The sequence below is a fragment of the Nonomuraea cavernae genome (assembly GCF_040655715.1).
GTDB classification, from domain to species: domain Bacteria; phylum Actinomycetota; class Actinomycetes; order Streptosporangiales; family Streptosporangiaceae; genus Nonomuraea; species Nonomuraea cavernae_A.
This window is the reverse complement of sequence record NZ_JBFAKL010000004.1, coordinates 115,343-171,705: the sequence shown is the minus strand read 5'-3', so window position 1 is coordinate 171,705 and position 56,363 is coordinate 115,343. Positions and strand designations below refer to the sequence as shown.

Genomic DNA, 56,363 nt, shown 5'->3' with positions numbered 1-56,363 from the left:
CGACCTGTTGCGGGCCGGCGGCGACCTGCGGCTGGCGCTGGAGATCAACCGCGACGCCGAGGCCAAGCTGACCGAGGCCGCCTTCAAGTCCACCGGCGGCAAGCCGCCCCGCTACACATGGGGGTCGCCGACCTTCTACGTGCCGCGGTTCGGCCCGGGCGACGACTCCCCCTGGTTCACCGTGCGGGTCGCCCGCGACGGCCGGCCCACGCTGCTGACCTTCGCCAGGTCCGGCGACTGGCGGCTCAGCTCGGCGACACGTCTGCTGTCAGGGCAGAAGGCGCCGGTGATCGCGCTCGACGCCGAGGGCTACGCGACCGTGGTGGCTCCGGGCGACAGGAGCGTCACGATCAGCCCTCAGTACATGGGGCCGCTGCACGCCACCGTGGCGGAGACCGGGGCCACCGGCGCGGCGGGCCTGATCGCCTCGGGCCCCTACACCACGGACCTCGCCGAGGAGATCACCGTGGAGCGCGACCGGGCCAAGGCCGACGGGTTCAGCTACGACTCGATCTTCAGCGGCAACGACTACCCCGTCTACGCCCTGCGCACCGAGGGCGGCGGGGCGCTGATCCAGTATTCCCTGTCGCGCAACACGACGACGACCACCAAGACGGCCGAAGACGACTACATCCCGGTGCCGGAGAACGCCCGGTGGGCGGTCAACGCCCACGTGGTGCGGCGCACGCTCAGGCTCACAGAGACCCACCAGTACGCCACGTCCGTTCCCCCGTCGTCGGCCCCGGCCGCCGCGCGGGTCATCGCCCACGACGGCACCCTGACCCGCGCCTCCGGGGAGTGACCGGCTCGCGGTTCACGCGAGCTCGCCGGCGCCGGCCAGCCACCGGGAGTTGCGCACCGCCATGACGTGGATCTCCTCCTCGGTGAAACCCGCGGCGAGCAGCCGGTCGGCGAGCAGCGCCAGGCCGTCCTCCACCGGCGGGTTGAACGGCTGACCGAGGTCGCTGGACAGGACGGAGTGCCGGGGGCCCACGGTGCGGATGGTGTCCAGCCACGTCTCCCAGCTGATCTTGCCGGTGTGGGGGGTGGTGAAGCAGCGTTCGAGCAGCGCGCCCTTGGCTGCCAGCCGTCGCTGCCGCTCCGGCTCCATCCGCTGCGAGGTGAACTCGGGGTGGGTGATCACCATCCGGAGCACCCCCTCCTCGACGGCCGCGTCGACCACGGCCTCGCTCTCCGCCGAGCTGACGTGGCCGGTGGCCAGGGTCAGGTCGTGCTTGGCGATCACCCGGAGCACCTGCCGGGTGTGGTCGAGCACGTTGCCGTCCGGGCCCACGACGTCGACCGGGCCGGCCGCCAGGCCCTCGGCCCGCAACTCCTCCTGGAGCCGTGCCCACATCGGGGGCCGCGCGCCTTCGGGGTCGCGGGCGGTGCACTCCCGCTGGTTGGCGCTGTCGACGGTCGGCAGCCAGACGACGCGGGCACCGCTCCGGGCGGCCAACTCCACCGCGACCGGGTTCATCCCGCCGACCGATCCGTTCAGGGTGATCGCGCCGACCGCGTCGAAGCCGGGCACGGCGGCGCGCACCACCGCGGCCCGCTCGGCCGTCGGTACGTAGTGGGACTTGAGCACGAACCCGGCCAGACCGATCTCGGCGAACCGGGGTGCCAGGGACAGGTCGTCGATGCGCCGGCGCATCACGTCGGGCGCGACGTGGATGTGGATGTCGTACGCGCCCGCCACGAGTTCGCGAGCCCGCCGGGAAGGCGCCGAGTCGGCCATGCCCACCTCTGAATTGTCGACATAAAACAGCATTGCAGTGTCAACAAGCCCGGCCGCCGGCGTCAAGCCCCGAGGATCACCCGCCCAATTCGCCTCGCCACCTCGATCGCGGCGGACCGCCTCCTCTGGCGGCAAACGTCAGCGATATCGTCACCAATCCGGTGCTACCTCCCCATAGCCGCAGCCGGCCAAGGGGATCGGACCTTGACTGCCTTCCCAGGGCTGAAGCCCAGGGTCTCCAGCGAAGGAAATCCACGATGAGTCTCGAAGTGAACGGCCGCCCGCGCATCGCGGTGCTCGGCCTGGGCGAGGCGGGCGGCGCCATCGCGATCGACCTCGTGGCCGCCGGCGCCTCGGTGCGCGGGTACGACCCGGCCGTGCCGGCGCCCCCGGGCGTGACCGAGACCGGCGGCGAGGCGGAGGCCGCGCGCGGGAGCGACCTGGTGCTGAGCGTCAACAGCTCCGCCGCGTCGGCCGGCGCCCTGCGCGCGGGTCTGGACGGCTGCGCCCCCGGCACGCTGTGGGCCGACCTCAACACCGCGTCCCCGCAGGTCAAACGGCAGCTGGACGGCATCGCCACGGAGCGGGGCATCGACTTCGCCGACGTCTCCCTGATGACTCCCGTGCCGGGGCGCGGGCTGCGTACCCCGATGCTCGTCTCCGGCGTCGGCGCGCGGCGCTACGCCGGGCTGCTCACCCCGCTCGGCGCCCCGGTCGACGTGCTCGACGGCCCCGCCGGGCTGGCCGCCGAGCGCAAGCTGCTGCGCAGCGTGTTCTTCAAGGGCCTGGCCGCCGCGGTGATCGAGGCGCTGGCCGCGGGACGCGCCGCCGGCTGCGAGGACTGGCTCCGCGACAACATCGCCGACGAGCTGACCAGGGCTGACGCCGGCACCGTGCGCCGGCTGGTGGAGGGCACCCACCGCCATGCCGTACGCCGCACCGCCGAGATGCGGGCCGCCGCCGACATGCTCGACGACCTGGGGGTCGAGCCGCTGATCAGCCGGGCCACCCAGGATCTGCTGTCCCGGATCGACGCGCGGCGGTGACCCGGAGATCACCGCCGCGCGCCTCGCCGTACCGGACGAGGTGTCAGGCCACCGCGTGGGGAGGCAGCGTGCTGGCCGCCACCAGGGTGCGGATCGCGCGCAGCGCGACCGACAGGGTGGCCAGGTCGAACGTGTCGCTCTCCCAGATCTCCGACAGCGTCTGCCGCGAGCGTCTTACGGCGGCCGCGTTGCCCTCGGTCCAGTGGGCCAGGCGGTCCTCCGGCGACAGGCCGGGGGTGCTGTGGGTCAGCACGTCTCGGGTGAGCGAGGCGTGGGCCGCGTAGAGGTCGTCGCGCAGGGCCGAGCGGGCCATCGAGTTCCACCGGTTGTCGCGGGGCAGCGCGATGACGCGCTCTCTGAGCCGGGCCAGTTGCAGGCGCTCGGCGAGATCGAAGTAGACCTCCGCCACCTCGTTGACCGGGCGGCTCGTCAGCGACGAGATCTCCACCAGGTCGAAGGTGGAGTAGGCGGGCACCATGGCCGCCACCCGCTCGGCCATCTCGACCGGCACTCCCCTGGCGACGAACGAGTCGCGGCGCTCCTCGAAGGCCGCCAGGTCGGGGCCGCCCAGCAGCTTCGGCATGTGCGCGAGCAGGCCGTCCACGCCCTTGACGAAGAAGCCGACCGAGCCCGCGAGGTCGAGCGGCGGACGCCGGTTGATGAGCAGCCAGCGGGTGCCGCGCTCGGCCAGCTTGCGGCCCTCCAGCAGCATGGCGATCTGCGTGTCGGTGTCGATCTGGTTGTCCAGGGCCTCGACCTGGCGGTAGAAGCCGGACAGGTCGAACACCTCGCGGGCGACCAGGTAGGCGCGGACGATGTCGGGCGCCGAGGCGCCGGTGTCCTCGGCGAAGCGGAACATGAACGTGGTGCCCATGGAGTTGACCAGCTCGTTCACCACGCCGGTGGTGATGATCTCGCGGCGCAGCGGGTGGGCGTCCATGTACGTCCTGAACCGGTCGCGCAGCGCCGACGGGAAGTACGACACCAGCCAGGAGGCCAGGTAGGGGTCGTCGGGCAGGTCGGAGCCGAGCAGATCGGCGTCGAGCCCCAGCTTGGTGTAGGCCAGCAGCACGGCGAACTCGGGCTGGGTCAGGCCGAGCCTGGCCTGGCGACGTTCGGCCAGCGTCTTGTCGGACGGCAGGAACTCCAGGTCGCGGTTGAGCAGCTCGTCGCGTTCCAGCTTGCGCAGGTAGCGGGAGTGGATGTGCAGCATCTCCACGGCCTGGGTGCTGGCCGCGGCCAGCACCACGTTCTGCGCGTAGTTGTCGCGCAGCACCAGGTCGGCGACCTCGCCGGTCATCGAGGTGAAGACCTGGTTGCGCTGCTTGTCGGTCAGGTCGCCGTCGCGCAGGACCTGGTCGAGCAGGATCTTGATGTTCACCTCGTGGTCGGAGGTGTCGACGCCGGCCGAGTTGTCGATGAAGTCGGTGTTGATCAGGCCGCCGTCGCGCGCGAACTCGATCCGGGCCAGCTGGGTGAGGCCCAGGTTGCCGCCCTCGCCGATGACCTTGCAGCGCAGTTCCCCGGCGTTGACCCGGAGCCCGTCGTTGCCCTTGTCGCCCACGTCGGTGTTGGACTCGACGCCGGCCTTGACGTAGGTGCCGATGCCGCCGTTCCACAGCAGGTCGACGGGCGCCCGCAGGATGGCGCTGATCAGGTCGTTGGGCGCCATCGAGGCGACGCCCGCCGGCAGGTCGAGCACCTCACGCATCTGCGGCGTGATGGAGATGGACTTGGCCGTACGCGGGAAGACACCGCCGCCCGCCGAGATGAGCTTGTCGGAGTAGTCGGTCCAGGAGCTGCGGGGCAGCTCGAACAGCCGCCGCCGCTCGGCGTAGGAGCGGGCCGCGTCGGGCGAGGGGTCGACGAAGATGTGGCGGTGGTCGAAGGCGGCCACCAGCCGGATGTGCTGGGACAGCAGCATGCCGTTGCCGAACACGTCGCCCGACATGTCGCCGACGCCGGCCACGGTGAAGTCGGTGTTCTGCACGTCGACGCCCATTGTGCGGAAGTGGTACTTGACCGACTCCCAGGCGCCCCGGGCGGTGATGCCCATGGCCTTGTGGTCGTAGCCGATCGAGCCGCCGGAGGCGAAGGCGTCACCGAGCCAGAAGCCGTACTGCTTGGACACGGCGTTGGCGATGTCGGAGAACGTCGCGGTGCCCTTGTCGGCGGCCACCACCAGGTAGGGGTCGTCGCCGTCGTGCCGTACGACGTCGGGCGGCGGCGAGATCTTGCCGTCGACGAGGTTGTCCGTGACGTCGAGCAGGCCGGAGATGAACATCCGGTAGCAGTCGACGCCCTCGGCCAGCAGGTCCTCCCGCGAACCGGACTGCGGCAGACGCTTGACGACAAATCCACCTTTAGACCCAGTGGGCACGATGACGGTATTTTTCACCATCTGCGCCTTGACCAGGCCGAGGATCTCCGTCCGGAAGTCCTCCATTCGGTCCGACCAACGCAGCCCGCCCCGGGCCACGTTGCCGAAGCGCAGGTGCACGCCCTCGACCCGCGGTGAGTACACGAAGATCTCGTACTTCGGCCGCGGCAGCGGCAGCACGCTGATCGCCTGCGGGTCGAACTTCAGGGAGATGTACGGCTTGCGGCGAGCAGAGCCGGGCCCGTCGGCGGTCTGGAAGTAGTTGGTGCGCAGCGTCGCCTGGATCATCTCCAGGTAGGCCCGCAGGATCCGGTCCTCGTCCAGCGAGGCGACCGCGTCGAGCGCGCCCAGGATCTCCTCGTGCAGCGCCTCGACCAGGTCGGCCCGCACGTCGTCGGAGCGCCGGGGGTCGAGCCGCGCCTCGAAGAGACGCACCAGCAGCCGGGCCAGCCGCACGTTGCCGAGCAGCACGCGTTCCATGTAGCGCTGCGAGAAGGTGGTGCCGGCCTGGCGGAGGTACTTGGCGTAGACCCGCAGGATCTCGGCTTGCTGCCAGGTGAGCCCGGCGCGCAGGATGAGCGCGTTGAAGTTGTCAGCCTCGACCTCGCCCTTCCACAGCGCGGTGAGCCCGTCCTGGAAGAGCCGCTTGAAGTCGTTCCGGTCGACCTCGGCCGACGGCGTGAACCGCAGCCCGAAGTCGTAGATCCAGGCATTCCTGGTGGCGGGAGCCTGCTCATGGTCGCGCTCCCTCGGGCCTCCGTTGGCTTCGTTCCTCGCTCTCTCCGCCCCGGCTCGCTGCTCATAGTCCGTGTCGATCTCGTAGGGCCGCTCGTCCACGACCTCCACACCGAGCCGCTGGATCAGCGGGAGCGCCTTCGACAGCGAAATGGGCGAGCCCACCTTGTAGACCTTCAGCCGCCGCTCCCCCTCTGCGGCGTCGTACGGCTCGTACAGGTTGAGCTCGATCTCGTCGTCGGAGGCGCCGGACAGGCGCTCCAGGCGGCGCAGGTCGGCCACGGCCACCTTGGGCGGGAAGTCCGCCTTATACCCCTCGGGGAAGGCCGACTGGTAGCGCTTGATGAGCACCGGGGCCTCCTCCTCGGAGGCCATCTCGGACAGCGCCGTGGCCAGGTCGTCGCCCCACGAGCGGGTGATCGCGGCCAGCCGCGCCTCCAGCTCCTCGACGTCGACCTTGGGCTGGGGCAGTTGCCTGCCCCGCTCGCCGCGGACGACCACGTGCAACCGGGCCAGGGCCGACTCACCGATCATCGCGCTGTAGTCGAGCGTGGTGCCGCCCAGCGCCTTGAGCAGCACCTCCTGCATCCTCAGCCGTACCTGCGTGGTGTAGCGGTCGCGCGGCAGGTAGATCAGGCAGGAGATGAAGCGGCCGTAGTCGTCGCGGCGCAGGAACAGCTTGACCTGCTTGCGCTCGCGCAGCCGCAGCACGCCGAGCGCGATCGGCAGCAGTTGCTCGACCGAGATCTGGAACAGCTCGTCGCGCGGGAACGTCTCCAGGATCTGGATCAGATCCTTGCCGTCGTGGCTCTCGGCCGCCAGCCCGGCCAGCTCCAGCACGTCGCCCAGCTTGCGCCGCAGCACCGGGATCCGGGAGATCGACTCGTTGTAGGCCACGTGCGTGAACAGGCCGAGGAAACGGCGCTCGCCGATCACCTCGCCCTCGGGCGAGAACAGCTTGACCCCGATGTAGTCAAGGTAGGCGGAGCGGTGGACGGTGGCCCGGGAGTTGGCCTTGGTGATGATCAGCAGGCGCTTCTCGCGCGCCTTGGCACGCACCTCGGGCGGCAGCACGGAGAAGCTGGACGAGCCGATCTTGTCGTCGCGCAGGATGCCGAGCGCCGCGCCGGGCACCGCGCGCAGCGCGTCGCCCTGCTCGGTGGCCTCCAGCCGGTACTCGCGGTAGCCGAGGAAGGTGAAGTGCCCGTCGGCGAGCCAGCGCAGCAGGTGGAGGCTGTCCTCGACCTCGGCGGGCTCCAGCGGCGGCGGGTTGACCGACAGGTCCTCGGCGGTCTGTACGGCCTGGGTGCGCATCTTGGCGAAGTCCTCGACCGCGTGGCGCACGTCGGCCAGGACCCGCTGCAGGTCGGCCTCCAGCGACTTGAGCACACCGGGGTCGGACTGCTTGTCGATCTCGATGTGCATCCACGACTCGACCTGCATCTGGCCGGTGACGTCCTCCTGGCCACGGCCGAGCATCCGGCCCGTCAGGTCGCGGCGGACCCGCATCTGGGGGTGCACCACCAGGTAGGTGCCGATGCCCTGGCGGTCGAGCTCCATCGTCACCGAGTCGACGAGGAACGGCATGTCGTCGGTGACGACCTCCACCACCGAGTGTCCCGGGTCCCAGCCGTTGTCCTCCAGGGTGGGCGTGAAGGCCCGGATCACCGCTCGGCCCTGCGGGCGCATCTCGGCGAGCTGCCGCTGCGACGTCGCTGGGCCGTACACGTCGACCGGGTCGCGATCGAACAGGTCGTCGGGGGCGACGTGACGGTAGTAGATCCGCAGGTAGGACAGCGCTTCCTCGGGGCTCACATGGTCGCTGCCGGCCGCGCACTGCTGCGCGACTCTCTGGAGCAGCTCGTCCTTGGCCTCGTCGAGCGGCATTTCGCTCTCACTCCTTTGTGAGGGTTTGCCATACATGTTCATAGGCAGGCTCTTAATTCCCACAGCTGCGGGAAGTAGTGCAGGCCGGTCCTACCGTGCAGGTAGGGGGCGCCCGTCGAGCCGCCGGTGCCGGATTTGGTGCCGATCTGCCGTTCGACCATCCGCACGTGTCGCGTCCGCCACTGAGCGGCGGTCTCGTCGTGCGTCAGCAGATCTTCGGCCAGTTGCCACAGGTCGTCGTACGACCTGCGGTCCCTCGCCACGGACAGCAGCGAGCCCATGATCTCGTCGTCTGAGACCGGCAGGCCACGCTGGGAGAGGGCGGTGAGATAAGCATCCCACAAGGTGGGTTCATCCAGCCGACGGCGCAGCCTGGCGAGTTCGTCGCCCGTGGCGTCCCGCAGCCGTCCGAGATAGCGGGGGTCCTTCAGGCCGGACAGGAACTCCAGCTCCCGGAACTGCACCGACTGGAACCCGCTGGCCGGGGCCAGCTTCGCGCGGAACTCCAGGAAGTCCTGCGGGGTCATCGTCTCCAGGACGTCGACCTGCTCGATCAGCACCCTCTCCACCGTGTGCACCCGGCGGAACAGGTGCCTGGCCTGCCAGAGCTCTCCCGCGAACATGGCGTCGCGGGCGACCTCCAGCTCATGGAGCAGGAGCTTGAACCAGAGCTCGTAGACCTGGTGGATGGTGATGAAGAGCAGCTCGTCGGGCGCCTCGGACTGCGGTCGCTGCTGGGAGAGCAGGCCGGGGAGGCTGAGGTATTCGCCGTAGGAGAGGCGGCCGCCTTCCTCACCGAACCGCCTGTCAGAGGGGATGGCCGCATCAGGGTTGGACCCCACCGAACACCTCCCCCAACTCGCCCGGTCGTCGTTGACCGGGCGAACGCGTTGCAGTACCGATACCACCCGAAAAGGGCGGATACGTCAACGCGACATGGACATCGGAGGGTCGTCTTCGGAGGCGGAGGGAAAGTGCCTGAGCTCGTCGAGCCGGCCGGGAACATCGACCAGTTCCTTGAGCTCGGCCTGGCAGGAAGTGCACGTGTCGAGGTGATGTTCGAACGCCTCGTGCTCGTCCTCGTCGAGGACGCCGAGAACGTAGGCCGCCACCCCTTCGTGCATTACCCGGCTACCCCCTTGTCCCGCAGAAGCACACGGAGAGCCCTGATCCCGTAGTAGAGCCTGGACTTCACCGTGCCCGGCGGGATCCCCAGAATCTCCGCCGCTTCACTTATCGTACGGTCCCGGAGGTAGGTCTGTTCAATGACTTCGCGGTGTTCTTCTGACAGATTGCGCAGTGCGTCGGCGACGACCATCGCCGATAACGCTCGGTCTGACCCGTCTGGGACCGCGAGCATGTCGACTTCCGGTGGCTCGACCTCATGAGGACGAACACTCTTGCGCCGACGTCCGTCGATCACAATGCGACGGGCCACGGTCAGTAGCCACGCCCAGATGAGGCCCGGTTCCCATTGCAGTCTTGCCGAGTTACGCCAGGCTCTGACGATCGTCTCCTGTACGACGTCTTCTGCCCATTGCAGATCGTTTCCGGTCGACTTGCGTACGTGGCGCAGCAGAGGGCCGCCGAACTCCTGGTAGAGCGCCGTGATGCGATGCTCAGCCTCGGCATCCGCACTCTCGAATCTGCCATCGAGGTGACCTAGCACGGGGCACATCTTTACACCTTCGTTATCAGTCCGGTAGCCACTCCGATAACTCCAGTCATTTCTGACTATTCCGGTTGAAGAGTGAACCGGCCCGGAGAAACCCGCGTACCTCCGATCATGCACAGGCTTTTGCGTGGCGAAGTCCTCATGTTCGGCGCCTTCGCCGTGGCCGCAGCGGTCGCGATCCTGCTGGTCATGCCCCCCATGAGCACGTCGGCGTCCGCGGAGTGGACGGTGCTGCCCTCCGGCCCGCTCGGGCCGGCCGACCGCGACCTCCTGGTCAAGGTACGTCAGGCGGGCCTGTGGGAAATTCCCACCGGCCGGTGGACCGCGGAGCGCGCCGAGTCCCAACGCGTCAAGGACGTCGGGGCGCATCTGGTGGAGGACCACACCAAACTGGACGCGGTCACCCGCCAGTACGCCGCCCGGCTCGGCGTCGCCCTGCCGGACGAGCCCAGTCCCGAACAGCAGAGCTGGATGGCCCAGTTGGCCGCCGAGAGCGGCCCTGCCTTCGACCGGGACTTCGCGAACCTGCTGCGTGCCGCCCACGGCAAGGTCTTCTCCGTCGTCGCTGGCGTACGAGCGGGCACCCGCAACAGCGAGATCAGGAAGTTCAGCCAGCACGCGGTGAACGTCGTCATGAAACACATGACGCTGCTCGAGTCGACCGGGCTGGTCGACTACGACCAGCTCCCCGAGCCCCCGACTCCATCGGCCACTCCACCCGCCCCCGCGGCGGTCGATCCTAGGAGACAACCATGAGCAGTTCCAGACGCATGGCCGCGGCCGTGTCCGCCCTGGCCGTCGTGGCCGGCGGGCTGGTGTCCGCGGCCGTCATCGGCGTCGGTCCGGCGCTTGCGGATCACTGCGACCCGGCCGAGGCCACCGCCTCGCCCACGCAGTCCCAGCAGCAACAGCAGCGGCGCGGGCAGGAAACGCAGGCTCCGGACGGCCAGGACGACCAGTCCAGCCAAGCCCCCGACGGCCAGGACGGCGGCGACCAGCAACAGCGGGACGACCAGCAGCAGAACACGGGTCAGGAGAACACCGGAGAGCAGGGTTCGGGCGGCGGCGCCCTCGAACCCGCCCCGCAGCCCGAGGAGGAGGCGCAGGAGCAGGCGCCGGCCGAGTCCGCGCAGCCGTTCTCCCGCCGGCGGAACACGCCGACGCCGAGCCCGACCGCCAGCCGGCAGCCCACCGAGCAGCCCACCGAGCGGCCCACCGGGCAGCCGACGCGGACCGCCACCTCGTCGCCGTCTCCGACCAACTCCGGCGAGGACGAGGAGCACAACGAGTGCGCCGACCTCGGCCCGTTCGTGACCGACTTCATCGACATCCGCCAGGTCCAGCCGTCCAACCAGTTCGACGGCCGGCGCGGCCGGAACGGCTCCCGCGGCACGTTCGTGTCGGCCTGCGGCACCAACCGCAACGGGCACAACAACCCGGACAACTTCATCGTCGCCCCCGGCGTGAGCAACGGGGCGCACCACCTGCACGACTACGTGGGCAACCTGTCCACGGACGCGTTCTCGACCGACGAGAGCCTGGCCGCCTCCGGCACCACCTGCCGGCTCGGCGACAGGTCGACCTACTTCTGGCCGGTGCTGCGCGACCGCAAGGTGGACGTCAACACCGATGACCCGGACGGCAACGTCGGCCAGGTGCTCCGGCCCCGCTCCGTGACGCTCCAGTTCAGGGGCAACGCGACCAGCCGGGTGAGCGCGATGCCGAGGTTCCTGCGGATCATCACCGGTGACGCCAAGGCCGCCACGAACGGCGGGGCCAACGCCCGCGCCGCGTGGACGTGCACCGGCTTCAACAACCGGATTACTACCAAATACCCGCTCTGCCCACGCGGCAGCCAGGTCGCCCGTATTCTGGACTTCCCCAGTTGCTGGGACGGTCAGAACACCGACAGCGCCAACCACCGCACGCACATCGTCTTCCCAGGCGAGGGTGGCGCCTGCCCGCAGGGCACCAGAGCGGTTCCGCAACTCCGGATGACGCTCACCTACACGGTGCCCCAGGGTCCGTCATACGCCCTGGACGCATTCCCTGAACAACTTCACAACCCGGTTACCGACCACGCCGACTTCGCCAACGTCATGCCCGACAGGCTGATGTCCTTCGTGGTCAACTGCATCAACAGGGGCCGCCGCTGCTGATATCTGGCCAGGCCCCTTCTCCCGAACCGCACCGGTCCCGCCTGCCCACACCACCCTCCCGCCGCACCGGCACCGCGAGCCCGCCCCTCTGGGCTCGCGCCGAGACGGCCGGGCCCCCGTCCCGAGGGGCCCGGCCCGACGGCTCGCCGGAGGCGGCGGTCCGGGCAGACGGGACCGGACGGGCGAAGCCGGTCGGGCGCGGAGCAAGACAAGCCCGACCCTCCCGAGTCGCACCCTCACCCGACCTTGGAGGGAAACGAAACCGATGCTCCACAGACGACACCCCCTGCACGCCCCGACGAAGCTGGACACGCGCAACGTCCGGCTAGGGGTGAGCGCCTCGATCGCGGCCTTGCTGTTGTCGGCGTTCGCGCTGACCTTGACCAACAGCGGTATGGCGCTGCTCGGCCGCGGAGTGGGTTTCCTCGAGTTCTACGCGGGCGTGTTCGCGCTCGTGCTGCTGACCGCGACCGTCGCGCTCGGCCTGCTCACCACCGAGAAGGTCTTCCTCTCCCCCGCCAACCGGGTCCGGGCGCAACTCGCGCACCGGGCCACCGCCGCGATCGGCCTGGCATACCTCGTCACGCACGTGACGCTCATGATCAGTCTCGGGCACGTGCCGCCGGCCGCGGCCGTGCTCCCGGTGGCGGGGATCTGGATCGGGTTCGGCACGCTGGCGGCCGACATGATGGTCCTGATCATCATCACGGGCATCGTCCGCGGGCGGTTCGCCGTAACGGGCAAGCCCTGGCTCTGGCGGATCCTGCACGCCGGGTCCTACCTCGCCTGGCCGGTGGCGATCCTGCACGGGCTGACCGCCGGCCGGCCCGCCGCGGGCTGGGTGACCTGGTCGTACGTGGCCTGCCTGGTGGCGGTCGGCTCCGCCCTGCTCGTTCGCGTGCTCGCCACACTGCGCAGGCCGCCTGCCATGCCGGAGCCCGTCGGCCTGCTCGAGGTCGACAACTCGCCGATCGAACGCCCCGAAGAGATCAATGCTCCAGTGAGCCTCGACGCCGCCCGGCGCAAGTTCCGGGAGGCGGGATGACCCCCCACCTCGACATCCAGGAGCAGTCGTGATCCCGCACAAAGCACCGAGCGTGTTACGCCTGGGTCCCGCCCGGCTGACCGCCGGGCTCGACCACACCCGGCGGCTGGACCTGCCGGCTCACCGCACCCTGCACGGCCAGCCGGTCGCGCAGGACGTCGGCACCCTCATCGCCCAGGTGAACGAGGTGGACATGCGAGGCAGGGGCGGAGCGGCGTTCCCGTTCGGCCGCAAGCTGCGGGCGGTCGCCGACGCCGCCGGCGCCAAGGAGAGCGTGGTGCTGGTCAACGGCGCCGAAGGCGAGCCAGCCAGCTCGAAGGACGCCATGCTGCTCGTCCGCACCCCGCACCAGGTGCTCGACGGCGCGATCCTCGCGGCCGAGGCGCTGAACGCCCGCGAGGTGGTCGTCGCGACCGTCGCGGGCGAGCTGGCCGAGGCGTCGATCTCCGCCGCCGTGGCCGAGCGGCGCGCCGCCAACGTGGCGGGCGCCAAGGAGAGCCACCTCCGGATCCGGGTGGTCGGCCTGCAGGAGAGGTTCATCTCCGGGGAGGGCGGCGCGCTCGTCCGCGCCGTGAACGGCGAGGAGGCGGTGCCTCCCGGCCGCAAGCGCCGCGCCAGCACGAGCGGGGTGAACGGGCTGCCGACGCTCCTGTCCAACACCGAGACGTACGCGCAGCTCGCCCTGCTCGCCGAACTGGGACCGCAGAAGTACGCCGACGTCGGCACGAGCAGGGAGCCCGGCACCGTGCTGCTCAGCGTGAGCGGCGGGGCCGCGACCAACGCGGTCGTGGAGGCGCCGACCGGCACCATGCTGGCCGACGTGCTCGACCTGTGCGACGCGGAGCCCGGCGACGGCGTGCTGATCGGCGGCTATCACGGCGCGTTCCTGAGCCCGGAGACGGCCGTCTCGGCGGTGATCTCACGCGAGGGCATGAAGAAGGCCGGCGGTGAGCTGGGCGCCGGGATCGTGGTGCCGCTCGGGGCGAACACCTGCCCGCTGGGCGAGGCGGCCCGGGTCACCGCCTACCTGGCCGCGCAGTCGTCCGGCCAGTGCGGGCCGTGCCGGCTCGGCCTGCCGGACATCGCCCGGCAGATGCTCGCGCTGACCGACGGCAGCGGCTCGCAGGACGCCATCCGGCGTGCCGTCCGGGCCGTCGAACGCCGCGGCGCCTGCTTCCATCCGGACGGCACGGCCAGGTTCGTGCTGTCGGCGCTGGAGGCGTTCGAGGCCGACATCGCGCTGCACCGCGACTACGGTTCGTGCGGCCGGCCGGTGCGCGGCGTGCTGCCGCTGCCCGAGCAGGAGGACGAGCCGGAGTATCGCCTGGAGGTCGACTGGACCCGCTGCCAGGGCCACGGCCTGTGCGCGCATCTGCTGCCGGAGTTCGTCACCCTGGACGACTACGGCTTCCCGTCCTTCAACACCGTGCCGGGCTGGATGGCCAAGGAGGCGCGGCGGGCGGTCGACATGTGCCCCGCGCTGGCCCTGCGCCTGGCCGAGGCCACGATGGTGAAAACAGGCTGACCACCGGGCGTGCCCCGGGCGGACCGGGCGATCCCGTGGCCACCACCGGCGTGCCCCGGGCGGACCGGGCGATCCCGTGGCCACCACCGGCGTGCCCCGGGCGGACCGGGCGATTCCGTGGCCACCACCGACTGCTCGACGCCCGCCCGGGACAGTGCCCGGGCGGGCGGTGCCCGCCTGTGGCCGGGCCGGGGCCGTTTCACCCGGCCTGCTGCTGTCCTTCCAGACCGAACAGTGGCAGGCAGGGTTCCAGGCCGTGGATCCGGACGCCGTCCAGCGGCTTCCAGTCCGTACGGGCGAGGCGGAACCGCCGCATGACCGCCGGTTCGCCCCGGCGGAGGTGGCGTGTGACGCCGTCGTCGCGGTAGCCGCACTTCGCGGTGACCGCGAGCGAGGCGGGGTTGTCCACGAACGCCTCCGTCGTGGCGTACTCGGCGCCCAGTCCCGCGAAGGCCAGATGCAGCATGGCCGCGCGCATCTCGGTGCCGAGGCCGAGCCCCTGGAAGCGCCGGCCCAGCCAGGACCCCGACCCGACCTCGCGCATGACAAGGAAGTCGGCCGCCGAGAACCCCTGCGTGCCGACGATCTGGCCCTCGAAGACGGCCACCAGATCGATGGACCAGGCTGCCGGTCCGAACTCGGCCCACTGCCGGAAGTGGTACTGGACGGTGCTCCTGGCCCGCTCCGCCGGCCCGGCGTCGCTCCACGGGAACAGGAAGGGCATGGTCTCCTCGTCGTGCACGCCCTCGGCCGCCCGCTCTCCCAGCTCGTCGAGGTCGGCGAGCGAGGGGTAACGCAGCTCCAGCCTCGGCGTGGTCACGGACAGGTCGAACAGCGGCCAGTTACGCATACCGCATCGTTTCACCACCGCTCAGCGGGACGCCTCTCCTTTTCCGGGTCGGCGATGCGGTGCAGCCACTCGATGAGCAGACCGCGCTCGGCGGCCGACAACGGCAGGCCGACGCCCGGCGGTCCGGAGGATCCAGCCGGCCCAGACGACCCGGGCGACCCCGGCCCCGGCCCCGGCGACCCAGACGACCCGGCCGGTCCGGATCGCCCAGGCGGGCTCGGCGGCGCGTCCAGCGCGGCCAGCAGGCTGATCGCGCCGCGCGCCAGTGAGCCGGTGGCCTCGGACGGCCCCGGCCCGCCCTGAGCGGGAGTCGTCACGGCGGCCAGCACGGCTTCGCGGGTGAGCGGCGACAGCTCGGGATCGCGGTGCCGGGGCTCGGTGGCGATCAGGGTGAGCGTGACCCCGCAGCCGGCCGAGTGGATCATCTGGGCGGCGCGTTCCACGGGCACCCGCAGGCGGCCCGCCTCGGCGACGCGGTTGACGAGCCCGCGCAGGATGGCGGCGGCCTCACGCGCCGCGGGCGGCTCGGCGCCGGGGCGGGCCTGGCCGTACATCAGCGTGTAGTAGGCGGGGTTGACGACACCGAACTCGACGTGCAGGTTCCAGCCGTGGCGCAGGTCGCGTACCGGGTCGTCGCTCGGCCGCCGGGCGGTCTTGGCCGTCAGGTAGGTGGCGAAGCCGTGGCTCGCGACCGCGTCGAGCAGCCCCTGCTTGTCGCCGAACAGCCGGTAGATGGTCGGCGCCTGGACACCGGCGGCCGCGCACACCGAGCGGGTGGACACGGCCTCCCTGCCGCCCTCGGTCAGCAGGTCGGCGGCCGCCGCCACGATCCGCTCCCTGGCCGTCCGTTCACTCATGGTATCGACGATAACAGAAACGTGTTAGCAGCGTTGACGTTAGCGTTGCTAGTGTGTAAGTGTTAGCGGCCTGAGCATCATCGATCGGGGAGCGGGCACCATGAGCACTCAGAGCAGCGAGCGGGACCGTCGCGTGGCGATCGTGACCGGCGGATCGGGCGGCATCGGCCGCGCCGTCGCCGAGCGCCTGGCGGCCGACGGTCAGTCCGTGGTCATCGTCTACGCGGGCAACAAGGCGACGGCCGGCGAGGTGGTGGACTCGATCACCTCGTCAGGCGGCTCGGCGATCGCCGTGCAAGCCGACGTGGCCGACGAGCAGGCGGTCGAGCAGGCGTTCGACGCGGCCGAGCGGGAGTTCGGCGGGGTCGACGTGGTCGTCAACGCGGCGGGCATCATGATCCTCGCCCCGCTGGCCGAGATGGACCTGGCCGACCTCGACCGCATGCACCGGACCAACATCCGCGGCACCTTCGTCGTCGCCCAGCAGGCCGCCCGCCGGGTCCGCCGAGGTGGAGCGATCATCAACTTCTCCACCTCCGTGACGAAGCTCGCCCTGCCCACCTACGCCGCCTACGCGGCCAGCAAGGGAGCGGTCGACGCGATCGGCCTGGTGCTCGCCAAGGAGTTGCGCGGCCGTGACATCACGGTCAACGCCGTGGCGCCCGGCCCCACCGCGACGCCTCTCTTCCTCCACGGCAAGGACGAGGAGACCATCGACCGGATGGCCCACATGACCCCGCTGGAGCGCCTCGGCCGGCCGGAGGACACCGCCGAGCTCGTCTCCTTCCTGGCCGGCCCGGCCCGCTGGGTCAACGGCCAGACCCTCTACGCCAACGGCGGCCTCGCCTGACGGCGCCGGCTCAGCGCACCGCCACGATCTCCCCGCCGGCCTGACCGCCCGTCGCATCGGCGGTCTCATCGCCGACCCGGCCGGCCACACTGCCGGCCGCACCGCCGGTCGCCGGGGCCGGAGGCGGCGGGCAGGCTTGGCGTCGGTATCTGCCGGGGGCGATGCCGTAGTGGCGCTTGAAGGCGTTGGCGAAGGCGAACTCCGAGCCGTAGCCGACGCGCGCCGCCACCTCCGCCTGTGAGGCGTCGGACTCGTGCAGCAGACGGCCGGCGGTCGCCAGCCGCCACCAGGTGAGATAGGCCATCGGCGACTGCCCGACCAGGGTCGTGAAGCGGCGTGAGAAGGCTGCCCGGGACAGGCCCGCCAGGCCGGCCAGCGACGGCAGTGTCCACGGCCGCGCGGGGTCGCCGTGGACGGCGGCGAGGACGGTGCTGATCGCGGGATCGGCCAGGGCCGCGGCCCAGCCGCCGACCTGGCACTGTTGGGGGCCCGTGTCATACCAGGCCCGCAGGATGTAAAGCAGCAGCGTGTCGAGCAGTGACGACACCACGGTGTCGGCGCCCAGGCGGGGGTTGGCGATCTCGCTGCCCAGCAGCTCGACCGCGGCGCGGAGCTCGGGGCGGTGGCCGAGGTGGGCCGGCAGGTGGATCATCTCCGGCAACTCGCGGAGGATCGGGTGGCTCCGGCTCGGATCGAGCTGGTAGCCGCCACAGAGCATGACCGTGGCCGCGCCGGGGCCGGGGAAGGACGCCGAGGCGAACAGGCCCACCTCGTCGCCGGGATCGCAGACGGACTCGGGGAGCGGGGTCGCCGGGCTGTCGGCCATCGCGTAGCCGTCGCCGTGGGGGAAGAACAGCACGTCGCCCACGCCGAGCGCGACCGGGTCGCCGCTGGGTGGGATCAGCCAGGCGGAGCCCTGGAGGATCACCTGGAAGCCCGCCGAACCGGGCGACGAGGGGAACCGCTGCCCCCACGGGGCATGCCACTCGACCCGCGCGGAGCGGGGGCATCCGGTGCGCACGATGGCCATCACGTCACTGAGCACGTCCACGCCAGGAGTCTACCCAGCGAGACGTACGCGTATAAAGAGCAGACATCAGCGCATTGGTTATCTCTCGCACGCCTCCTACGGTTACCAGCGAAGGAGGTTCCCATGAGCGTGGTCCTGGTGACAGGGGCGACAGGCAGGGTCGGTCGTCACGTGGTCACTCGGTTGAGAGAAGCGGGAGTCGAGGTCAGAGCGCTGACCCGCGATCCCGGAATATCTGGATTCACAGGTGATTTGAGAGATCCGAAGTCCCTGGTGGACGCACTCGACGGCGTGGAGGCGGTGTTCCTGGTCTGGCCCTTCGGCACGGCCGAGGGCGCCGGAGCGGTGCTGGAGGTGGTCGCCCAACGGGCCCGGCGCGTCGTCTACCTCTCCTCCGCCGCCGTACGCGACCACGAGCGCGAGATCGAGCGGCTGGTCGGACGGTCGGGGCTGGAGTGGACGATCCTGCGGCCGCACGCCTTCGCGGCCAACGCCCTGCGGTGGGCCGAGCTCCCACCCCAGGCGACCCGTGACCGCCTCCTCGCCTCGGGCTGGCCCCCCGACGCCACGGACGCCACGCTGGACGCGCAAGCCGCCCTCGTGGAAACCCCGGGCCCCACCACGTCCGCGATCGAAGACGTGACAGGCACCCCCGCCCGCACCTTCCGGGACTGGGCCCGGGACCACGCGCACGCCTTCCGCGAAGCGGACAAGACGATGCGTGCGGCGCGGATCCACGAGTACGGCGAGGCGTCGGTGATCCGCTACGACGAGGTGCCGAGACCGCGGCCGGGACCGGGCGAGGTGCTCATCGAGGTGGCGGCCACCTCGTTCAACCCGTCGGAGGTGGGCCTGCGCCTCGGACTGCTCGACGGGGTGCTGCCCGTGACCCTGCCGCACACACTGGGCTGGGACGTCTCGGGCACGGTCGTCGAGACCGGCGCGGGCGTCACGGAGTTCGCCCCGGGCGACCGGGTGATCGGCCTGGTGGACGGCGCGGCGGCGGAGTACACCGTGGCTTCGGCGAACGTGCTGGCCAGGGCGCCCGAGACGATCCCGCTGGAAGCCGCCGCCGCCGTCCCCGTCGCCGGGCTCACCGCCTGGCAGGCGGTCTTCGAGCACGCCCGCATCAGCACCGGCCAGCGGGTGCTGGTCAACGGCGCGGGCGGCGGGATCGGCCTGTTCGCCGTCCAGCTGGCCAAACGGGCGGGCGCCACGGTGATCGCCACCGCGAGCCCCCGCAGCCGGGACGCGGTGCGCGCACTCGGCGCCGACGAGGTGGTCGACTACACCCGGGACCCGTTGCCAGGTGGAATGGACGTGGTCCTGAACCTCGCCGGCATCACCCCGGAGGCGGCGGGCGAGCTGGCCGCCCTGGCGCGGCCGGACGGCGTGATCGTCACCGTCGCCACCCCGATCGACTCTCCCCGGGCCACCCACTTCGTCAGCCACAACGATCCCGGGCAGCTCGCCGAACTCGTGGCCCTGATCGACGCGGGGCGGCTCACCGTCGAGATCGCCGAGTCGCACCCGCTGACCGGCCTGCACGACATCCACCGCCGGGCGGAGTCCGGCCAGATCCGCGGCAAGATCATCATTCTTCCGAGAGGCACGCGATGACCCGGATAGCCATCATCATCGGCAGCACCCGTCCCGTCCGCAGCGGCGAGGCCGTCGCCGGCTGGGTGCACGACCTGGCCGCCAAACGAGGTGACGCCGACTACGAGCTGGTCGACCTGAAGGACTACGACCTGCCCCACCTGGACGAGAGCCTGCCGGCCGCGTCGGGCGTGTACGAGCACGGGCACACCAGGGCCTGGTCGGAGCGGATCGACTCGTTCGACGGCTTCGTGTTCGTCACGCCTGAGTACAACTCCTCGACCTCGGGCGTGCTGAAGAACGCGATCGACTTCCTCTATGCCGAGTGGGCCGACAAGGCCGCCGGGTTCGTCGGCTACGGCGTGGACGGCGGCGTGCGGGCGGCCGAGCACCTCAGGCAGATGCTCGGCCGGGTCAAGGTCGCCGACGTGCCCGCTCAGGTCGCGTTGTCCCTCTTCACCGACTTCGAGGAGATGACCCTGTTCAAGCCGGCGGCCCGTCACGAGGACGCGGTCACCATGATGCTGGACCAGGTCGTCTCCTGGAGCGAGGCGCTGCGTCCACTGAGAGCGTGAAGCTCAAGGTGTGACGCTCAAGGTGTGGCGGTCAGTGCGTGGCCGTCAGGGTGTGAAGTGGCGCAGCACCTCGGGGTTGGCCATGGCGTCGGGGTTGGCCGCCTGCTCGACGGGGGTGCCGAGGAGGATCTTGCGGACCGGCACCTCCAGTTTCTTGCCCGACAGGGTGCGGGGGATGCCGGGCACCGCGCGGATCTCGTTGGGCACGTGCCGGGGTGACAGCTCCTCGCGCAACGCCGCGCGCAGGGCGCCGGTCAGTGTGTCGGTGAGCTCGGCGCCCTCGGCGAGCGTCACGTAGAGCAGCAGCCGGCCTTCCTGGCCGAGCTGCCCGGTGTCGATCACCAGGCTGTCGGTGATCTCCTCGAACCGCTCGACGACCCGGTAGAACTCACTGGTGCCCATCCGGACGCCGCCCCGGTTCAGCGTCGAGTCGGAGCGGCCGTAGATCACGCAGCTGCCGTCTTCGTTGATCTTGATCCAGTCACCGTGCCGCCACACGCCGGGGTAGACGTCGAAGTAGCTGTCGCGGTAGCGCTCGCCGGACGGGTCGTTCCAGAACATCACCGGCATCGAGGGCATCGGCGAGGTGATCACCAGCTCGCCGACCTCCCCCACGACCGGCCCGCCGTCGATGTCGTACGACTCCACCCGGGCCCCCAGCGAACGGCACGGGATGATCCCCGCCCGGATCGGGTGCAGCACGGTCGCGCCGACGAACCCGGTGCACACGTCGGTGCCGCCGGAGAACGAACCGAGCGGCACCCCGGGCAGCTCCTCGGCCACCCACGAGAACCCCTCCGGCGGCAGCGGCGACCCGGTGGAGCCGATGCCCCGGAGCCGGTCGAGGCCCTCGGGGTGGATGCCGGCCTTCAGCGAGGCCATCACGTACGGCGCGCCGACCCCGAAGTAGGTCACCCGCTCGGAGGCGGCGATGCGCCACAGCACGGCGGCCGACGGGTAGGCGGCCGAGCCGTCGTAGAGCACGGGGGTGGCGCCCACCAGCAGGGCACCGATGAGGTAGTTCCACATCATCCAGCCCGTGGTGGTGTACCAGAAGAACACGTCCCCCTCACCCAGGTCCTGGTGGAAGGAGAGCGACTTGAGGTGCTCCAGCACGATGCCGCCGTGCCCGTGCACGATCGGCTTGGGCAGCCCGGTCGTCCCGCTGGAGTAGAGAATCCACAGCGGGTGGTCGAACGGCACCCGCTCGAACTCCAGCGGCCCGGACTCGGCGCGCAGCCCCTCCCAGCCGATCACCTCGCCGTGCGGCAGGGCGTCGGTGTGGGCGGGAGCGGGCTCGGCCCGCTGCGGAGGACGGCCGTCCCCGGCGGCGGCCAGGTAGGGGATCCACACGGTGGCGCGGAGCGAGGGCAGCTCGGCGGCGATCTCCTTCACCGCCGCCGAGCGGTCGTAGCTCTTGCCGTTGTAGTGGTAGCCGTCGACCGCGATCAGCACCTTGGGCTCGATCTGCTGGAACCGGTCGACGATGCTCGGCACGCCGAAGTCGGGCGATCCGGCCGACCAGATCGCGCCCAGGGAGGCGGTGGCCAGGAAGGCGATCAGCGCCTGCGGGATGTTCGGCAGGTAGCCGGCGACCCGGTCACCGCGCCCGACGCCGAGGCGCACCAGGCCGGCCCTGACGCGGGCGACCTCCTCGCGCAGCTCGGCGCGGGACATCTCCTGCCGGGCGCCGTCCTCGGAGACGAACACCAGCGCGGTGCCGTCCTCGTGGCGCAGCGCGTTCTCGGCGTAGTTGAGGCTGCTTCCGGTGAACCATGAGGCGCTGGGCATCGTCCCGGTGATGACGGGCCCGTCACCACGTTCGCCGATCACCCCGAAGTAGTCCCAGATCGACGTCCAGAACTCCGCCGGACTGTCGACGGACCACTGCCACAGCTCCTCATAGCCGGTCCCCGACCGTCCCAGCGACTCCACGTAGCGGGTCAGCCTGGCGCCCGCGACGACGTCGTCGGTCGGTTCCCAGAGAAGTGCACCTTCAACAACCATGTGTCCCATCCTGTCGCTGGTCCTGACGAAAGTCATACCTGCCGTGCCCCGCAACGCGCTACCCGGTTCGTCCGCGGTGCCCCGGCCTTCGGATTCGGGCCGGGAGCGCGTCAACGGCGCAGGTGGTCCACCGCCATCCGCGCGGCCGTGCCGATCACCGCGTCGGCACGCGGCTGGTTGACCGCGGGGCTGAACGAGCGGGTGAAGACCGCGACCGCGTAGCGGCCCCCGTCGGGGTACTCGACCACGCCCGCCTCGTTGCGCAGCGTCGGTAGCGTGCCGGTCTTGCCGCTGACCTCGACGTCGTCGTACGGGAACCCGGAGGCCAGCCGGTGCGGCCAGACCTGCAGGTTGAGGACGGTGCGCATCCAGGCGCACGACTCGGCGGAGGCGGCCTCGTCGCGCCAGATCAGCCCGAACAGCGCGGCCGTCTCGCGCGGCGTGCTGCGGTTGGTGTGCCGCGGGTCGAGCACCCGCAGCCGGGCGATCTCCTCCACGTCGAGGTACGGCCAGCCGTGCCCGACGTCGTCGGTCATGCTCTGGTAGAGGCCCCTGGCCGTGTGCGCCACGTACGTGCCGTGCAGCCCGAACCCGGCCAGCATCGCGTTGACCGCCTCGAGCCCGACCACGCCGGCCAGCACGTCGGCCGCGGTGTTGTCGCTCACCGCGATCATCAGGTAGGCCAGGTCGCGCAGCGACATCGTGACGTCGTCGAGCATGACAGAGACACCGGTGGGCCCGAAGGCGCGCTCGGCGGCCCCCACGGTCACCCGCGAGGCGGGGTCGAGCAGCCCGGCGTCCGCCTGCCGGCAGAGCTCGACCAGCAGCGGCACCTTGAAGACCGACGCGGTCGGCACCGGCTCGTCGGACCCGTGCCCCACCTCCCGGCCCGTGTCGAGGTCGGCGGCGTGCAGCCAGCCCGTGACACCCGCCGCGCGGAACAGCCCGTCGAAGTCGCTCATGCCAGCGACCCCGGCCGCCGGCTGACCCGCCGCGCGGGCGTCGCGCCCTCGTCCGCCATCCCGGCGCGCTCCTTCAGAGTACGTACGGCCACCGCCGAGAAGCCGGTGACCGCGTCCGTCGCCGCCCGCCAGGCCGTGGAGAACCGAAGGGCGATCGGCGAGCCTAGCAGCGGCCGCCAGGCCAGTCCCGGCACCTCCTCCCGGGGCCCGAAGGCGACCGCGGCGCCCGCGAGCACCAGCCCCAGCCCCGCGCCCTCGTGCAACTGGCCGGGCACGTAGCCGTGGCGGCGGCACTCGACCAGCACCTCGGCGTGCAGCCCCGGCTCCCCTTCCCGGGGCGGCAGCAGCAACTCCTGCCCGGCCAGGTCGGCCAGGTGCAGTTCACTCACGCGGGCGAGGGGGTGGTCGGCGGCCAGCAGCACGCCCTGGGGCTGCGCCAGCATCGGGCCGAAGTACAGGCCGGGCGCGGTGACGGGGTGCCGGACGATGCCGACGTCGATCGTGCCGTCCGTGAGCGCGGTCACCTGGTCGGCCGTCCAGATCTCGGCGGGCGCGAGCCGTACCTCGGGCCTGGTCTCGCGGAAGCCGGCGACCAGGCCGGCGATCACGGCGGCGGCGAGGTCGGGCGGGACCCCGATCTTGAGCACGGTGCCCTCGCCGTGCCGGGCGAGCTCGCGCAGCCGGTCGACGCGGGTCACGATCTCGCGGGCCTCGGTGAGCAGCAGCCGGCCTGCCCCGGTCAGCCGGACCTGGCGGGCGGAACGGTCGAAGAGTTGCACGCCGAGCTCCTGCTCCAGGCGCTTGATCCGCTGGCTGAGCGGCGGCTGGGCGATGCCGAGCCGGATCGCGGCGTTGCCGAAGTGGAGTTCCTCCGCCACCACGATGAAGTAGCGAAGATGCCGGACAAGGTCCACGGCCAGCAACTATAGCCGGATTTATATCGATGAAGCCCTCATATCAGTATTGGACACCGATAAGGCACCTCTGCTGTCCTCTCCTCCATGGCACCACAAAGGGGGACAATGTACGCACATCTCAAGGAGGAGGCTCCTCCTCCGAGACGACGGCGCAAGGGGCGCTGGATCACCGCCGCGATCCTCGTGCCCGTGCTGGCCGCCGGGGGGACGTTCTGGGCGCTGCGCACGACAGGCTCGCCGGAGGAGACCGCCGACCGCTACCTCACCGCCTGGTCCTCGGAGGACTACCTGGCGATGCGCGAGCTGGTGGTCGATCCGCCCGCCGACTTCGAACGCCGGCACCGGCTCTTCCGCAAGGACCTCAAGGTCACCCAGGCCACCTTCCACCGGCCCAGGCCCAGCGGGATCTTCCCGGCGAGCGCCAAGGACCGGGGCGGCGAGGTGAGCTTCCACGCCAAACTGATCGGCCCCAAGGACTGGGAGTACGACGGGCGGCTCAAGCTCGTCGAACGCGACGGCGGCTGGAAGGTCGCCTGGACCCCGGCCGCCATCAACCCGCTTCTCAAGCAGGGCCGGTCACTGCGGGTGATCACCCTGAAGGGCCAACCGCTCCCGGTGCTGGCCGCCGACGGCAGCCGCGTCGACACCCCCGACGCTCCCGGCTCCGTGCAGCAACTCGTCGACGGACTCAAGCAGACCTATCCCGACAGGTTCGGCACGACGGGCAGCGCCAGGATCGATCTCTACCAGGGCGACGACAAGGTCAAGACCGTGGTCGAGGCGAGCGAGAGCCTGCCGCTGCCCACCACGATCGACCTCAAGGTGCACCGCGCCGGAGCCGAAGCCCTGGAGGACGCCGACAAGCCCGCCTCGCTGGTCGCGCTGCGCCCGTCGACCGGCGAGATTCTGTCGGTGGTCAACAGACCGGGTGGGTTCAACCGGGCGCTGCTCGGCAAGTATCCGCCCGGCTCGACGTTCAAGGTCGTCACGGCCTCCGCGCTGGTCGCCGGCGGCATGGAGCCGGACCGGAAGGTCAGTTGCCCCGCCGAGCAGAACATCGGCGGCTTCCCCTTCCACAACGCCGGCTTCAAGGACTACGGCACGCTGGCCTTCCGCGACGCGTTCGCGCACTCGTGCAACACGACGTTCGGCGCGATGGCGGTGGACGACCTGGGTAAGGGCCGGCTCGCCGAGGTGGCCGGCAGCTTCGGCTTCGGCGCCGTGATCACACCGGGCGTGCCGGCCGTGCGCGCGGAGTTCCCGGCCCCGAAGGACGCCACCGACCTGGCCTCCGCCTCGATCGGGCAGGGCAGGGTGCTGGCCAGCCCGCTGAACATGGCCTCGGTCGCCGCCGCCATCGCCGACGGCGCCTGGCGCCCGCCCCGCCTCGTCGCCGAGGAGCTGGTGCCCGACCACACGCTGCGCCCGCGCCCGCTGGAGGACGACGTGGTGCGCGCGCTGCGCCGGCTCATGCCCGCCGTCGTCACCGACGGCACCGCCCACGCCGTGAGCTTCCCCGCGGGTACGGCCGGTAAGACCGGCACGGCGGAGTACGGCTCGGGCAAGGAGCCGCCCGCGCACTCGTGGTTCATCGGCTACCGGGGCGACCTGGCGTTCGCGGTCATCGTGGAGGGCGGCGGCGCGGGCTCGGCCGTGGCGGCCCCGATCGCGGCCCGCTTCCTCAACGCCCTCGACTGACCGGCCTGCCGCCTCACGGCACCGGGCTGACCGGCCCCGCTACCTCACGGCACCCGACCGACCGGCCCGCTACCTCACGGCGCCGGGCTGACCGGTCCGCGCGCCGCCACCGGCGAGGTGAGGCCCGCGACGGCGGCCACCACCTCCGAGGCGTTGGACAGGTCGGGCAGCACCACGTCGGCCCCGGCGGCGCGCAGCTCGGCCTCCATCGACCGGCCCGACGCCACCCCGATCATCGCCGCCCCGCCGATCTTGGCAGCCTGCACGTCACGCGCCGAGTCACCGATGACGACCGTGTTGGACACGGTGAACGGGGTGCCGAGCCGCGCCTTGGCCCGCCCCTGGGCGACCTGCAGCAGCGTCGCCTTGGGATAGACCTCCTCGCCGTAGCCGCCGAGCTCGAAGTCGATGTACTTGTCGAGCCCGAACGCCTGGAGCTTGAGCACGGCGTTGCCCTTGATGGTGCCGGTGAGCACCGTCTGGACCACGCCGTCGAGCCGGGCCACGGCCTTGAGCGCGTCTCTGGCCCCCGACATGGCACGGCCCTCCTTGGGCAATCGCTTGCGCCGATCGGCGAACGCCGAGGCCAGGGCCGAGATGAACGCGGGCAGGTGGCCGTCCTCGGCCACGATGCCGTTGACGGCGAGAGTCTCGAAGATGATCTCGGAATCGGGCCGGCCCAGCGGGGGCACCAGCTTGACCAGCGGGCGCCCGGTCACGGCCCGGAACGCCTCGGCGTAGGCGTCCCGGGTGACGATGGCGACGTCGACCAGGGTCAGGTCGATGTTCCAGAGCACTAGACGGTTGATGGCAGCCTCCTGAGGGGTGCTGCAAGAGTAGGGCCTAGCTCGGGGCTAGAGCTGCCGGCCAGGCGAATCAAGCATGGTCGAGCGCCTGGGCCAGCGTGTCGACGACCGGCAGGCCGGTGCCCTCCAGCTCGGCCCGCGTGGTCATGCCGCCCGTGTAGAGGACCGCTCGGGCGCCCACGTGCCGGGCCGCCAGCCCGTCGTCCACGCTGTCGCCGATCACCAGGACCTCGTCCGGCTCGACCTCCAGCGCCTGGATGTGGGCGGTCATGTGGGCGGCCTTCTCGCCACCGGTCACCCCGACCAGCCCATCGACCCGGGTGAAGTGACGGGTGATGCCGAAGGAGTCGACCGTCGGCACCAGGTGGGTGTGGGGGGCCATGGAGCAGAGCGACTGGGTGCCCGTCCAGCTCGTGAGCGTGAGCTCGGCGTCGGCCGCCAGCCCGCAGGCGACGGCCAGCCGGAAGTAGTGGTCGTGGAAGCCGGTGTCGAGCAGCTCCCACTCTCCTTCGTTCAGCGGGCGGCCCAGCAGCCGCTCGTAGGCGAGCCAGATGGGCCGCGTGTAAACCGCGCGGAACCCGTCGGCGTCGAGCGGTGGCAGCTCGTAGGACCTGAAAACCTCGTTGGTGGCTCCCACCACGGCGTCGATGTCGTGGAAGAGGGTGCCGTTCCAATCCCAGATGATGTGCTTTGTCATGTCCCAGACAGCCTAGCCGCCGGGCCCGACAGTTTGCGGGACAACGGAGCCGCGACCTTTCGGCCACGGCTCCGTCACCGATCCGGCCGGGTACGGCTAGCGGCAGGTACCGATCCGCTCAGGAGCCGAGGAGGTCGGGGATCTCCTGGGTGGCGTACCACATGAGCTCGTGCGCCTCGGCGCCGTCGACCGTGAAGCGGGCGTCGTCGTCGCCCTGGTCGGCGGCGGGCAGCGCGGCGATCGCGGCCTCGACGTCGGCGATCGCCTGGAGGTCGTCGACGTGCACCGCGGCCACCTTGGCCAGCGGCACCACCTCGCCGAGGCGGACCCTGCCGCGGTCCTCCAGATCGGTGCCCGCCGACAGGGCGGCGTCGGGCACCTCGGCGACGACCACCACCCGGCGGGGCGCCGTGGCGCCCCCGTCGGCGACCAGCATCCGCAGCGAGGCGCGGGCCGCCTCGGTGAGGGCGACGTATTCGAGCTCCTCGGCGTCACCCGAGGCGTACCACTCGGTCAGCGCGGGCGTCACCGCGTAGCCGGTCAGCGGAGCCGGGCCCAGCTCTCCCGACTCGACCGCTCGGGCCAGCTCGGGAAGTGTGCACGGCAGATAGACGCGCATCAGAAACCTTTCGCAGCGTGCGGAAAGACCATCATGCCCGTCTCAACGAGAGTTGAAGGAGTGTCTCGAGCCGCGTGATGGTCGTGTCCGCATCAGTGTGGTGGATCCCCTCGATGCCGAGCGCCTGGGCGGCCACGATGTTGGCCTCGATGTCGTCGATGAACACGCACGCCTCGCCGGGCAGCCCCACCAGGCCGAGCGCGTGCTGGAAGATGCGCGCCTCGGGCTTGCGCATGCCGACCTCACCCGAGATCACCACCGCGTCGAAGACCTCGTCCCAGCCCTCGCGGGGGTAGGTGTTGGACCACGAGTTGGACAGCAGGCACGTCCGGACGCCGGCCTCCCTGACGTCGCGCAGCATGTCGTACATCGCGTCGGCCCGCTCGAACCCGGCGAACATCCGCTCCAGCAGCCCGTCGGCCACGGGCGGGGCGCCGTCGACGGTGCGCAGCCGGGCGGCCAGGTCACGCTCGAACGTCGAGCCGTCGATCTCACCGCGTTCGAGCGCGTGCACCACGGTCTCGCCGTCGCCGCTGTAGGCGTGACGGACGAGCTCGCCCATCACCTCGCGATAGTGGGCGTCGTCGATGCGGTCGGCCACGATCCAGTGCCTGATGGCGTCGGACATGCCGGTCGTCAGCACCCCGCCCCAGTCGATCAGAACACCTGCGACCACGCTGCCTCCTCGATCGGACATCCGCTCCAGATTAGAGCGTCCCACAGCCCTTGGTGACCACATAAAAGCGGGATAAAGGATCCCCGAATCACCTGGCTAGGGTGGTGCTCCGTTCCCATCGAACCGAGAAGGGACCGCCGTGCGAACGACGATCCTGATCACCTCCCCGGACAGGTTCACGGCTCCGGGCCTGGAACTCTTCGACCTCCCGCCGATCTTCGCCGGCGGACCCGAATGGCTCACCAAACCCGTCCTGATCGCGCTCCTCAGCTCCGTCGTCGTGATCGCGCTGTGCTGGGCCGCCTTCGCCCGGCCGAAGCTCGTCCCGCGCGGCTGGCAGAACCTCGGCGAGTACGCCTACGTGTTCGTCCGCGACCAGGTCGCCCGGCCCAGCCTCGGCAAGGACGCCGACCGGTGGATGGGCCTGCTGTTCACGATCTTCCTGACCGTGCTGGTCTGGAACCTGATGGGCGTCATCCCCCTCATCCAGTTCCCCGTCGCCGCGCACATCGCCTTCCCGCTGGTGGTGGCCGTCAGCGTGTACGTGCTCAAGCTCTACCTGGGCGTCAGGCACCACGGAGTGCGCGGCTACCTCAAGAGCATCGTGTACCTGCCCGGCCTGCCGTGGTGGGCGTACTCGATCTACGCGCCGCTGATCCTCGCCGAGGTCTTCGTCACCTCGCTGTTCACGCACTTCATCCGGCTCTTCGCGAACATGTTCGCCGGGCACATCCTGCTGGCTTTCTTCAGCGCGGTCGGCTTCTGGTTCGTGTTCGAACGGCTCACGCCGCTCGGCGCCGGGCTCGGACTGCTCGGCGTGGCGATGACCATCCTGCTGACCGCGTTCGAGATGTTCATCCAGTTTCTGCAGGCGTACCTGTTCGCCATGCTGGCCGCGATGTACGTGGCCAGCGGCTTACACGGCGAGCACTAACGCGCCGCGCGGGTGACCCGGGCGGCCAGCGCGCGGTGCTCGGCCGAGCGCAGCACCTTGGCCGCCCGCCCCGCCGACGCGGCGGGCGCCTCGTGCAGGATGCCGCGGGCCCGCTTGAGCGTGAGCAGCCGGGTGACCGACTGGTCGAGCCGCTGCCGGCTGATCTTGCCGGACTTCGCCGCGGCCAGCACCGCGTGGTACGCCTTCGGGAAGTCGTACGGCATGAGCAGCAGGTCGGCCCCGGCCAGCACGGCTCGCACGGCCACCTCGCCGTCGGAGTACTTCTTGCGCACGCCCTCCATGTTGAGCGCGTCGGTCGAGATCACGCCCTTGAAGCCGAGCTTCTCGCGGAGCAGCCCGGTCAGGATGGGCTTGGACAGCGTCGCGGGATCGCCCGACGGGTCGAGCTTGGGGAAGACGATGTGGGCGCTCATCACGGCGTCGACCCCGGCGGCGATCGCGGCCTTGAACGGCGGCGCGTCGACGCGCTCCCACTCGGCCCGAGTGTGCTTGATCACGGGCAGCCCGGTGTGGCTGTCGACGTTGGTGTCGCCGTGGCCGGGGAAGTGCTTGGCGGTGGCCGCGACGCCGGCGTCGCCGAACCCCTTGACCGCGGCGGAGACCATGCCGGCGACCTTGACCGGGTCGTCGCCGAAGGCCCGCTGGCCGATCACCGGGTTGCGCGGGTTGATGTTGACGTCGGCGACCGGAGCGAAGTCGAGGTTGACGCCCACCGCGCGCAACTCCTCGCCGGTGGCCTTGGCGACGGCCCGCGACATGGAGGTCTTCTCGGTAGAGCCGATCTGCGAGGCGCCGGGGAAGCGCGTCATCAGCGCCGACATCCGCGACACCAGGCCGTTCTCCTGGTCGGTGCCGATGAGCAGCGGCACCCTCGGCGACGCCTGCTGCATCCCGTTGGTCAGCTCGACCACCTGGGCCGTGCTCTTGACGTTGGCCGGGAAGAGGATGACGCCGCCGAGGTGGTAGCGGGCGATCACTTTGGCCGGGGTCTGGGCGCCGTACCTGGCCTGGTTCTCGCCCGAGACGCTGTCGGCCGACGTGCCGTACAGGACCGGCATGAACAGCTGGCCGACCTTCTCCTCGACGCTCATCCGCGACAGCGTGCGGCGCACCTCGTCGCCCTGCGCGGGAGTGCGGCCGGCCGGCGGCGTGGAAGGGGCGGAAGGGGCGGCGCTCGTGGGCGCCGGCGGTTTCGCCGTCGTGGCCGTCTCCCCCGTAGCCGCCGCGCCGGCCGAGCCGCCGCCTCCGGCGCAGGCGGAGAGAGCGATCACCAACAGGCCCGTCGCACCGATCCGTCCAAGCATGCGTCCAACCGTATCCACGCGGCGTCGTGCGCGAGCACCGCACGACGCCGAAACCCCCTCCACAGCCCCGCTTACCGCCCACAGGCCCCCGCCCGCACGACGCCTGCACGCGTCCCGCGGAACCGTCCGCGGACCGTCTGCTCATGTCCCCGCAGAATGGCCCGCGGACCGTCTGCTCATGTCCCCCGCAGGATGGCCCGCGGACCGTCTACAGGCCCAGGCGGGCGAGCTCCGGCAGCTCGGACCGGGCCGCGGCACGGGCGTGCGCGGGTGTCTCCATCCCCCGCGCGGCCTGCGCGGCGAGCTGGCACTGGCCGAGCGTTTGCCCCGCCAGCACGACCCGCACGGCGGGCAGCGCGCCGGGCGACATCGACAGCGAGGTCGCGCCCAGTCCGACGAGCACGCAGGCCAGCAGCGGATCGGCGGCCGCCTCCCCGCAGACCCCGCACGGTTTGCCGTTGTCGGAGGCCGCGGTCGCGGTGCGGTGCACGAGATCGAGCAGCGCGGGCTGCCACGGGTCCTGCAACGTGCCCAGCGTCCCGAGCTGGCGGTCGGCGGCGAAGGTGTACTGGGCGAGGTCGTTGGTGCCGATCGACACGAAGTCGACCACGGTGACCAGGCTCTCGGCGCGCAGCGCGGCCGCCGGGATCTCGATCATCGCGCCGGCCGACGCCAGCCCTCTGACGTGGCAGACGCCCGCGAACCAGGAGGCCTCCTCGGCGGTGGCCACCATCGGAGCCATGATCATGAGATGCGCCGAGCTGCCGTCGGCGGCGGCGGCGAGCGCCTCCAGCTGCGTGTCCAACACGTCCGGGAATCTGCGCAGCAGCCGCAGCCCTCGCTCGCCCAGCGCGGGGTTCGGCTCCCCGTCGGAGGGGGGCAGGAAGGAGAGCGGCTTGTCGGCCCCGGCGTCGAGGGCCCGCACCACGACCGTCCGGCCGGGGAACGCCGCCAGCGCGGCCCGGTAGACCTGCTGCTGCTCGTCGGCCGAGGGCGCCTCGTTCCTGCCGAGGAACAGGAACTCGGTGCGGTAGAGCCCGATGCCCTCGGCGCCGTGGGCCACCGCCGCGTCCAGGTCGCTCTGGCCGCCGACATTGGCCAGCAGCGGCACCGCGTGCCCGTCGCTGGTCCGGCCGGGACCGCCGGCGTCGCGGGCGGCCACCTGCCCGGCCCACGTGCCGCCACTCGACTGGCCCAGGTCGGAGCCGTTCGCCCGGCCCGCGTCGGAGCCGGGCGGCTCCACCCGTACCTGACCGGACGTCCCGTCGACCCGAACGTGCACGCCGGGCCGGATGCTGGTCGCCCCCCGGCAGCCGACGACGGCGGGCACGCCCATCGCCCGGGCCAGAATCGCGGTGTGACTGGTGGGCCCGCCCCTCTCCGTCACGAACGCGGCGACGAGGTCCTTGGTCAGCAGCGCCGTGTCGGAGGGCGCCAGGTCATGGGCGACCAGCACGTACGGCCGGGGCGCCCCGCCCGCCTCGTCGGGCGGCGCGGGCTCCGACGGGATGCCCGGCATGGGATGACCGGTGAGCTCGCCGATCACCCGGTCCCTGACGTCGTCGAGATCCGCGGCCCGCTCGCCGAGGTAGCCGCCGGCTCCCGCCAGCGTTTCGCGGAACCTCGCGAAGGCCTGGTAGACGGCCCTGGGCGCGGCGATGCCCTCGTCGATGAAGCCGCGGACGGCCACGGCCAGCCCGGGATCCTCGGCCATCATGGCCTGCGCCCTGAGGATCTCTCTGGCCTGGCCGCCCACCCGGTCGCCGCGGAGCTCCAGCACTCCGGCGACCTGCTGGAGCGCGTCGGTCGCGCGCTGCTTCTCCTGATCCGCCTCTCCTTGGTAGGTGGCGCCCTCGGGGGGTTCGGGCACGGAGACGGTCACGATGAACGCGGGGCCCTGCCCGGTGCCCGGGCTGACCCCCACCCCCGTCATGTTCATGGCGATCCGGCGATCTTCGCTAGTTCGTCCAGCACTTCGTCAGCTCCCTTGCCCTCAGCCTTGATCACGATCGTCTCGTCCTGCCTGACGTCGAGCGCCAGGATCTGCAGGATGCTCTTGGCGTTGATCGGGTCGCCTCCCGGCACCTTGGCGACGGTGACGTCCATCGACGCCTTCGCCGCCGCTCGCACGAACGTCGCCGCCGGGCGGGCGTGCAGGCCCACCTCCGCCACCACGGTCACCCTGCGTTCAGGCATGCAGTCCTCCTCATGTGCCGGTCCGGACCACCCGGAACCATCTCTAAAACCACTTTTAATGCCATCGGAACAACTCATCCCCCACATGTACGGTTCCTGCCGCCACGCCCCACACCGACCCCGCCACCGCGTCGAGCGCGACGACCGGACAGACGGGCGAGCGGCCCCCTGCCTCGACGACCGACGGATCCCAGGCCACCACGGGCTGCCCCGCGAGCACCCGGTCGCCCTCGGCGGCCAGCAACGTGAAGCCCTCCCCCTTGAGCTGGACCGTGTCGATGCCGAGATGCACCAGCACCCCCCTGCCGTCGTCCCCCACGATGACATAGGCATGTGGATGCAGTTTCATGATTTTTCCGGCGATGGGGGCCACGGCCTTGCCCGGCTCCCTCAGCGGGTCGATCGCCGTGCCAGGCCCCACCATGCCCGCGGAGAACACCGGATCCGGCACGGCCGCCAACCCCACAGCCGCCCCCTCCACCGGAGCGAGAACAGTCGTCATGGTCTCGCCCTCTAGCCGATGATGTCCTCGATGTCGCTGGCGATCGTGTCGGCCTCGGGACCCACGACGACCTGCACCACGTTGCCCGCGGCCATCACCCCGTGGGCCCCCGCCGCCCTGAGGGCCGCCTGGTCGACCTTGGAGGCGTCGTGCACCTCGGTGCGCAACCGGGTGATGCACGGTTCGATGTCGATGATGTTGCCGACGCCTCCGAGCCCGGCGATGATCGCGTTGACGTCCGCCGCCATCCGATCCTCCTCGTCCTCACGCTTCGATCAGGCTAAACGACACTCCGCGATCAGTCGGTCTGGGTCACCTTGTTCAGCCCGCGCGGCGCGTCGGGGTCGATGCCGAGCCTCCTGGCCAGCGCCTCGGTGAGCAGTTGCCCCGGCACGATCAGGCCCATCGGCGCGACCCACTCGGGCAGGTCGGGGCCCTTCAGCGCGGCCGTGCCCGCCCGTGCCAGCTCGGCTCCCCCACCGATCGTGTACGCCGCCGCGCCGGCCGCGACGACCCGCTCGGCCAGGGCCACCGTGCCGGGCAGGGTCGGGCTGTTCTCCGAGGCCACCAGCACCGCCGGGGTCTCGGCGTCGACGACCGCGATCGGGCCGTGCAGCAGGTCGGCGTAGGACAGGCCCATGGCGTGCAGGTAGCAGGCCTCCTTGAGCTTCAGCGCGGTCTCCAGGGCCGTGGAGAAGGCCAGCCCGCGCGCGGAGACGACGGCGCCGTGCTTGTCGGCCAGCCCCTCGACGACCGCGTCGAGGTCACCCGGGTCGCCGACGAGCTTCTCGACCGCCTCGGGAACCCGCTGGAGGTCCGCCGCGTCCACGTCGGCGCCCAGCCCGAGCGCGAGCACGGCAAGGGCGGCGAGCTGCGTCGTGTAGGTCTTGGTGGCGGGGACCGCCTTCTCCTCGCCGGCGACCGTGCACAGCGCCACGTCGGCGGCCTGGGCGAGCGGGCTGTCCGGACCGCCGTTGGTGATGCCGACGGTCTTCGCACCACAGTCCCTGGCCCAGAGCAGCGTCTCCACGATCTCCTCGGTCCGGCCCGACTGGGAGATCGCCACGGCCAGCACGCCGTCGAGGTCGAGCCGGCGCCGGTAGGTCGTCGCGATGGACGGAGCGGCTAGCCCGGCCAGCCGCCCGGCGTGCGACTCCACCAGATAGCGTCCGTACACTGCGGCGTTGTCGGAGGTGCCACGCGCGATGAACAACAGTTGACGGGTCCGCTCGCCCAGCTCCCTCACCTCACCCACCCGGGGAAGCAGGGAGTCGAGCGTGGCGCGCAGCGCCGCGGGCTGCTCGGCGATCTCGCTGCGCATCTTGGTCGTCATGTGGCGCTCATCCTTCAATCGTTACCGTACGGACTTGACCCTGTTTTCGGAGATGTGGTGGTCTAGTCCGGACTAGACCAGTACGAACCATAGCCCATTGCCCACGTCTGATCGAGGGGAGGATCCGTGGCGCACATCGATCCGGACAGCCCGGTGCCCAAGTACTTCCAGCTCCGCGAGATCCTGCTGGATCTCATCGACAGCGACGAGCTCAGCATCGGCGCGGCGATCCCGTCCGAGCGCGAGCTCTGCCAGCGGTTCGGCCTGTCCCGCATGACCGTGCGCCAGGCCGTCGACCATCTGGTGTCCGAAGGCCGGCTGCACCGGGTCCCTGGCAAGGGCACCTTCGTCGCCCGGCCCAAGATCGAGCTGTCGCTCCAGCTGACCTCGTTCACCGACGACATGCGGGCCCGTGGCATGGCGCCCGGCTCGCGCGACCTCGACCGCAGGGTCGTGCGCGCCAGCGCCCACCTCGCCAAGGAGCTGGGCATCCAGCCCGGCGAGGAAGTGCACTTCATCGAGCGTCTCCGCACCGCCGACGGCGAGCCGCTGTCGATCGAGCGAGCGCACATCCCGGTCAAGCTGGCCCCCGACCTCGCCGAGCACGACCTGTCCGGCAGATCCCTCTACTCCCTGCTGGAGAGCCGCTACGGACTGGTCATGGACGCGGGCGAGCTCACCATCGACGGTGGCATCGCCGACCCCAGCGACGCCGACCTGCTGAAGCTGCCGCGCGGCGGGGCAGTGCTCCTGCTCCGGCGCCGGTCGTTCTCCGGCGGCGTCTGCGCCGAGCTCGGCGTCTCCACCTACCGCGCCGACCGCTACCAGCTGCGCACCATCCTGGAAATGCCCGCTCGACGGGGCTGAGGGCCCGACTCCCATTCCCCCGGAGGAACGCCCGGTGAACGAGACCACCGCCAGGCCTTCGCCGTTCGCACGCGTGATGAACGTGCTCCAGCGCCTGGGCCGCTCCCTCATGCTGCCCATCGCCGCCCTGCCGGCCGCCGCGCTGCTGCTCCGCTTCGGCCAGCCCGACATGCTCGGCTCCAACGGCGCCGAGCCGGGCGGCCTGGCCGACGTGGCCGGATTCGCGTGGATGAACCAGGTGGCCGAGGTGCTGGCCGCCGCGGGAGCCGCGCTGTTCGAGAACCTGCCCCTGCTGTTCGCCGTGGGCGTGGCGATCGGGTTCGCGCGCAAGTCCGACGGCACGACCGCGCTCGCCGCGGTGGTCGGCTACCTGGTCTTCGACCGGGTGACCAAGGTGATGTTCTTCGGCTCCGGCATCAGGGAGACCGTCCTGCTCAGGCAGGTCCAGGACCAGGGCATCGTGGAGATCGTCAACTACGGCATGCAGAACCCCACCAAGGTGCTCGGCGGCATCATGATGGGCCTGGTCGCCGCCCTGCTCTGGCAGCGCTTCCACCGGATCAAGCTGCCGTCGTGGCTGGCGTTCTTCGGCGGGCGGCGGTTCGTGCCCATCGTCACCGCGATCGTGGCGCTCCTGCTCGGCGTGCTCATCGGCTGGGTGTGGCCCATCCTCGGCGAGTGGATCGGCTACGCGGGCGAGGCGCTGACCACCCTCGGCCCCCTCGGCACCGGCATCTACGGCCTGGTCAACCGGCTGCTGATCCCGCTCGGGCTGCACCATTTCGTCAACTCGATCGTCTGGCACGTCGTGCCCCAGTGCGAGGTCGGCGGACGGGTCCTCGGCGGCGACTGGAACTGCTACTTCGGCGGCGCCGAGCACTCCGGGCAGTTCATGGCCGGTTTCTTCCCGATCATGATGTTCGCGCTGCCGGCCGCCGCGCTCGCGATGTGGCGGGCGGCTCCCCGGCACCGGCGTCCGGCGGTGGGCGGCATCATGCTCTCGGCCGCCCTGGCCTCGTTCGTCACCGGCATCACCGAGCCGATCGAGTTCGCCTTCATCTTCGTGGCTCCTCTGCTGCTGGCCGTGCACGCCGTACTGACCGGCCTCGCGATGGCGCTCACCACGCTGATCGGCGGCCAGCTCGGCTTCGGCTTCTCCGCCGGCCTGCTCGACATGCTGCTCAACGCCAGCAAGTCCAACACCCAGAACCTCCCCGGCATCCTCCTGCTCGGCATGGTCTACGGGGTCGTCTACTACCTGGTGTTCAGCTTCCTGATCCGCAGGCTGGACATCCTGACGCCGGGCCGTGAGCCGGAGCCCGACGTCGACTCGGGCGAGGCCCGCACCCGCGAGACCTGACCCCCGTCGCCGGCAAGGCCGAAACGGGTTGGGGACAGGCCGGCCCCGCGGCGTGGCGGGCCGAAACGGGGAAGACGGCGGCGGATGCCCGATCCAGGTCAAGGTGATCTTCTTCACCAATGCGGCCGGGACGGCGGCGAACGGCGGAAAGTTGGCGACCGGCGTATCTGTCGGCCGGGCCGAAAACTCCTTGTATCGCTTTCCCATCCCCCCGGATGCCCCTTGGAGGGTCCATGTCAGCCCTGTCCCGCGTCAGCCCCGTCCCCGAGCCGCCCGACCCGCGCCCCGAGCACGTCCCCCAGGTGCGCGGAGCACTCGCCCTGGAGCCACGCCCCCTCGTGTGGGGCCCGCCGGGTTCCATCCCAGACGAACGGCGGCTGCGGCTCCTCGGACAGGCGCTGGCCGAGGTGCTCACGGGCAGGCGCCCACCCGAGACCGTCGCCGAACGGCTCACCGACCAGGCCTACCGGGAGCTCGTCCGGGCGGGCCGGATGATCGAGGCCCGGAGACCGCCGTTCGCCGGGGTGCCGCACGTCAAGGAGCCCAGGGACGGAGCCGTGGAGATGTGCCTGCTGGTGCACTGCGGCGACCGCAGTCATGTCCTCGCCGTCCGGCTCGAACGACGCGGTGTTCAGTGGCTGGTCACCGACATCGAAACCGCCTGAGCCCGCGGCTCCGGGCAGCACCGCGCACCGGTGGCGAACGCGGAACGGCCCCGCCCGTGGAGGTGGGCGGGGCCGTTCCGGACGGCTGGTCCGGGGCGGCACCCGTCCACCAGAGGGACGGGGCCGTCCGGGGAGCGGCCCCGTCCGCCAGTGTGGGCGGGGCCGTCTCCGGGTCAGGACTGGGCGTGCTTGGGGTCGCCGTGGCAGCGCTTGTACTTCTTGCCCGAGCCACAGGGGCACGGGGCGTTGCGCTCGACGTTGCCATAGGCGGCCCGCTCGGCCTGGCTGGTGCGGACCCGGGTGTGCTCGACGTCGCCCTGCTCGCCGGGGGCGGAGTATTCGAGCTCCGCGGGACGCTCGGGGCCACGCAGCCCGCGCGCGATGATCGAGCGGGTCTCCGCCACCATCGCGTCCTCTTCCTCGACGATCGGGTTCTCCTGGACCTCGACCTCCATGTTGAACAGGAAGCCGACCGAGTCCTCCTTGATGCCCTCGAGCATCGCGGAGAACATCTCGTAACCCTCGCGTTGGTACTCGATCTGCGGGTCCTTCTGCGCGTAGGCCCGCATGCCGATGCCCTCGCGCAGGTAGTCCATCTCGTAGAGGTGCTCGCGCCACTTACGGTCGAGGACCGACAGGATCACCCGGCGCTCGAACTCACGCATCGCCTCCGGGCCGAGCTGCTCCTCACGCCTGGCGTAGGCCTCCAGCGCGTCCTTCTTGACCTTCTCGGAGATGAAGCCGGCGGTGAGCTCCTCGCGGTTGCCGGCCTCCTCGATGAGGTTGTCGATGGTGAGCGTGACCGGGTAGAGCTCGCTGAACGCCTTCCACAGCTTCTCGAGGTCCCACTCCTCGGCGAAGCCCTCGCTCGTGGCGCCCGCGACGTAGCCGTCGATCACGTCGCCGACGAAGCCCTGCACCTGCTCGTGCAGGTCGGCGCCCTCCAGGACGCGGTGCCGCTCGGCGTAGATGACCTTGCGCTGGCGGTTCATCACCTCGTCGTACTTCAGAACGTCCTTGCGGATCTCGAAGTTCTGGGTCTCGACCTGGTGCTGAGCGGAGGCGATGGCCTTGGAGACGATGCCCGACTCGATCGGCTGCTCGTCGGGGATGTTGAGCCTGGTCATGATCATCTCGACCCTGGCCGAGTTGAACAGGCGCATCAGGTCGTCGCCGAGCGAGAGGTAGAACCGCGACTCGCCCGGGTCGCCCTGACGGCCGGAACGACCGCGCAGCTGGTTGTCGATGCGGCGCGACTCGTGGCGCTCGGTGCCGAGGACGTAGAGGCCGCCGAGCGCGGTGACCTCGTCGTGCTCGGTCTTGACCGCCGCCTTGGCCTTCTCGAGCGCCTCGGGGTAGGCCTTCTCGTATTCGTCGGGTGTCTCGAGCGGGTCGAGCCCGCGCTGGCGCAGCTCGAGGTCGGCACGGAACTCGGGGTTGCCGCCGAGCATGATGTCGGTGCCACGGCCGGCCATGTTGGTGGCGACGGTGACGGCGCCCTTGCGGCCCGCCTCGGCCACGATCGCGGCCTCACGCGCGTGGTTCTTGGCGTTGAGCACCTCGTGCGGCACGCCGCGGCGCTTGAGTGCCTTGGACAGCCGCTCGGACTTCTCCACCGAGGTGGTGCCGACGAGGACCGGCTGGCCGTTCTCGTAGCGCTCCTTGATGTCGTCGACGACGGCGTTGAACTTCGCGTCCTCGGTCTTGTAGACGACGTCGGCCTGGTCCTTGCGGATCATCGGCCGGTTGGTCGGGACGGGCACCACGCCGAGCTTGTAGGTCTGGTGGAACTCGTTGGCCTCGGTGGTGGCCGTGCCGGTCATGCCGGACAGCTTGGTGTAGAGGCGGAAGTAGTTCTGGAGGGTGATCGTGGCGAGAGTTTGGTTCTCGTCCTTGATCTTCACGCTCTCCTTGGCCTCGATCGCCTGGTGCATGCCCTCGTTGTAGCGGCGCCCGTGCAGCACGCGGCCGGTGAACTCGTCGACGATCAGGACCTCGCCGTCGGAGACGATGTAGTCCTTGTCCTTCTTGAACAGCTCCTTGGCCTTGAGCGCGTTGTTCAGGAAGCCGACCAGGTGGGTGTGCTCGGGCTTGTAGAGGTTGTCGATGCCGAGCCAGTCCTCGACCTTGGCGACGCCCGACTCGAGGATGCCGACCGTGCGCTTCTTCTCGTCGACGACGTAGTCGCCGGTGCTCTCCTCGCCGGGGTTCTTGGCCTCGACGCCCTTGCGCAGGCGGGGCACGATCTTGGCGAACTCGGCGTACCACTTGCCGGACTGCTCGCCGGGACCGGAGATGATCAGCGGGGTGCGGGCCTCGTCGATGAGGATGGAGTCGACCTCGTCGACGATCGCGAAGTTGTGGCCGCGCTGCACGCACTCGTCGAGCGACCACGCCATGTTGTCGCGGAGGTAGTCGAAGCCGAACTCGTTGTTGGTGCCGTAGGTGATGTCGGCTTCGTACTGCTTGCGGCGCTCGTCGGACGGCTGCCCGGACAGGATCATGCCGACCTCGAGACCGAGGAACCGGAAGATGCGCCCCATGTTCTCGGCGCCGACCTTGACCAGGTAGTCGTTGACCGTGACCACGTGGACGCCCTTGCCGGACAGGGCGTTGAGGTAGGCGGGAAGGGTAGAGGTCAGCGTCTTGCCCTCACCGGTCTTCATCTCGGAGATGTTGCCCAGGTGGAGATTGGCCCCGCCCATGATCTGCACGTCGAAGGGCCGCTGGCCGAGCACGCGGCGGGCCGCCTCGCGCACGGTGGCGAACGCCTCGGGAAGCAGATCGTCGAGCGACTCGCCATCGGCGTGGCGTTGCTTGTATTCGTCCGTCATGGCGCGCAACTCCGCGTCGGACAGGCTCGTGAAGTCGTCCTCAATGGAGTTGACCTGGTCTGCGATCCTCTTGAGCTTGCGCAGGATCTTGCCTTCGCCGGCACGCAGGATCTTGTCGAGAATGGCTGCCACTTTATGTAAAGCTCCTCGCAGGTCTACCCCGGCGGCGCCGCCAGGAGGAGAGGCCGAGACAAACTTCCCCGCTGCCATGGTAGGCGGTTCCGTCAGCGGACACAGCCACCGCGACATCGTGGGCGCCGAACGAGTCTGGGAGAATGGGCTCTAGGCAGAGGGTATGCCGGTTGACAGCCGGCTCGCACCAAATGGCGGGATATCCGGCAAGGGAAGGATTTTGTCATGGTTGAAGGCACGAAGACGGAACAGACCGAGAATCTGGGCAGTCACGGCGGACGCGCGTCCTCGTGGCTCGCCGTCACGGTCATGCTGATCGCCTTCATCGTCGCTGGGTTCGGGATGACCATGGCGAGCTGGACGCTCATCTGGGTCGGCGTCGGCCTGCTGGTCGTCGGCGGGATCCTGGCACTCGTCTTCGACATCTTCACCGATGTCGTGGTCGACGCGCCCCGCGTGGGGATGTCGGTCGAAGACCACCGCTGATTCCGGGCCGGCGGCGGGCAGCGCGTTCTGTCGGTGCCCGCCGCTAGCATGCGCGGCATGCTTTGCCGTTCGGAATTAGCGAAATGACCGATCTGACGGCCGACGAGGCACGCCGGATCATCCTGCGGGCGCAGGGGTTCCTCGGAGCCGGCACCCGGCGGGGCGGGGTGCACGGCATGCTCCGCAGACTCGGGGCGGTCCAGCTCGACACGATCTCGACCGTCGCCCGCTCCCACGAGCTGGTCGCCTACGCCCGGCTGGGCGCGGTCGGGCGGCCGAAAGTCGAGCGCGCCTACTGGCACAATCCCGCCCAGAGCTTCGAATACTGGTGCCACGCCGCCTGCATCCTGCCCATCGAGCACTGGCCGCTCTACGCGTTCCGCCGCCGCGCCTATCGCGAGCGCCGCTACCGCTGGCACGAGGTCCCCGACCACGTCGACAAGCTGCTGCAGCAGGTCCGCGACTCCGGCCCGGTGACGACCGCCGACGTCGGCGGCGCGCGTCCCGTCAGGGCCGACGGCTCGACCGGCGAGTGGTGGGACTGGTCCGACTCCAAGATCGGCCTGGAGTGGCTGCTCGACATCGGCGAGCTGGTCTGCAGCCGCCGCGTCGGCTGGCGCCGCGTCTATGACCTGGCCGAGCGGGTGGTGCCCGCCGACCTCCTGGCCGAGGATCTCTCCGACGAAGAGTGCGTGCTGCGGCTCGCGCGTGTCGCGGGCCGTTCGCTGGGGGTCGCGACCCGGGGCGACCTGATCGACTTCCTGCGGCTCAAGGGCCGCCACGCCGCGATTCTCGACGAGAGCCTGCTCAGCGGCGCCGCCGGGCTGGTGCCCGTGAGCGTCGCCGGCTGGCCGGCCAAGAAGGGCCAGGCGGGCGCGTGGGCCGATCCGGCGGCCCTGGAGTCCGAGCCCCGTGGCCGGCACCGCACGACGCTCGTGTCACCGTTCGACTCGCTCATCTGGCACCGCGGCCGCACCGAGCGGGTCTTCGGCTTCGCCTACCAGCTCGAGCTCTACGTGCCCAGGCACAAGCGGGTCCACGGCTACTTCACCATGCCGGTGCTGGCCGGCGGCCGGCTGATCGGCCGGGTCGATCCGGCGCGCGAGGGCAGCACCCTGGTGGCCCGGCAGATCAGCCTCGAACCCGGGCACAGCGCCGCCAAGTGGGCCGGCGCGATCGGCGACGCCCTGTGGTCGGCCGCCGACTGGGTGGGCTGCGACGCCGTACGAGTCGAGCGTGCCGACCCGGGCCTCGCCGCCCACCTGGAGGCCGGCGTCAGGTGATCTCCAGCATGCGCTCGCGCACCGCGTAGACCACGGCCTCCATGCGCGAGTGCAGCTGGAGCTTGTCCAGGATGTTGCGGACGTGGTTTTTCACGGTGTTCTCGCTGATGAACAACTGCTTGGCGATCTCGCGGTTGTTCATGCCCTTGGCGACCAGACGGAGCACTTCCATCTCGCGGTCGGTCAGCCTGGGCACCGGCAGCTGGGGCGGCCGCTCGTTCTCCTTGCGGCTCATGTTCGCGAACTCAGTGATGAGCTTCGCTGCCATGGCCGGGTTGATGAGCGACTGCCCCTCGTGCACTCCACGCACCGCGGCGGGCACGTCGTTGATCTGCACGTCCTTGAGGAGGTAGCCCGTCGCGCCGGCCTTGATGGCCTCGAACAGGTCTTCCTCCTCGTCGCTGACGGTCAGCATGATGATCCGGGTGCTCGGCACCGAGGCTTTGATGCCCTTCGTCGCCTCGATGCCGTCCTGCCGGGGCATCCGCACATCCATCAGCGCCACGTCGGGCATGAGGCGATCGGCCGCCTCGACCGCCTCCTGCCCGTCGCTAGCCTCACCGACCACCTCGATATCCGGCTCGGCTGCCAGCGCCAGTGCCAGGCTCCGCCTGATCAGTTCGTGATCGTCGACGATCAGCACACGGATCGGCTCGCCGCTCGGCGTGCCGGTCTCGCTGGACTCTGTCACGAGGCCTCCTTGATCCGCCTCGCGACCTCGGTTCGCTCGCCCATCACCTGACTGAGCTCGCTCACGTCTCCTCCTCGTCGGGGGGCCAGAGCCGTCGAACCGCCATGATGGCACGGGTGCCACGGTTCTCGGGTGGTCGAGAAGATCTTTTAAGACCGTATCAGGGCTCTACGAGCCGCAACACGCCGTAGTTGTAGCCACGCCGGTTGTACACGACACACGGCTGGCCGCTCTCCTTGTCTCGGAACAGGTAAAAGTCGTGGCCGACCAGCTCCATCTCGAGGAGGGCCTGGTCGATCGTCATGGGATCGGCTTTGTGGAACTTCTCCCTCACGATGAGGGGTCCGTCCCCCTCCATCTCGATGGGGACGATGTCGTCGTACTGCTTGTCGTCGGGCAGCTCGTCTTCCTCGGGCTCGACCGACTTGGTTTCGCGGGGTGTCAGGTCGGCGACGTCGGGCAGCGTCGCGGTGATCTCCGCCACCGAGGGCTGGGCGTGGTTGCCGTGGTGCACCTTGCGCCGGTCGGCGAGCCTGCGCAGGCGGCCTTCCAGTTTGTCGAGGGCCAAATCGAGAGCGCCGAATCGGTCATCGGCGGAGGCTTCGGCACGGATCGCCGGCCCCCGGGAGTGGATGGTCAGCTCCACGCGCTCGCGCTGCTGGGCGAGACGCGGATTGCGCTCCTTGGACACCTCCACATCGACTCGGATGAGCTTGCTGTCCAGGCGCTCGATCCTGGCCAGCTTGGTCGTCACGTGGTCTCGGAACCGATCGCTCACTCCTGTGTGCCGGCCCTTGACGATGATGTCCATACAACAGCCCCCCTTCGTCTAACGACTGAGAACGAGCGCCCGACGATGCAGCTGCCGGACGGGGCCTTTTGATTGCCTTTCTTTCACCGGTACCCTCTTCCGACGTCGCGTCACCGGGATCTCGGGTGGCACCCGCCCGGCCGACCTGGTCTTCGACCCCACATCCGCCTGCTGAGGGGTTCGCAGCTCTGTCGCCACTACTGCCCTTCTCTCCTGACGAGGGACATCTGGACCCTCGGGGAGGCAGGACTTACCCCTAAGCCGCACCGTGCTCGGTCGACAAAGAGTCGCCTTACGTGGACCGTTTCGCCTGCGGCTGGCATCGGCTAGCAGAGCCGGGAGCCCCGACCCTGCGCAACCACGGACCCGAACGGGTGCCATGTCTGAACGCTATCTCTCCTCGGCGACTTGTGTCAGCCGGAGCGACGCCCAAATGATCACTTTCCGTGATTTTCGTACTCTGCGACGGGAGTGAAGGATGCACCGCTTGATACCTGGAAGACCCTTATGGGCATGGGATCGATGGGTGCTGAGCTGGTCTGCTCGCGCCCGGAGGTAAGCGATATATCACACACTGGCGACCACCTTTCATTGGATCTTTCTTCACAGTGGGTCACCGTAATCCTGGGCAAGATCTTCGGCGTGTCGCCGCCACGGTCGCGGCGAAGAGCACCGGCGCGCCGCCCGCGCGAACGGCCCGGGCGGCCTCGGCCAAGGTGGAACCAGTGGTCACCAGGTCGTCCACCAGCACCACGGGGCCGTCGACGGGCCTGACCAGACGCAGCGAGCCGGCCAGGTTGGCGGCCCGGCCCGCCGCGTCCAGACCGGTTTGGTCGGCCACGCGCCGGGCCGGGGCCAGCACGTCGCGCACCTCTGCCCGATGGCCGAGCCGCCCCAGCCGGGCGGCGGTCAGCGCGGCCAGCCGCCCGACGGGGTCGTGCCCCCTCGCCCGACGGGTGCGGCGAGCGCTCGGCACCGGCACCAGCGTGTAGGCGCCCGCCCCTGGACGGACGGCGACCATCCCAGCGCCCATCCCGGAGGCGACCCCAATGGCGACCCCACTGGCCATCCCTGCCCCCACCCCTGCCCCCATCCCGGCGCCCATTTCGGAGACCGTCCCGGTACCCAGCCCGGAGGCCATCTCGGCTGCCATCCCGGAGGCCACGGTGAAGGCCAGCGCGTCGGCCAGGGGGGCGGCGAGCGTCACCCGGGCCCGCTCCTTGTAGGAGACGATGGCCCGCCGCACGGGCCCCACGTAGTCGGCCGCCGACCAGCACTCGGGCAACCCGGGCGGGCGCGGGCTGGGCGAGCGGGGCGCCGGGTCGGCGAAGAGATCCTCCTGGCAGCGGTCGCAGAGCGAGGCGCCCGTCATGCCACAGCCCACGCACGGCTGCGGCAGGAGCAGATCCAGCAGGGCACTCAACACCCCGCCAGCATGCCCGCCACCACCGACAGTTCCGGCGCGTCAGCTCGGGGAAGAGCCGGACCGGCAGGCCCCGCGCCTCAGCCCAGGGGGAAGAGGGGGTTGTCGGCGTCGGACTCCACCTTGGACGTCCAGGCCTGCGACTCGCGCTTGAACTCGAGGACCTCGCCGCCGTCCTGCGTGGCCGCGAGGACGCGGTCGCTCAGCGCGGTGAGGCTCTTGAGCCCCTTGTTGCCCGTGGGGAGCTGCGTGGTCTCACCGTCGCCGATGTTGATCTCCCTGACGCTCTGCACGGCGTTGCTCTGCACGAGCACCAGCAGCCGCTCGCCGTCGCGCCAGGCGATGTCCCTGATCTCCTCGTCCTTGACCGTGGTCAGCGTCTGGAAGTTGCCCAGCATCGTGGCGCCGGCCCCACTGGTGATCGCCCCGATCATGACCTGGTTCTCGCCGATGGTCACGGCGACCCGGACGCCGTCCCTGGCGATCCGGAGCCGGGTGACGTCGAGGTTGTCCAGGCCGGGCGCGGCGACGCGCTCCGGGCCGCGACCGGCCGTCACGTCGCAGCGCAGCACGACTCCGGCGGCCTTGTCGTACGTCCACAGAGTGCCGTCGCGGTGCCAGGACGGGGCCGTGAGGTCGTCGCCGGGGATCCACTGCTCCCACCGGCCGTCCGGGGCGACGCGGGTGACCCAGATGCCGCCGTCCTTCTGGTGCTTGCCCGCGATCAGATCGCCGCCGCCGGCCATCGCCAGCTTCGTGTAGATCTCTCCCGGCTGACCCGCGGGGCCCTGGACGGCGTTGCCCGCGCCGTCGTCGTTGAGCGAGTGGACCGCCCCCTTGCTCGTGTAGTAGGCGGGGCGGACGTCGTTGTCCAGCCACTCCTCACGCAGGATGGCGGGGATCGTCAGCGCCTCGGACGAGAAGAACGGCTCGCCGTCGAGTTGCACCTCGATGATCCGGCCGTTGGCCACGTTGTTGGCGTTGAGGCTCCACTTCAGCTGGGCCTTGAGCCCGTCGGCGAAGACGCCGCCCGCGTCGATCGGGCCGCTCAGGTTGACCACCACGCGGTCGTCGGCCGAGCGGACCGACCTGACGCTCAGGCCCTGCGGGAAGACGCTGCCGACCGCGCCCGACAGAGCCCTGCTCGGGCCTTGGAGCAGGCGTCTGACGATGGTCTCGGCGAAGTTCTCCGTGGGCTTGACGCGCAGCCGTACCCGGTCGGCCACCAGCCGCCGGTCGGTCGCCGGGTCGGCCACGCCGGGCGGTCCGGCCAGGTAGTAGAGGCTCGTCGGCCGGTACGCGCGGCTCACGTCGTCCTGCGTGAGCAGCAGGCCGGAGCCGCCTTCCATCGACGTGACGCGGTAGGCGCCCTCTTCGTTCTGCAGGAGCAGGAAGTCGATCCGCTGGGGCTGCGCGCCCGAGATGGGCACGTAGGTGTCGTCGTCCTCGATGCGGGCGACCGGGGTGCCGGTCAGCCTGATGCGGACCTCCTTGCCGTCGCCCTTGCCCACGTACTCGTACTTGGGAGAGTTGCCGAGCACGGTGACCGGACCGTCTGGCTGCCAGGTCTTCGCGGCCTCGCCCGTCAGGTATTCGGGCAGCACCTCGGGGTCGTCGGCGTAGGCGGCCATCGCGGCCTGCAGCCCCTGCACCACCTGCTGGGCGTTCCAGTCGTTGCGGGGCGAGACCGCGATCATGCGCTGGAACGGCTTGCTCAGGTCGCCCCCACCGGCCTCCTCAACCGGGAACGGCCCGCCCACGGGGATCACCGCGCAGCCCGCCCCCCCGCACGCAACGGCGGCCGCGAGCACCAGGGCGGCGCCGAGCCGGCTAGTCCTCGTCATGGCCGGCTCCGTCCCCCGTCGCCGGCAGCAGCACCGGCGTCATCTGCCCGCGCCACGTGCGGCGCATCTCGATCTCGGGCGGCACCAGCGGCAGCGGCGAGCCCTTGAGGTCGGCGCCGGCATCCCGGGGCAGCGTCAGCCTGAACTGGGTGCCCTCCCCCGGCTGGCCCCATGCCTGCAGCCAGCCGCCGTGCAGTGTGGCGTCCTCGCGGGAGATCGCCAGGCCGAGCCCGGTGCCGCCGATGGTCCTGGCCCGCGACGGGTCGGCGCGCCAGAACCGGTCGAACACCAGGGTCTCCTCGCCCGGCTTCAGCCCGATCCCGTGGTCGCGTACGGCGACGGCCACGGCGTCACGGTCGGCGCCCACGGTCACCACGACGTCCTTGCCCTCGCCGTGCTCGATGGCGTTGAACAGCAGGTTGCGCAGGATGCGCTCGACACGTCGGTTGTCGACCTCGGCCATGCACGGCTCGTTGGGCAGCCTGAGCTCGAAGCGGGTGTTGTGGCGCTCGGCCAGCGCCTCGGAGTCGCCGATCGCGCGCAGCACCACGTCACGCACGTCGACCGAGTCGAGGTCGAGCGTGGCGGCGCCGGCGTCGTAGCGGCTGATCTCCAGCAGGTCGGCGAGCATCGACTCGAACCGTTCGAGCTGGGCCTGCATGAGCTCGGCCGAGCGGGCGGCCATCGGCTCGAAGTCCTCGCGCGCGTCGTACAGCAGATCGGCGGCCATCCGCACGGTGGTCAGCGGGGTGCGCAGCTCGTGGGAGACGTCGGAGACGAACTGCCGCTGGACCTGCGACAGCTCCTCCAGCTGGTGGATCTTGAGCGCCAGGTTGCCGGCCATCTCGTTGAACGAGGCGGCCAGGCGGGCCAGGTCGTCCTCGCCGCGCACCCTGAGCCGCTCGTCGAGCTTGCCCGAGGCCAGCCGCTCGGCGGCCTGCCGCGCCAGGCGCACCGGGCTCACGACCTGGCGCGTGACCAGCGAGGCGATCGCGGCGAGCAGCAGAACGAGCCCGAAGCCGACCACCACGATGGCCAGCCGGACGTTGGACAGCATCTGCTCTTCCTCGCTGAACGGGAAGAAGTGGTAGACCTCGTAGGTCGCGCCGCCGTCGACGCTGACCAGACCGCCGATCACCAGGGTGAGCCTGGACTGACTCTCGCCGGTGAACTTGATGTACGCCTTGTGCAGGTAGGGCTTGTCGTTGGGGATCTTCTCGACCTGGCGGTGCAGCCACTGCTGGAGCGGCTCGGGCACGTTCGCCGGCATGACGTTGCCCGAGGCGCGCGACCTGCCGGGGCTGGCCGGGTTGAGGACCAGCACCTCGTAGCGTTTCTTCGAGCCGTCGTCGCCGGAGCCGGTGATGGTCTCCATGACGGCGTCGAGCGGGTCGGCGGGGGCGTTCTTGCCGGAGGCGGGCTTGGCCTGGTCGTCGAGCTCCTGGTTGAGCGCGTCGGCGATCTGCACGCGGTCGGCGAAGGCCTCGCCGGCGGCCGCGTCCTGGCGGCCGGTGATGACCGACTTGTTGATCTGGTCCGACAGGAAGACGCCCAGCACGACCACCACGGTCACGGAGATGACCAGCGTGCTGGTGACGACCTGGAGCTGGAGCGAGCGCCGCCAGACGCGCCGCACCGTGCCCGCCGCACGACGCGCCCGCCGGCGGACGCCGCCGAGGATCTGGCGGAGGGTCCGACGGCGAAAACGCTTCGTCTTCGGCGGCGGCATGGCGGGGAGGGGGCGAAGGCTAGGCCGGTCCGGCCTTGTAGCCGACGCCGCGGACCGTCACCACGATCTCGGGGTGCTCCGGGTCCCTCTCGATCTTGGCCCTGAGCCGCTGCACGTGCACGTTGACCAGCCTGGTGTCGGCCGCGTGCCGGTAGCCCCAGACCTGCTCCAGCAGCACCTCGCGGGTGAACACCTGGCGCGGCTTGCGGGCCAGCGCGACGAGCAGGTCGAACTCGAGCGGCGTCAGGTTGATGGTCTCCTCGCCGCGCTTGACCGAGTGGCCGGCCACGTCGATGGTGATGTCGCCGATCTGCAGGATCTCGGGGGTGGGCTCGTCGGTGCGGCGCAGCCGCGCCCGCACCCGCGCCACCAGTTCCTTCGGCTTGAACGGCTTGACGATGTAGTCGTCGGCCCCTGACTCAAGGCCGAGCACGATGTCGATCGTGTCGCTCTTGGCGGTGAGCATGACGATCGGGACCCCCGACTCCGCCCTGATCCTGCGTGCGACGTCGATGCCGTCGGCCCCCGGCAGCATCAGGTCGAGCAGGACCAGGTCCGGGCGTGTATCCCGGAACGCGTCGAGGGCCTTGTCGCCGTCGGAGACAAAGGATGGTTCGAAGCCTTCTCCGCGCAACACGATGCCAAGCATCTCGGCGAGAGCGGCATCGTCGTCGACGACCAGCACGCGACCTTTCATGGCCCCTCATTCGTTCTACGCATTATGGGACATACCCGCACGATCGCTGAAGGTTACCCTTGGTGGACTCATGTGTGGGACGTGAGACCTACAAAAGGCGAATTTTAAGCTCCCAGCCAGGACCGCAACCACAGTCTGCGGTAACGGACCAACTTTCTGCCATCCCCAGATGAGTCCCTTGACCCGATTCGCCGTGGAATGTGGGCAAGGTGAGTCGGCGAATGCCCTGGCCGACACCAAGGGCCCGTCTCGCATGCCAGGATTGGGATATGTCAGACGGTCACGGTTCCACGCCCGAGACGCCATCCGGCTGGGCAACCGAGCAGCCCCCGCCCTACGGCGCTCCGCAGGCCTCGCCGTGGACCGCGCCCGGCCCTCAACAGGACGCGCCCCAGGGCACCGCCCAGCAGGGCCCCTCACCTCAGGCCCATCCTCCCTATCCCCAGCAGCCCTACTCCCAGCAGCCGCCGCCGGGCTACGCGCCGCAGGGCTACGCGCCGCCGGGCTACGGGCCCATGCCGCACCCGCCCGCGCTGCGCCCGGGCATCATCCCGCTGCGTCCCCTCGGCCTCGGTGACATCCTCGACGGCACCATCAAGCTGGTCCGGTCCAACCCCAAGGCGGTGCTCGGGCTGTCGGCGGTCGCGGCCCTGCTGGCCACGATCCCGGTGGCCGTGGGGCAGGCGTTCTCGTTCGACTCGATGAGGGCGAGCCTCGACTCGTCGACCCCGGTCGAAACCTCCGGGCTGTACGGCAGCCTGGTCGCCCAGTACAGCGGGCTGTTCGTGTCGATGGCGATCAGCTTCGTCGTGGTGACGCTGCTGACCGGGGTGCTGACCCGGATCCTCGGCCGGGCCGTCTTCGGCGGCACCATGACCGCGGGCGAGGCCTGGCGGCTCACCCGGGGCCGGGTTCCCGCGCTCTTCGGCGTGGTGGCGCTGATGGCCGTCATCATGCTGGTGCCCCTCCTCGTCCTGGGCGGGGTCGTCGCGGCCATGATCGTGTCCGGTGCGACCGAGTCGTCCGGCGGCCAGGCCGCGCTGGTGGCCGTCACACTGGTGGCGCTCGTCCTCTACCTGGGCTACGCGCTGGTCTTCAAGACGTGGTTCGCGTTCGCGGCGCCGGCCGTGGTGCTCGAGGGCAGAGGGCCGATCGACGCGATGCGCCGCTCCTGGCACCTGGTGACCGGCGACTTCTGGCGGGTCCTCGGCATCCTGCTGCTCACTTCGGTGATCGTCGTCTTCGTGGCGGGCATCCTGGAGGTCCCGTTCAGCCTCATCGGCTCGCTGTTCGGCCTGCTCGGCGAGGGCGCCGGAGCCGCGATCGCGGCCGCGGTCCTGATCGTCGTCGGCGGCACGCTGGGCGCCATGCTCACCTACCCGTTCGAGGCGGGCGTCGCGGGCCTGCTCTACGCCGACCGGCGGATGCGCAGTGAGGCGTTCGACCTGGTGTTGCAGACCGCGGCGATCGAGCAGCAGCGCCAGGGCTGGGTGCACGCCTCGGCCGACGAGCTCTGGCACCCGTCCAACTCCGCGAGCTCCGCGAGCTCCGCGAACTCGCCGGGGTCCGCGACCTCGCCGGGGTCCGCGAGTTCCACGAGCTCCGCCGGATCGTGAGCCCGATCGGCAGGGAGGAGGCCGCGCGCCAGGCCGCGGCGGAGCTCCTCAGGGCTGAATACGCCAAGGAGTCGCTGCCTGACCGGCTCTACCGCCAGTTCAGCCAGTTCCTGGGTGACCTGCTCGACGCCGCCGGCGGAGGCGGCACCACCGGCGGCATCATCGCCGCGGTGATCATCACGCTGATCATCGTCGGCGTGATCGTGCTGGTCTCGTGGCAGCTCCGCAAGACCTCCCGCCGCAACTCGGCGGGGCAGGCGGCCCTCTTCGACGAGCGGCGGCTCACCGCCGCCGAGCACCGCCTGGCGGCCGAGGCCCACGCCGCCGAGGGCCGCTACACCGAGGCGATCCAGGAGCGCCTGCGCGCCATCGCCCGCGACCTCGAGGAACGCGCGCTGGTCGACGGGATGCCCGGACGCACCGCCGACGAGCTGGCCGCCGAGGCGGGCCGGGCGCTGCCCGAGTTCGCCCACGAGCTCGCCGCCGCCGCGCGGTCGTTCGACGACGTCACCTACGGCGGCGAGTCCGGCACCAGGGCCGCCTACGACACCATGACCGGGCTCGACGAACGGCTCCGCCTGGCCAGGCCGGTGCCGCTGGGAGGCACGACGTGAGCGTCGACCTGCGCCCCGGCGAGACCCAGGCGTCCCAGTCCACCTCCCCCACCGCACGCTCCGTCTGGCGGTCCGGCCGGGCGGCGGTGGCGCTCGGCCTGGTCATCCTGGCGGTCGGCGTCCTCATCACCCTGCTCAGCCCCGAACAGGGCGAGTCGCGCCCGCTCGATCCCGCCGACACCTCCCTGGCCGGCTCCAAGGCGCTCGCCCAACTGCTGCGCGCCCGCGGCGTCACCGTCGACCGGGTCGACTCCGTCGAGGCGGCCGCGGCCAAGGCCACCGAGCCCGACCGGCTGCTGCTGGTCACCGCCACCTGGTTCGCGGACGATCCCGCGCTGGCCCGTCTCCCGGGTGACCGGGTGATCGTCGGCAGTCCCAGCCTGACCCAGCTGGCTCCCGGCGTGCGCGATCTGCCCGGCGGCTCCCGCGAACGCTCGCGTGAGCCCGAATGCTCGCTGCCCGCCGCAACCGCCGCCGGCAGCGTGTTCATCGGCGGATCGGTGTTCACCGGCCCGCCCGGCTCGATCGGCTGCTATCCCGCCGGCAAGGGCTGGAACCTGGTCAGCTACCCCCACGCGGGCGCCACCGTCACGGTCGTCGGCAGCGGCGAGTTCATGAGCAACCTGCGGCTGCCCGAGGACGGCAACGCCGCGCTCGCCCTCAACCTGCTCGGCACCGCCAAGGCCGTCACCTGGCTGGTCGAGCCCGACCAGCCGGCCGTGGGCGACCTGGCGGGGCCCGAGGGCAAGAGCGTCTACGACCTGATGCCGCCGGGCATCCCGTGGGCGGTGGGCATGGCGGTCATCACCGTGCTGCTCCTCGCCCTGTGGCGGGGCAGGCGGCTGGGCCCGGTCGTGATGGAGCGGCTGCCGGTCGTGGTCCGGGCCGCCGAGACGGTCGAAGGGCGCGGCCGGCTCTACCGGGCCAGACGGGCCAGGGCCAGGGCGGCCGACTCGCTGCGGGCAGGCACGATCGACCGCGTCACGCCCCGGCTCGGCCTGGGCTCCGGCGCCGAGCGACACGAAATCGTGGCCGCGCTCGCCGTACGAACCGGGCTGGACCCGCAGCAGGTCGGTGGCGCGCTGTACGGCCCCGCTCCGGTCGACGACGCCGGGCTCGTCGCCCTGGCCGGATACTTGGACGCGATCGAAAGGACGGTCAGTGAACATTGACGAGACCACCCACGTGACGGGCCAGAGCGAGTCGGCCAGGGCCGCGCTCGCGGCGCTCCGCGACGAGGTGTCCAAGGCCGTGGTCGGCCAGGACGCGGTGGTGACCGGGCTGGTCATCGCGCTGCTGTGCAGGGGGCACGTGCTGCTCGAAGGCGTGCCCGGCGTGGCCAAGACGTTGATGGTCCGCACCCTGTCGGCGGCGCTCGCGCTCGACTTCAAGCGGGTGCAGTTCACGCCCGACCTGATGCCCGGCGACGTGACCGGCTCGCTGATCTATGACGCCAAGACGGCCCGGTTCGAGTTCCGCGAGGGGCCGGTGTTCACCAACCTGCTGCTCGCCGACGAGATCAACCGCACCCCGCCGAAGACGCAGGCCGCGCTGCTGGAGGCGATGGAGGAGCGGCAGGTCAGCGTCGAGGGCGACGCCCGTCTGCTGCCCGACCCGTTCATTGTGTGCGCGACGCAGAACCCCGTCGAGTACGAAGGCACCTACCAGCTGCCCGAAGCCCAGCTCGACCGGTTCCTGCTCAAGCTGACCGTGCCGCTGCCGCCGCGCGAGCAGGAGATCGCCGTCCTCGACCGGCACGCGCGTGGCTTCGACCCGCGCGACCTGTCCGAGATCAAGCCCGTCGCCACCGCGAGCGACCTGGCCGCGGGACGCGCGGCGGTGGCGCAGGTGCACGTGGCGGCCGAGGTGCTCGGCTATATCGTGGACGTGGCACGGGCCACCCGGAGCTCTCCGTCACTGCAGCTGGGCGTCTCGCCCCGTGGCGCGACCGCGCTGCTGGCCGCCTCCCGGGCGTGGGCGTGGCTGTCCGGCCGCTCCTATGTCACGCCCGACGACGTGAAGGCGCTGGCCCGGCCGGCGCTGCGGCACCGGGTGCAGCTGCGGCCCGAGGCGGAGCTGGAGGGCGCCACCGCCGACGGCCTGCTCGACGGCATCCTGGCCTCGGTCCCGGTCCCGCGCTGATGGCTCTGACGGGACGCGCCGCGCTGGTCGCCGCGCTCGGCATCGTGGTGGTGCTGCTCGCGCCCCAACCGGGGGCCGCGCTGGCCGGGGTCTGCCTGCTGCTGGCCGCCGCGATCATCGTGGATCTGGTGTTCGCGGGCGCGGTCCGGCCGCTGCGCTTCCACCGCTCGGGCGACCGGCTGATCCGGCTCGGCCAGCGGGCCGAGGTCGAGCTGGTCGTGGAGAATCCTGGCGGCAGGCGGGTGCGCGGCGTGCTCAGGGACGCCTGGCCACCCTCGGCCGGCGCCTCGCCCCGCACGCTGACGCTCGACGTGCCCGCAGGCGAGCGGCGCAGGCTGGTGCTCACGCTCGATCCCACCCGGCGCGGCGACCGCGCCTCCGTGGCCGTCACCGTGCGCTCGCTCGGGCCGCTCGGCCTGGCCGCCCGCCAGGGCAGCCACCGGGCGCCCTGGTCGGTGCGGGTGCTGCCGCCGTTCCTGTCGCGCAAGCACCTGCCCTCCCGGCTGGCCCGGCTGCGCGAGCTCGACGGCCGGCACCCCGCTCTCGTACGCGGCCAGGGCACCGAGTTCGACTCGCTGCGCGAGTACGTGGTGGGCGACGACGTGCGCTCGATCGACTGGCGGGCCACGGCGAGACGCCACGACGTGGTCGTCCGCACCTGGCGGCCCGAGCGGGACCGGCGGGTGCTCATCGTGCTCGACACCGGCCGCACCTCGGCGGGCCGGGTGGGCGACGCGCCGGTCCCGCTGGCCGGGGTCCAGGCGAACGGCCGCGGCCTGCTGGTCAGGCCCGACCCGCGCCCGGTGCCGGGCTGGCCGCGGCTCGACTGGTCGATGGACGCCGCGCTGCTGCTCGCCGCGCTGGCCGCCCGAGCCGGCGACCAGGTCGACTTCCTGGCCCATGACCGGGCCGTGCGGGCCTGGGTGAGCGGCGCCTCGCGCACCGAGCTGCTGGCGTCGCTGGTCAACGCGATGGCGCCGATCGAGGCGGAGCTGGTCGAGGCCGATTCGCAGGCGATGGTCGCCGCGATCCTGTCGCGGGCCAAGCGGCGCTGCCTGGTCGTGCTGCTCACCGACCTCAACTCGGCGTCGCTGGACGAGGGGCTGATGCCGGTGCTGCCTCAGCTCTCGTCGCGGCACCTGCTGCTGGTCGCGGCCGTCTCCGATCCGCGCGTGGCCGCCATGGCCGCCCAGCGGGACTCGGCGGAGCAGGTCTACGACGCGGCCGCCGCCGAGCGTGCCCGGCTGGATCGCCGGCGCGTCACCGCCCGGTTGCGCCGCCACGGCGTCGAGGTGGTCGACGCGCCACCGGACGACATCGCTCCCGCGCTGGCCGACGCCTACCTGGCCTTGAAGGCCGCCGGCCGCCTCTGACCGGGGCGGCCCGCGGGCGTCAGGCGGTGGGGGCCAGGTCGGGGGCGCGTTCCAGGTCGCCGGTCTCGTTCTGGCGCAGCGCCCGCCGCCCGAACACCACCACATACGCCAGGAACGCCACCTCGGCGAGCACCCCGATGCCGATGCGCGCCCAGGTGGGCAGGCCCGACGGTGTGACGAACGCCTCGATCAGCCCCGACACGAACAACACCACGACGAGCCCGAGCGCCACGCTCATCACCGCCCGGCCCTGCTCGGCCAGCGCGTCGACCCGCCGGCGGGGGCCAGGGTCGATGACGGTCCAGCCCAGTCGCATGCCGACGGCCGCCGCGAGGAAGACGGCGGTGAGCTCCAGCAGCCCGTGCGGCATGATCAGCCCGAAGAAGATGTCGAGCTTGTCGCGCGAGGCCATCAGCCCGCCGGACACGGCGACGTTCGCGGCGTTGGCCCAGAGCACGTAGGGGATCGGCAGCCCCATGAAGATCGCGTAGACGATGACCTGCGCCGATATCCAGGCGTTGTTCACCCAGACCTGGCTGGCGAAGGAGGCGGCGGGATGCTCCGAGTAGTAGTCGGCGAAGTCGTGCTCGACCAGCTGGGTGATCTCCTCGGGCGAGGCGATGGCCGCCTGCACGGCGGGGTCGCCCGCCACCCAGGCGCCCATCACCCAGCCCACCGCCACGAACGCCGCGCCGGTGGCCAGCCACCACCACCTCGCCCGGTAGGCCACCACGGGGAACGACACCGTGAAGAACCTGACCAGCTCCCGCCAGGCCGGAGTGCGCGCCCCGGTCACCGCCGACCTGGCCCGGGCGACCAGCGCGGACAGCCGGCCGACCAGCATCGCGTCGGTCGAACCCGAGCGGACGATGGACAAGTGGGTGGACACCCGCTGGTAGAGGTCGACCAGCTCGTCGACCTCGGCCCCGGTCAGCGACGAGCGGCGCTTGACGAGGTGATCCAGCCTGTCCCATACGGGGCGGTGTGCGGCGACGAACGCATCGATGTCCACCCGACCATTGTGGCCGCTCGATCAGCGGGTCATTGCCGTTAGGCTCCACGTATGTCAGAGGTTGTGACCGGAGACGCGGTCGTCGTCGAGGTGCGGGTGGCGCAGATGCCGTCCCGGGCCGTCGCGCTCGCCATCGACCTGGCCGTCCAGTTGACCGT

50 protein-coding genes and 1 pseudogene (2 of these 51 running past the window's edge) are annotated in these 56,363 nt (G+C 70.9%); 22 read left to right on the top strand and 29 right to left on the bottom strand.

All coding sequences use genetic code 11. The features are described 5' to 3' along the window. A protein-coding gene (locus AB0I38_RS07755; RefSeq protein ID WP_358463645.1) for a hypothetical protein crosses the window boundary here: on the top strand, positions 1–802 show its 3' portion. Its footprint begins 215 nt before the window's first position; only the last 802 of its 1,017 coding nucleotides appear in the window; the start codon falls outside the window, past its left edge; it ends in the stop codon at positions 800–802. Between the two features lie 12 nt (positions 803–814). Here AB0I38_RS07755 and AB0I38_RS07750 read toward each other — a convergent pair whose 3' ends face one another. Then, on the bottom strand, positions 815–1,741 hold the full coding sequence (locus AB0I38_RS07750; protein ID WP_358464147.1) for a DUF6282 family protein: 927 nt from the start codon (positions 1,739–1,741) through the stop codon (positions 815–817). 257 nt (positions 1,742–1,998) lie between these two features. On the opposite strand from AB0I38_RS07750, the gene AB0I38_RS07745 reads away from it, so the two are divergent. Next, entirely contained in the window at positions 1,999–2,787 is a 789-nt protein-coding gene (locus AB0I38_RS07745; protein ID WP_358463642.1) for an NAD(P)-dependent oxidoreductase, read from the top strand. Positions 2,788–2,830: 43 nt separating this feature from the next. On the opposite strand, the gene AB0I38_RS07740 is transcribed toward AB0I38_RS07745, so the two are convergent. The 4 genes from AB0I38_RS07740 to AB0I38_RS07725 all read right to left on the bottom strand — a co-directional run bounded on the left by AB0I38_RS07740 (position 2,831) and on the right by AB0I38_RS07725 (position 9,467). Continuing rightward, the gene (locus tag AB0I38_RS07740) at positions 2,831–7,789 is read right to left on the bottom strand and encodes an NAD-glutamate dehydrogenase (RefSeq protein WP_358463639.1); all 4,959 of its coding nucleotides are present in this window, start codon (positions 7,787–7,789) and stop codon (positions 2,831–2,833) included. A gap of 38 nt (positions 7,790–7,827) precedes the next feature. Next, a complete protein-coding gene (locus tag AB0I38_RS07735; protein ID WP_358463636.1) occupies positions 7,828–8,631 on the bottom strand; it encodes a tryptophan 2,3-dioxygenase in 804 nt (267 codons plus the stop codon). An 84-nt stretch (positions 8,632–8,715) separates the two neighbouring features. Then, a complete protein-coding gene (locus tag AB0I38_RS07730) occupies positions 8,716–8,913 on the bottom strand; it encodes a zf-HC2 domain-containing protein (RefSeq protein WP_358463633.1) in 198 nt (65 codons plus the stop codon). Further along, positions 8,913–9,467, bottom strand: coding sequence for a sigma-70 family RNA polymerase sigma factor (locus AB0I38_RS07725; protein ID WP_358463630.1), 555 nt, complete (start codon positions 9,465–9,467; stop codon positions 8,913–8,915). The genes AB0I38_RS07730 and AB0I38_RS07725 overlap by 1 nt, the downstream gene beginning before the upstream one ends. Before the next feature lie 108 nt (positions 9,468–9,575). Between AB0I38_RS07725 and AB0I38_RS07720 the strand changes: the two genes are divergently transcribed. From AB0I38_RS07720 to AB0I38_RS07705, 4 genes are all read left to right on the top strand, one after another. Beyond that, positions 9,576–10,220, top strand: a complete 645-nt coding sequence (locus tag AB0I38_RS07720; RefSeq protein ID WP_358463628.1) for a DUF4142 domain-containing protein — start codon at positions 9,576–9,578, stop codon at positions 10,218–10,220. Beyond that, positions 10,217–11,623, top strand: coding sequence for a DUF1996 domain-containing protein (locus tag AB0I38_RS07715; RefSeq protein WP_358463625.1), 1,407 nt, complete (start codon positions 10,217–10,219; stop codon positions 11,621–11,623). The genes AB0I38_RS07720 and AB0I38_RS07715 overlap by 4 nt, the downstream gene beginning before the upstream one ends. A gap of 265 nt (positions 11,624–11,888) precedes the next feature. Continuing rightward, positions 11,889–12,668, top strand: a complete 780-nt coding sequence (locus AB0I38_RS07710) for a ferric reductase-like transmembrane domain-containing protein (protein WP_358463622.1) — start codon at positions 11,889–11,891, stop codon at positions 12,666–12,668. Between the two features lie 28 nt (positions 12,669–12,696). Then, complete coding sequence (locus AB0I38_RS07705) at positions 12,697–14,193, top strand: NADH-ubiquinone oxidoreductase-F iron-sulfur binding region domain-containing protein (RefSeq protein WP_358463620.1); 1,497 nt, start codon at positions 12,697–12,699, stop codon at positions 14,191–14,193. Positions 14,194–14,392: 199 nt separating this feature from the next. Here the strand turns inward: AB0I38_RS07705 and AB0I38_RS07700 are convergent, their stop codons facing one another. Beyond that, the gene (locus tag AB0I38_RS07700) at positions 14,393–15,043 is read right to left on the bottom strand and encodes a GNAT family N-acetyltransferase (RefSeq protein ID WP_358463618.1); all 651 of its coding nucleotides are present in this window, start codon (positions 15,041–15,043) and stop codon (positions 14,393–14,395) included. A gap of 11 nt (positions 15,044–15,054) precedes the next feature. Continuing rightward, entirely contained in the window at positions 15,055–15,900 is an 846-nt protein-coding gene (locus tag AB0I38_RS07695; protein WP_358463615.1) for a TetR/AcrR family transcriptional regulator, read from the bottom strand. A gap of 100 nt (positions 15,901–16,000) precedes the next feature. Here AB0I38_RS07695 and AB0I38_RS07690 point away from each other — a divergent pair, with 100 nt between their 5' ends. Beyond that, positions 16,001–16,750 (top strand): SDR family oxidoreductase, encoded by a 750-nt coding sequence (locus AB0I38_RS07690; RefSeq protein ID WP_358463613.1) that lies wholly within the window; start codon positions 16,001–16,003, stop codon positions 16,748–16,750. A gap of 136 nt (positions 16,751–16,886) precedes the next feature. Here the strand turns inward: AB0I38_RS07690 and AB0I38_RS07685 are convergent. Then, a pseudogene (locus AB0I38_RS07685) lies at positions 16,887–17,801 on the bottom strand (AraC family transcriptional regulator); the annotation flags it as partial. On the opposite strand from AB0I38_RS07685, the gene AB0I38_RS07680 reads away from it, so the two are divergent. Together AB0I38_RS07680 and AB0I38_RS07675 are read left to right on the top strand one after the other, a co-directional pair. Beyond that, positions 17,730–19,400 (top strand): zinc-binding dehydrogenase, encoded by a 1,671-nt coding sequence (locus AB0I38_RS07680; protein WP_358463607.1) that lies wholly within the window; start codon positions 17,730–17,732, stop codon positions 19,398–19,400. The pseudogene AB0I38_RS07685 and the gene AB0I38_RS07680 overlap by 72 nt on opposite strands. Beyond that, entirely contained in the window at positions 19,397–19,954 is a 558-nt protein-coding gene (locus AB0I38_RS07675) for an NADPH-dependent FMN reductase (protein WP_358463604.1), read from the top strand. Before AB0I38_RS07680 ends, AB0I38_RS07675 begins: the two co-directional genes overlap by 4 nt. A gap of 45 nt (positions 19,955–19,999) precedes the next feature. Here the strand turns inward: AB0I38_RS07675 and AB0I38_RS07670 are convergent, their stop codons facing one another. From AB0I38_RS07670 to AB0I38_RS07660, 3 genes are all read right to left on the bottom strand, one after another. Next, positions 20,000–21,961, bottom strand: a complete 1,962-nt coding sequence (locus tag AB0I38_RS07670) for an acetoacetate--CoA ligase (protein WP_358463601.1) — start codon at positions 21,959–21,961, stop codon at positions 20,000–20,002. A gap of 110 nt (positions 21,962–22,071) precedes the next feature. Next, positions 22,072–22,923 (bottom strand): serine hydrolase, encoded by an 852-nt coding sequence (locus AB0I38_RS07665; RefSeq protein WP_358463598.1) that lies wholly within the window; start codon positions 22,921–22,923, stop codon positions 22,072–22,074. After that, positions 22,920–23,837, bottom strand: coding sequence for a LysR substrate-binding domain-containing protein (locus tag AB0I38_RS07660; protein WP_358463595.1), 918 nt, complete (start codon positions 23,835–23,837; stop codon positions 22,920–22,922). Before AB0I38_RS07660 ends, AB0I38_RS07665 begins: the two co-directional genes overlap by 4 nt. A gap of 108 nt (positions 23,838–23,945) precedes the next feature. Here AB0I38_RS07660 and AB0I38_RS07655 point away from each other — a divergent pair, with 108 nt between their 5' ends. Then, positions 23,946–25,538 (top strand): penicillin-binding transpeptidase domain-containing protein, encoded by a 1,593-nt coding sequence (locus AB0I38_RS07655; RefSeq protein WP_358463592.1) that lies wholly within the window; start codon positions 23,946–23,948, stop codon positions 25,536–25,538. A gap of 74 nt (positions 25,539–25,612) precedes the next feature. On the opposite strand, the gene AB0I38_RS07650 is transcribed toward AB0I38_RS07655, so the two are convergent. The 4 genes from AB0I38_RS07650 to AB0I38_RS07635 all read right to left on the bottom strand — a co-directional run bounded on the left by AB0I38_RS07650 (position 25,613) and on the right by AB0I38_RS07635 (position 28,336). Beyond that, entirely contained in the window at positions 25,613–26,335 is a 723-nt protein-coding gene (locus AB0I38_RS07650; RefSeq protein WP_358463589.1) for an HAD family hydrolase, read from the bottom strand. 79 nt (positions 26,336–26,414) lie between these two features. Next, positions 26,415–27,041 carry an HAD family hydrolase gene (locus AB0I38_RS07645; protein WP_358463586.1) on the bottom strand — a complete coding sequence of 209 codons (627 nt, stop codon included), beginning with the start codon at positions 27,039–27,041 and terminating at the stop codon, positions 26,415–26,417. Between the two features lie 118 nt (positions 27,042–27,159). Beyond that, complete coding sequence (locus tag AB0I38_RS07640) at positions 27,160–27,660, bottom strand: DUF6912 family protein (RefSeq protein ID WP_358463583.1); 501 nt, start codon at positions 27,658–27,660, stop codon at positions 27,160–27,162. A 31-nt stretch (positions 27,661–27,691) separates the two neighbouring features. Continuing rightward, a complete protein-coding gene (locus AB0I38_RS07635; RefSeq protein ID WP_358463580.1) occupies positions 27,692–28,336 on the bottom strand; it encodes an HAD family hydrolase in 645 nt (214 codons plus the stop codon). Positions 28,337–28,475: 139 nt separating this feature from the next. Here AB0I38_RS07635 and atpB point away from each other — a divergent pair, with 139 nt between their 5' ends. Next, complete coding sequence (gene atpB, locus AB0I38_RS07630) at positions 28,476–29,270, top strand: F0F1 ATP synthase subunit A (protein WP_358463577.1); 795 nt, start codon at positions 28,476–28,478, stop codon at positions 29,268–29,270. Here atpB and nagZ read toward each other — a convergent pair. From nagZ to AB0I38_RS07600, 6 genes are all read right to left on the bottom strand, one after another. Beyond that, complete coding sequence (gene nagZ / locus AB0I38_RS07625) at positions 29,267–30,595, bottom strand: beta-N-acetylhexosaminidase (RefSeq protein ID WP_358463574.1); 1,329 nt, start codon at positions 30,593–30,595, stop codon at positions 29,267–29,269. The genes atpB and nagZ overlap by 4 nt on opposite strands. Positions 30,596–30,803: 208 nt before the next feature. After that, positions 30,804–32,528, bottom strand: a complete 1,725-nt coding sequence (gene ptsP / locus AB0I38_RS07620; protein WP_358464144.1) for a phosphoenolpyruvate--protein phosphotransferase — start codon at positions 32,526–32,528, stop codon at positions 30,804–30,806. 2 nt (positions 32,529–32,530) lie between these two features. Continuing rightward, entirely contained in the window at positions 32,531–32,791 is a 261-nt protein-coding gene (locus AB0I38_RS07615; RefSeq protein ID WP_358463571.1) for an HPr family phosphocarrier protein, read from the bottom strand. A 55-nt stretch (positions 32,792–32,846) separates the two neighbouring features. Next, entirely contained in the window at positions 32,847–33,293 is a 447-nt protein-coding gene (locus AB0I38_RS07610; protein ID WP_358463568.1) for a PTS sugar transporter subunit IIA, read from the bottom strand. A gap of 11 nt (positions 33,294–33,304) precedes the next feature. Then, a complete protein-coding gene (locus AB0I38_RS07605; RefSeq protein ID WP_189126727.1) occupies positions 33,305–33,541 on the bottom strand; it encodes a glucose PTS transporter subunit EIIB in 237 nt (78 codons plus the stop codon). Positions 33,542–33,591: 50 nt separating this feature from the next. Further along, positions 33,592–34,626, bottom strand: a complete 1,035-nt coding sequence (locus AB0I38_RS07600; RefSeq protein ID WP_358463565.1) for an SIS domain-containing protein — start codon at positions 34,624–34,626, stop codon at positions 33,592–33,594. A gap of 126 nt (positions 34,627–34,752) precedes the next feature. On the opposite strand from AB0I38_RS07600, the gene AB0I38_RS07595 reads away from it, so the two are divergent. From AB0I38_RS07595 to AB0I38_RS07585, 3 genes are all read left to right on the top strand, one after another. Further along, positions 34,753–35,493, top strand: a complete 741-nt coding sequence (locus AB0I38_RS07595; RefSeq protein ID WP_358463562.1) for a GntR family transcriptional regulator — start codon at positions 34,753–34,755, stop codon at positions 35,491–35,493. Between the two features lie 34 nt (positions 35,494–35,527). Further along, positions 35,528–36,853, top strand: a complete 1,326-nt coding sequence (locus tag AB0I38_RS07590; protein WP_358463559.1) for a PTS transporter subunit EIIC — start codon at positions 35,528–35,530, stop codon at positions 36,851–36,853. A 233-nt stretch (positions 36,854–37,086) separates the two neighbouring features. Further along, complete coding sequence (locus AB0I38_RS07585; RefSeq protein ID WP_358463556.1) at positions 37,087–37,518, top strand: Rv3235 family protein; 432 nt, start codon at positions 37,087–37,089, stop codon at positions 37,516–37,518. A 173-nt stretch (positions 37,519–37,691) separates the two neighbouring features. On the opposite strand, the gene secA is transcribed toward AB0I38_RS07585, so the two are convergent. Next, a complete protein-coding gene (secA, locus tag AB0I38_RS07580; protein WP_358463553.1) occupies positions 37,692–40,484 on the bottom strand; it encodes a preprotein translocase subunit SecA in 2,793 nt (930 codons plus the stop codon). A gap of 225 nt (positions 40,485–40,709) precedes the next feature. Here secA and AB0I38_RS07575 point away from each other — a divergent pair, with 225 nt between their 5' ends. Together AB0I38_RS07575 and AB0I38_RS07570 are read left to right on the top strand one after the other, a co-directional pair. Further along, complete coding sequence (locus AB0I38_RS07575) at positions 40,710–40,970, top strand: HGxxPAAW family protein (protein ID WP_189126731.1); 261 nt, start codon at positions 40,710–40,712, stop codon at positions 40,968–40,970. A gap of 83 nt (positions 40,971–41,053) precedes the next feature. Beyond that, entirely contained in the window at positions 41,054–42,253 is a 1,200-nt protein-coding gene (locus AB0I38_RS07570; protein WP_358463550.1) for a winged helix-turn-helix domain-containing protein, read from the top strand. Here the strand turns inward: AB0I38_RS07570 and AB0I38_RS07565 are convergent. The 6 genes from AB0I38_RS07565 to mtrA all read right to left on the bottom strand — a co-directional run bounded on the left by AB0I38_RS07565 (position 42,246) and on the right by mtrA (position 49,448). Continuing rightward, positions 42,246–42,944 (bottom strand): response regulator transcription factor, encoded by a 699-nt coding sequence (locus tag AB0I38_RS07565; protein ID WP_358463547.1) that lies wholly within the window; start codon positions 42,942–42,944, stop codon positions 42,246–42,248. The genes AB0I38_RS07570 and AB0I38_RS07565 overlap by 8 nt on opposite strands. A 160-nt stretch (positions 42,945–43,104) precedes the next feature. Further along, positions 43,105–43,755: a ribosome hibernation-promoting factor, HPF/YfiA family gene (gene hpf / locus AB0I38_RS07560; RefSeq protein WP_358463544.1), complete on the bottom strand. Its 651-nt coding sequence runs from the start codon at positions 43,753–43,755 to the stop codon at positions 43,105–43,107. A 613-nt stretch (positions 43,756–44,368) separates the two neighbouring features. After that, positions 44,369–45,181, bottom strand: coding sequence for a ComF family protein (locus AB0I38_RS07555; RefSeq protein WP_358463541.1), 813 nt, complete (start codon positions 45,179–45,181; stop codon positions 44,369–44,371). Between the two features lie 77 nt (positions 45,182–45,258). Continuing rightward, complete coding sequence (locus AB0I38_RS07550; RefSeq protein ID WP_358463538.1) at positions 45,259–47,022, bottom strand: LpqB family beta-propeller domain-containing protein; 1,764 nt, start codon at positions 47,020–47,022, stop codon at positions 45,259–45,261. Further along, entirely contained in the window at positions 47,009–48,751 is a 1,743-nt protein-coding gene (mtrB, locus tag AB0I38_RS07545) for an MtrAB system histidine kinase MtrB (RefSeq protein ID WP_358463535.1), read from the bottom strand. The genes AB0I38_RS07550 and mtrB overlap by 14 nt, the downstream gene beginning before the upstream one ends. 19 nt (positions 48,752–48,770) lie before the next feature. Then, positions 48,771–49,448, bottom strand: coding sequence for an MtrAB system response regulator MtrA (gene mtrA / locus AB0I38_RS07540; protein WP_189126738.1), 678 nt, complete (start codon positions 49,446–49,448; stop codon positions 48,771–48,773). A gap of 269 nt (positions 49,449–49,717) precedes the next feature. On the opposite strand from mtrA, the gene AB0I38_RS07535 reads away from it, so the two are divergent. The 5 genes from AB0I38_RS07535 to AB0I38_RS07515 are packed head-to-tail and all read left to right on the top strand — an operon-like array spanning position 49,718 to position 55,193. Then, the gene (locus AB0I38_RS07535; RefSeq protein ID WP_358463531.1) at positions 49,718–51,064 is read left to right on the top strand and encodes a DUF7544 domain-containing protein; all 1,347 of its coding nucleotides are present in this window, start codon (positions 49,718–49,720) and stop codon (positions 51,062–51,064) included. Beyond that, positions 51,061–51,678 carry a DUF4129 domain-containing protein gene (locus AB0I38_RS07530; protein ID WP_358463528.1) on the top strand — a complete coding sequence of 206 codons (618 nt, stop codon included), beginning with the start codon at positions 51,061–51,063 and terminating at the stop codon, positions 51,676–51,678. The genes AB0I38_RS07535 and AB0I38_RS07530 overlap by 4 nt, the downstream gene beginning before the upstream one ends. Beyond that, positions 51,675–52,850, top strand: a complete 1,176-nt coding sequence (locus tag AB0I38_RS07525; protein ID WP_358463525.1) for a DUF4350 domain-containing protein — start codon at positions 51,675–51,677, stop codon at positions 52,848–52,850. Before AB0I38_RS07530 ends, AB0I38_RS07525 begins: the two co-directional genes overlap by 4 nt. After that, positions 52,846–53,820 (top strand): AAA family ATPase, encoded by a 975-nt coding sequence (locus tag AB0I38_RS07520; protein WP_436838728.1) that lies wholly within the window; start codon positions 52,846–52,848, stop codon positions 53,818–53,820. The genes AB0I38_RS07525 and AB0I38_RS07520 overlap by 5 nt, the downstream gene beginning before the upstream one ends. Then, complete coding sequence (locus AB0I38_RS07515) at positions 53,820–55,193, top strand: DUF58 domain-containing protein (protein WP_358463519.1); 1,374 nt, start codon at positions 53,820–53,822, stop codon at positions 55,191–55,193. The genes AB0I38_RS07520 and AB0I38_RS07515 overlap by 1 nt, the downstream gene beginning before the upstream one ends. Positions 55,194–55,212: 19 nt before the next feature. Here the strand turns inward: AB0I38_RS07515 and AB0I38_RS07510 are convergent, their stop codons facing one another. Next, positions 55,213–56,205, bottom strand: coding sequence for a stage II sporulation protein M (locus tag AB0I38_RS07510; protein WP_358463516.1), 993 nt, complete (start codon positions 56,203–56,205; stop codon positions 55,213–55,215). A gap of 51 nt (positions 56,206–56,256) precedes the next feature. Here AB0I38_RS07510 and AB0I38_RS07505 point away from each other — a divergent pair, with 51 nt between their 5' ends. Further along, positions 56,257–56,363: the 5' portion of an RDD family protein gene (locus tag AB0I38_RS07505; RefSeq protein WP_358463513.1), read on the top strand. 910 nt of this gene lie beyond the right edge of the window; only the first 107 of its 1,017 coding nucleotides appear in the window; its start codon is at positions 56,257–56,259; the stop codon falls past the right edge of the window.

Excerpts from the sequence above, each read along its gene's own strand:
- AB0I38_RS07700 (WP_358463618.1), bottom strand. The coding sequence starts at position 15,043 with ATGCGTAACTGGCCGCTGTTCGACCTGTCCGTGACCACGCCGAGGCTG.
- AB0I38_RS07585 (WP_358463556.1), top strand. The coding sequence starts at position 37,087 with ATGTCAGCCCTGTCCCGCGTCAGCCCCGTCCCCGAGCCGCCCGACCCG.
- AB0I38_RS07675 (WP_358463604.1), top strand. The coding sequence starts at position 19,397 with ATGACCCGGATAGCCATCATCATCGGCAGCACCCGTCCCGTCCGCAGC.
- AB0I38_RS07715 (WP_358463625.1), top strand. The coding sequence starts at position 10,217 with ATGAGCAGTTCCAGACGCATGGCCGCGGCCGTGTCCGCCCTGGCCGTC.
- AB0I38_RS07680 (WP_358463607.1), top strand. The coding sequence starts at position 17,730 with ATGCCACTCGACCCGCGCGGAGCGGGGGCATCCGGTGCGCACGATGGC.
- AB0I38_RS07740 (WP_358463639.1), bottom strand. The coding sequence starts at position 7,789 with ATGCCGCTCGACGAGGCCAAGGACGAGCTGCTCCAGAGAGTCGCGCAG.
- AB0I38_RS07570 (WP_358463550.1), top strand. The coding sequence starts at position 41,054 with ATGACCGATCTGACGGCCGACGAGGCACGCCGGATCATCCTGCGGGCG.
- hpf (WP_358463544.1), bottom strand. The coding sequence starts at position 43,755 with ATGGACATCATCGTCAAGGGCCGGCACACAGGAGTGAGCGATCGGTTC.
- AB0I38_RS07710 (WP_358463622.1), top strand. The coding sequence starts at position 11,889 with ATGCTCCACAGACGACACCCCCTGCACGCCCCGACGAAGCTGGACACG.
- ptsP (WP_358464144.1), bottom strand. The coding sequence starts at position 32,528 with ATGACGGGGGTGGGGGTCAGCCCGGGCACCGGGCAGGGCCCCGCGTTC.
- AB0I38_RS07610 (WP_358463568.1), bottom strand. The coding sequence starts at position 33,293 with ATGACGACTGTTCTCGCTCCGGTGGAGGGGGCGGCTGTGGGGTTGGCG.
- AB0I38_RS07745 (WP_358463642.1), top strand. The coding sequence starts at position 1,999 with ATGAGTCTCGAAGTGAACGGCCGCCCGCGCATCGCGGTGCTCGGCCTG.
- AB0I38_RS07575 (WP_189126731.1), top strand. The coding sequence starts at position 40,710 with ATGGTTGAAGGCACGAAGACGGAACAGACCGAGAATCTGGGCAGTCAC.
- mtrA (WP_189126738.1), bottom strand. The coding sequence starts at position 49,448 with ATGAAAGGTCGCGTGCTGGTCGTCGACGACGATGCCGCTCTCGCCGAG.
- AB0I38_RS07645 (WP_358463586.1), bottom strand. The coding sequence starts at position 27,041 with ATGACAAAGCACATCATCTGGGATTGGAACGGCACCCTCTTCCACGAC.
- AB0I38_RS07750 (WP_358464147.1), bottom strand. The coding sequence starts at position 1,741 with ATGGCCGACTCGGCGCCTTCCCGGCGGGCTCGCGAACTCGTGGCGGGC.
- AB0I38_RS07665 (WP_358463598.1), bottom strand. The coding sequence starts at position 22,923 with ATGAGCGACTTCGACGGGCTGTTCCGCGCGGCGGGTGTCACGGGCTGG.
- AB0I38_RS07535 (WP_358463531.1), top strand. The coding sequence starts at position 49,718 with ATGTCAGACGGTCACGGTTCCACGCCCGAGACGCCATCCGGCTGGGCA.
- AB0I38_RS07690 (WP_358463613.1), top strand. The coding sequence starts at position 16,001 with ATGAGCACTCAGAGCAGCGAGCGGGACCGTCGCGTGGCGATCGTGACC.
- AB0I38_RS07730 (WP_358463633.1), bottom strand. The coding sequence starts at position 8,913 with ATGCACGAAGGGGTGGCGGCCTACGTTCTCGGCGTCCTCGACGAGGAC.
- mtrB (WP_358463535.1), bottom strand. The coding sequence starts at position 48,751 with ATGCCGCCGCCGAAGACGAAGCGTTTTCGCCGTCGGACCCTCCGCCAG.
- AB0I38_RS07640 (WP_358463583.1), bottom strand. The coding sequence starts at position 27,660 with ATGCGCGTCTATCTGCCGTGCACACTTCCCGAGCTGGCCCGAGCGGTC.
- AB0I38_RS07515 (WP_358463519.1), top strand. The coding sequence starts at position 53,820 with ATGGCTCTGACGGGACGCGCCGCGCTGGTCGCCGCGCTCGGCATCGTG.
- AB0I38_RS07670 (WP_358463601.1), bottom strand. The coding sequence starts at position 21,961 with ATGGTTGTTGAAGGTGCACTTCTCTGGGAACCGACCGACGACGTCGTC.
- AB0I38_RS07550 (WP_358463538.1), bottom strand. The coding sequence starts at position 47,022 with ATGACGAGGACTAGCCGGCTCGGCGCCGCCCTGGTGCTCGCGGCCGCC.
- AB0I38_RS07615 (WP_358463571.1), bottom strand. The coding sequence starts at position 32,791 with ATGCCTGAACGCAGGGTGACCGTGGTGGCGGAGGTGGGCCTGCACGCC.
- AB0I38_RS07655 (WP_358463592.1), top strand. The coding sequence starts at position 23,946 with ATGTACGCACATCTCAAGGAGGAGGCTCCTCCTCCGAGACGACGGCGC.
- AB0I38_RS07725 (WP_358463630.1), bottom strand. The coding sequence starts at position 9,467 with ATGTGCCCCGTGCTAGGTCACCTCGATGGCAGATTCGAGAGTGCGGAT.
- AB0I38_RS07720 (WP_358463628.1), top strand. The coding sequence starts at position 9,576 with ATGCACAGGCTTTTGCGTGGCGAAGTCCTCATGTTCGGCGCCTTCGCC.
- nagZ (WP_358463574.1), bottom strand. The coding sequence starts at position 30,595 with ATGCTTGGACGGATCGGTGCGACGGGCCTGTTGGTGATCGCTCTCTCC.
- AB0I38_RS07600 (WP_358463565.1), bottom strand. The coding sequence starts at position 34,626 with ATGACGACCAAGATGCGCAGCGAGATCGCCGAGCAGCCCGCGGCGCTG.
- AB0I38_RS07695 (WP_358463615.1), bottom strand. The coding sequence starts at position 15,900 with ATGAGTGAACGGACGGCCAGGGAGCGGATCGTGGCGGCGGCCGCCGAC.
- AB0I38_RS07605 (WP_189126727.1), bottom strand. The coding sequence starts at position 33,541 with ATGGCGGCGGACGTCAACGCGATCATCGCCGGGCTCGGAGGCGTCGGC.